Raw genomic sequence first — 56796 nt, 5'->3', positions numbered from 1 at the left:
GATAATTTCGATTGTAGTAGATACGCCCACGTCAGAAGTAATTAAAATCTCTTCCAGTTCGTCGAGCACGGCAGCATCTACCGTATCTTTACCGGCAATGGCCTTGCCGATCTTTTTCATGATGCCGGAGCGGCTTTTTTCAACGCCCTTTTCGACTTTCTCTTTCTTTTTAAGACCAATTTTTTCTAAAAAACCCATAGTAGATACTTCGTATTAAAACATTCGTGTCATCCTGAATTTATTTCAGGATCTATATTATATCCGTAAAATGGTAGTTCTCAGTTAAATTCCACTCCTTTGCGAATAAGATTGAAACGATGAAGATAATCAAAGAAGGAGTAAAACATAAGGGCTACCGAAGCACCCATCAGCATAAAATGTACTTCTACTTCCTGTGGAAAGAAGAAGGCGGCCATCCAGTATAACCCCAACACGTTAACGCTTATTTTGCCCGACATTACAGCCATAGCCACTTTGCCGCGCAGGTATTGAATATATCCTGATCCAATTACAATGACGGCATCCCGACCGATCTCAAGCAGGAAAAACCAGAGCGGTATGATATCGATGTAGGTGGCATAGAGAAACAGGAAAAAAGCACAAAATTTGTCGGCTACAGGATCGAGGATTTTACCCCATTCCGATACCTGCTTAGTCATTCGGGCTACAAATCCATCCAAATAATCAGATACAATACCGTATATTACAAGTGCGGTGATGAGCCAGGTAATTTGCTGACCATTGGTATAGTGCAGGTAAACGACGGGCACCGTAATTAATATGCGCGACAGAGAGATCAGGTTTGACCATGTAAACAGGTCCTGCTTAACGTCTATCTGTTTGTGATCTACATTAAATGTTTCTGACAATGGAAGCCTAATTCTTTGTTATAATTCACCTTTACCCAGTCTCGATGGAACAGCTAAAAGATACATAAAAAATTTTCTATGTACGATTCTGATAAACTTGTTGAACGCAAACTTACCTCTCAAAAGGTTTTTAGCGGACGCCTGCTTCATGTTTACTTTGATGAAGTGAAGCTGCCCGACGGTACGATATCAACCCGTGAATGGATTAAACATCCCGGAGCATCGGCGGTGGTCCCTATTTTTGAAAATGGGGACGTGATGATGGTAAAGCAGTTTCGATATCCGATGTCGCAGATATTTTACGAAGTGCCGGCCGGTAAAATTGATCCTGATGAAGAGGCCGGTTCCACGGCACACCGCGAACTGCAGGAAGAAGCGGGATTGTCATGTCAACAATTTCAGTATATAGGACATTATTACCCGGGGATCGGCTATTCTGATGAGATTATCCATCTTTATACGGCATGGGATATTACCTCGTTTGAGCAGCAGGTAGATGATGATGAGTTTTTGATTAAGGAGCGGGTGCCCTTTCAAACTGCTGTTGAGATGGTGCACCGGGGCGAAATATCAGATGGAAAAACAATGGTCGCTGTTCTCCGCGCCTGGCACTGGTGGCAAAACGAGGGCCCGTTTACGATTGACGGTGGTTAGTAAGTCGTTGTCACTATTTTTACTGTTGAATGTATTGCCATCGGCTAATCGCCTACTGAATAATTTCTTCTTCGACAGCTAAGTCATACAGCGATTTATGTAAGTTAGTGTCGGTAATATCGCCACGGTTGATAAGCTCCTCAACTTCGTCCCCGCGCAGCAGCAGAATGCAGCCCATTTCATTGAGTACTTCATCAAACTTTCGCGGATCGGCATTGGAAAGCTTTTCCAGATCAATCCCGTCGGGGCTTTTGGTGGTATTTACCAGGCAATAAAAAGTATCTTCGTCGCTGTCGTCGTCGCCAAAACCAAAAATTTCGAGCTTGGTATCGTCTTTTTTAAGCATAATACGAGTTAATTTTTAAAAGTCTTTTGATGTATGGTTTAAAATAAGTCTCTTTTTGATGAATACCCATTTTGAGGACCAGGTAATCAACGAGATTTATGTATGGCGGTCGAGGAAATCGCGTGCTTTAATAAGTTCAGTTACTTCATCAGTTTCGCGATCAATAATAGCCACCTGAAACAGACTTATAATAGCCTGTTCTTCAATACATTCTATGGTTTCATCAATGGTTTCACATTCTTCTTGTTCGCTAACTAAATCATTGATTCCCTTAACAACATAGCGGTAATTCTTGGGTTTCTTTTTCTGTGTCTTGGAGGCGCCGGTGGGTTCATTAAAATATTCTCGCAAAGCCTCTTCGGTTACATACCATTTAACACCCAGCTTGCGGGCTCGTATTTTCCCCTCCCTGAGGTAGGCCCGGATCGTCATTTTACTAAGTCCCAATTGTTCATGCAGATCATCGACGGAATAAAGGGTAAGGTTGCCAACTTGTTTGGGCATAAAGCACAAAAAAAGTTAATTGTTTAGTATTACATATGCTTATTTTTTCATTGTAAGCTAATAACAATTATATAATAGATAAAGTTTACTCATTGTTTATTTTATATTACTTATATATTAATTGGTGTATGTCAGAAATACTTGTTCTGTATAGGGTAATCCCATTATATTGTAAATAGTTGATTGAAAAAGAGCCCTGCAAAGACAGGGCTTTTGTTATTTTAACACCCTTCCCAGCGCGACCTTTTTTTCTATTGCCATTCTTCAATATTATATTTTCCTATTTTCGGAATGAGGACTTTTGATCTTCGGTTATTACATTAATTGCCCGAACAATTTTGATCAGAGGATAAGATTATGGGATCAGATGAAACAGTACGATCATTATTACTTGAGCAACTCGAGGGCCGAAATGCCCATGTCGATTTTAACCAAGCAGTACAGGGGCTAACCTTTAAGCAGGCGGGCATTCGTGTTGAGGGCATCCCCCACACTATTTGGGAACTTATCGAGCATATTCGGATTGGGCAGGATGATATCCTGAAGTTTTGCAATAATCCTGATTATGAAGCACTTAACTGGCCCGATGACTACTGGCCCGAAAAGTCGAAACCTGAAAGCAAGGAACAGTTTGAGAAATCTGTGCAGGCAGTACAAGAGGGGATTGAAGAGATGCGCGAATTGATTCGGGATCCCCAAAACAATTTGCAGAAGCCCTTACCCCATGGTGATGGGCAAACACTGTTTAGAGAGGCAATGCTTATTGTCGATCACAATGCGTATCACATTGGTCAAATTGTGCTCATTCGACGTTTGCTTGGCAGTTGGTAATTAATAGGTTTGATATCCATGATAAAGATTAAAATCTGTGCAGTATGAAAGAGATTATTCGATTTTTGCGTGAAGCTCGGATGGGGTATCTGTTTTTTACCTCTCTTCTTATTTTAGGGGTCTTTTTTGGGGTCTTTGAAATTATTCATCAGACGATTCTTACCGAAACCGCCCAGGAGACGATGCAGTGGCTCTACTTTAGTCGAGGAGTGGGTGTTTCACTTGTTTTGATGGTGTGGGCAGCATGGACTGTATATAACTACCGAGAGTATTACGAGGATCGGCTCGAGGCCGCTAAAATGCGTTACAGTGATATTATTGAGCATTCGGCCGATGCTATTATTTCTATAGATAACGAGAATTATATTACATCCTGGAATCGAGGAGCGGAAGATATGCTCGGTTGGCAACGAGAGGAAATTCTTGGAAAGGAAATAACAAAAATAATTCCTGATGAACTTATTCAGAAGCAGGAGCTTGAATGCATTGAGTTTGGGATGAAATATAAGGGAAGTGTTAGCAACTACGAGACTGAGCGACTAACGAAAACAGGTGAAAAGAAGCTGGTTAACTTGACGGAATCATTTATTCGTAATAAGGACGATGAGATTGTAGGGCGGTCCCAGATTTTACGTGATCTAACGGATATTAAGATGAAGGAGGAGCAGATTCAGCAGTCGGAGCGCTTGGCTACGGTAGGGCATATGGCAGCCGGGGTTGCTCACGAGGTTGGTAATCCATTGACAGCTATTTCGTCGTTAGTGCAGGTGTGCCAGCGCAAGACGGATGATGATTTCATTCAGGGTCAGCTAAAAAAAGTACGTGAGCATATACAGCGAATTAACAAGATTGTCCGTGATTTGGTGGACTTTTCACGTCCTTCGAGTATGCAGTCTGAGAATGTGCAAATTAATGAAATTATTGAATCGGCAGTGGGCTTACTGCAGCATGATGCCCGCTGTCGCGACGTGGATTTTGAGATGAATTTATCAGATAAATTGCCACTGGTTTCGTGTGTCCCCGATCAAGTTCACCAGGTATTGGTAAACTTGCTGCTTAACGCGGTAGATGCCATGGAAGAGAAAGAAAATCCTAAAGTGACGATCATGACCAAGGAGCAAGATGGTATGGCAAAACTTACGGTCTCGGATATTGGAAAGGGAATTAAAGAAGAGCATAAATCCCGTATTTTTGAACCGTTTTTTACCACCAAGGAAGTGGGAAGCGGAACCGGTTTGGGGCTTTCGGTTAGTCACGGTATTATCAACAAAATTGGCGGTTCCATCCAGGTGGAATCGGACTACGGGGAAGGAACAACATTTATTATCAAATTACCGACTAAAAATTAATTTATGAACGGATCGATTTTAATTGCAGATGATGAAGACAGCATCAGGGAATCACTAACCATTGTGCTGGAGGATGAGGGATATAACTGCACAGCAGTAAAAGATGGCAGTGAGGCTATTGATGCTATAGACAAGGCCAGCTATGATATTATTGTTACTGATCTTAAAATGCCAAATGCCAGCGGTATTGACGTGCTTGAATATGCTTTGAAGCATTCGTCGGACACCTTGACGATTATTATTACGGCCCATGGTACCATTGAGACGGCGATTCAGGCGCTTCGGAAAGGGGCAGCGGATTATATTTTAAAGCCGCTGGAATTTGATGAAGTACTCATCCGAATACAAAATTTGTTGGAGCATAAGAACTTGGCCCAGGAGAATAAATACCTGCGCGAACAGATCGACAAGGAATATAACTTCAACCATATTATTGGTGAGAGTTCGGCCATGAAGAAAGTGTACAAAATGGTGGAGCGGGTGAGCCAGGCAAAGAGCAACGTGCTGGTTACCGGACAAAGCGGTACGGGGAAGGAGCTGGTAGCACGTGCTATTCATTCCAATAGTGATCGATCAAAGAAACCTTTTTTAGCAATTAACTGTGGTGCGATTCCCGAAAATCTGGTAGAATCCGAATTATTTGGTCATAAAAAGGGCTCTTTTACCGGGGCGAATTCTGATAAGGATGGCGTATTTGTAGCGGCCCACGGCGGTACTGTCTTCCTGGATGAGGTGGCCGAGATTCCATTAAATCTACAGGTAAATTTATTGCGCGTTATCCAGGAGCGGGAAGTAAAGCCGGTAGGGTCCAATCAAATGGTATCGTTTGATACCCGGATTATTGCGGCTACAAATAAAGATATCGAAAAAGAGGTAGAAGAGGGTAATTTCAGGGATGACTTGTATTATCGGTTAAATGTAGTTGAAATTTCGCTTCCCCCATTGGAGCAGCGCAGAGAAGATATCCCACTGCTGGCCCATCACTTCTTGCAGAAATACAACAAAGAGCTTAAACGAAATTTAAAAGGCATCAATAGTGATGCCATGGGCGCTATGATGGCCTACGAATGGAAAGGCCAGGTACGCGAGCTGGAAAATGTTATTGAGCGCGCAGTACTGTTAAGTGATGGTGATTTTCTTACGATTGAAGACCTTCCGGCCTCATTTAAAAAATCATCTGATAGTGATGACTTTCAGATGGATAGCGATAAGCTGGATGAGGCCATTCAGGTTTTTGAAAAACATCACATCCAGAGTGTGTTAAAACGGACGGAAGGAAATAAGTCTGAGGCTGCGCGCCTGTTGGGCATTGATCCCTCTACCCTGTATCGTAAAATGGAGCGTCTTGGGGTCTCAGATTAATTACTTAACTGTTGTGGTATCCTCAAGTTGAACAGTTACATTAAAATGTACGCTTAGGTCTTTACTCGCTTTTATGAGACCTAACATAGCTGTTGGCCGTTCAATATTATAGGTATCCATATGTATTTGTTTGGAGCCCTTTACTTGAAATCTGTTCTCATTCAGTAACTTCCCCTGTACCATAAAAGAAGTGGTGTCCTGCACCCCTGCAATCTCCATAATACCACGGGTATGAATGTTCATCCATTCGGTGGTATCATTACCCTCCTCGGCCAGTTGAGCACTTAACAGCTTGTAACTGATATTGGGATAGTTTTCGGACTTAAGCGCCTCATACATATCCTTATCCATAGCACGCTTGCCACAACTTAGAGCCTCGACGGGTAACGAAACCGAAATCTCAATTTCACCGTCTTCTTGATTAATACTATTCAGGGAACTATTTGGATTGTTGATTTTACCGACGCCGGATAGGTTTTCAGCATTGCATTGATAATTTATCATGCCGGCTTCACCTTCGATCCAAACCTTTCCTCCTTCTTCAATGATGACGTTATCTAAGAGATAAGATTGCGCCCCGCTTGGGGATATATTGGCAAGGATTATTAAGGGTGTTAGTAGCAGTAAGAACTGCCATCTAACGTGATCCAATATAGAGGAGGACATTAGAGAGGTAGCGGGGCGCATTAATTATATTTTATTATGATTTAGCTACATACATTTCAAACACCACGGTAACCATTTCTCCAGCTTTGATAGTTCCGAGCATGGCTGAAGGCGGATCAACATTATAGTCTTTCATGTTGATTTCATATTCACCGGTAAATTTAAACGAACCGTCTTCTTGTTTTTCTCCGGTTACGGGAAGCGTAATTGTATTGCTTGTTCCTGCAATGGTTAGGTTCCCTTCTACATTGAGCTCCATAGATGTCAGAGCAGAGTCAGTAGTGGTTATTTCGGCATTATTCATTTGGAACATGATGTTGGGAAAATCATCGGACTTAAGTGCATCATACGTTCTTCGGTCCATGCCTCCTTTTCCGCTCTTGATACTTTTAACGGGAATGGTGAGTGAAAGTGATTGTACGGGGTTGCTTATTGAATCTCCTTCTAACGTTGTGGCGTCAAACTTAATGTAAGAGCTAAACTCTTCTACGTCTGATGTCCAATCGTGCAGGGTAGAAGTACCCTCAACTTGCATTGTGCTTTTTTTAAGAATTTCATAAGAATTGGACTGTGCCAGTACGTTTCCTGAAATTGTAAATAAAAAGATTAAAAAAGTAGTAAATAAAGATTTCATGGTGACCCCTTCTTAACTGTGATTATTGGGTTATTGTAAATTGTCAGTTATTAATAGTGCAACCTTCGTTCCAAACTTTTCTTATTCCTCTCTTTTATTGAAAATAAGCGATTAGAATTTGCTATCCCTCTTTTAATGATGCTATAAACATCAGAGAGATAATCAGTGTAGGTGTTTTAAATACATAAACTTGCAGCAATGCAAAGTACGTTATCAAGCTTGTTGCAGCATTGCAAGCTGGTAAAGACAAAAGCAAGAACATTGTTATATAGTACCCGTCTTAAAGTGCCTTAAAAGTTATTATTAATCATTTTGCTGTAGATAGCAAAAGTGGTCTTGTAATTGCATTACTAATAATGAACAATGTAGTAATATCAACCACTTTGCTTTTCATGGAGCCTCAGTCAATTCTTATTGTTGATCAACAAGAGGTAGTGCGCGACTCTCTGCAGCTTATATTAAGCGAAGAGGGCTTTGGGTGTTATACGGCATGTAACGCATCAAAAGCACAAAAGGTATTGACGGCTAAAGCTATTGATTTGATCATTGTTGATAGCCAGCTGCTGGATCGCAATGGGTTGTTTTCCTTTCTGCAAGCAAGATATCCAACAGTTAAAATTATTGTGATGAGCTCTTACGTTGAGATTGAGGTAACCCAAAAGGCACTTATAGACGGAGCACATGACTTTGTTATTAAGCCCCTTGATTTTAAAGAGCTGATTGATAAGATCAACTACCACCTCTCTCCCATTCGTCACTAACTTCATTACAATTTTGAGACCTGGAAGTAGTTTGGTTTAAAAACCAACTATCCCGCCTGATTGAATTTGTCTTTAAAGAGATTAAGAAGATACAAAACCTATTGCGGTAATACCCCCTTAGCTAATTGGAAGTTTAGTAGTCTTAACTATAATGATGCATTTCTAAGTAGTTATGTGACATAAGTACTTTCAATTAGAATGGGCTGTGATTTAGATGCATGCCAACATACTCTATTCGTTTTGATCGGCTCTTAGAAAGCAAATGTGGAGTAGATAAATTGAATAAATGTCGGGATTGGATGATGCAGATTCTCAACGTGAACAGTTACTGTAACAGGCGGGGCCGGTATAATAAATAGAGAGCTCGGATAGTATAACGGCAAAATGTGGGACGACCTATCTCTGTTAAGGACTATCTTGGAGGAAAAGGGGCAATTAATGAGGTATATAAGAAGGCCTTTATTTAGAATTATAAATCGCAAAGCCCCGTACTTTTAATTGCCATTTCGTAAATAGGCAGAAATAAAAAACGGTGTTGCCTTTTCACAGGCAACACCGCATCAGGGGATCGGAACTTAGACTTACTTAGAAATAAGTCATAGGCTCCTATGGTTAAAAAACTTGTTAGAAGCTAATTATGGCTTCCATCATAATTCCATTGAATTCACCACCTTCATACTTGGTGCCGACATAACCGTCGCCGCTGTATGACTGCGTTACATACTCAAGTTTGGCCATAACGTTTTTGGTTAGGAACCAGCCGCCACCAACATTGAACCGATCAATTTCGATGTCGCCACTGGTCATTTCACCATCAACTAAGTTGTAACGACCACCGATATAGAAGTCTTCATTGGCTCCAAAACGGTAGAGTGCTTCTGCACCGTACTGGTTGAATGTTCTGCTATCGTTGCCTTTAATATTTCCAGTAGTGTTTTCGTAAACACCATAGAATTCGAATCCTTGGAACTTAACAAAGGGGTTAAGCATAAAGGCAGTCATTTCTCCAGCTGCTGGTGGTTGTCCATAACCAGGTGTGAAGCTTGGAGCAAAACGTCCACTTCGGAATCCATCATCCATAACACTGTAATAACGTGATCCGGCACGGTCTCCAGAGTAAAGATATATCGAAGGAGATTGGGAAACATTAAGGACAGATGCACTTAATCGGTAACGCATGCCTTCGCTCATCTTCTTGTCATAGGCTACCTTACCGTAAACAGTGGCGTGTGTTTTAATATCGCTGGCTACAACGCTTTGGTTTAATTTGCCGTTACTTACACCAAACATGGCCATCAAGCCTTTATCTGCGTAATAAATTTCACCGGCAACCTCAGTAGTAAAGGAGTCCATAATGTAGTTGCCCACGAATGGGTTGTGGATAGCAAAAGCATTATCAGTACGGCGGAAGTGGTTGTCACCGTAGTTCAGCTCCATGTGACCGACTTTAATACGTAACTTGTCCATTAGACCTGAAAGTAGTCCTTCAGAAATAAAGTCAAGCCTGTCAACCTGCATGTATCCACTTTTTACATAAGCCTCGGTGTGGTGTTGCGAGGTTAGGTAAGTGCGCAAGTGCATGCGAAGACCTTGTCCAAGACTTGCATCAATGTCTAAGTTTGAAGTAGCTAAGTTAAAGTTACTTTCTAACTCAGGTAGTGATCCTGCATCGTTGTCTTGACTAAGCCCTTGGAATTGCAGAGCATTTGAAGCTCCAAGTCTAATATCTATGCCGTCAAATTCGACATCTGTTTCAAAGGGTGCCTCAAACTGATTCAAGCCCCGCTGGTCAGGATAAGTATAATATTGTATATCCCGATCAAATTGAGCAGAAGCAATTCCGACAGCCCCGAAGATAAAAAGTAATACCAAGCTTAAGTACTTGGATATGTGTTGTAACGTCTTCATAATAGAACCTCTGGTTAATTTATGGTTGTGAAGATTAAGTTGTTTTTGTGGTTCGTTAGATAGAGTTACAAGATCTGTTCCAAAAGAGTATTTTACCCCTAAATTATTTTTACCAATCCTTAAAACACCCGTTTAAATAGTTTGAAGGGCGAAATTTTGATATATTTTTTTGGATATATGAAAGGGGGTAAAGGAAGGATATCAATCTATTGCATTACTGCATTAGCTGTTAGCTCGTATGTTTGCAAATGTGCATAAGGTTAAGATGTATCTTTAAAAGGCATTAATACACCATTCAAAAATTAAAAACCTTAACATTAAACTATTTTTTTATAAGTTGTGTCCTTCAACCTTAATTAAAAGGAGGTTTGGTTATGTTTTCTAAAATAGGTCGTTATTTATATGCGTTACCATTTGGTGTATTTGGAATCTTACACTTCGTAAATGCAGGTCAAATGGCGGGCATGGTCCCTATTCCGGGTGGAGTATTCTGGGTTTATTTGACGGGATTGGCTATGCTGGCTGCCTGTGCAAGTATTGTGATTGAATGGAAGGCGCGGTTAGCTACTATTTTACTGGGGATAATGTTGCTTATATTTGTATTAAGTATACATCTGCCAGCTGTTGTTGGTGGTGAAATGCAATCCAGTATGCCTAACCTGCTTAAAGATTTAGCGTTGGCGGGTGGAGCATGGTTTATTGCCGGTCAAACGGACGAAGAGATAACAGACGAGATCTAATATCACGTAATAATTTCTTTATAAAAAGCCCCGCACTTAATAAGTGCGGGGCTTTTTTTTGTTAAACAAATAGTAATATTTTTATAATCGTTAACTGTCTCCGTGCTGTCTGCTTCTCCACTTTATTTTTATCCTATCCGATACTATAAATATCAAGAATCTAACCGAGATAGATATATGAAAGAATTTAATATATAGTTTAGTAATTAAGTTGAAGAAGAAAACTATTATATCAGGTAATACATTTTTTGATAGTTCATTACCCAAGCTTCTTGCTATAAAACCAATCCTTAATTTTGTAATTATCAGGTTTTAACATATTAAAAATTATTTTACACCATTTTAACGGTTACAAGAAACGAAAAGCAGGTAAAATAGTATTTTAAGGCTAACATCTCTTAAAGATAAATATTAATTGACAATCATTGTTTAAGAATCTTTTGAATCTATTTTTACTAAACCTAAATCGATCGTTTAAGTATTATTTTCTGATAAATTTAATCTTTTTATTGGGTATAAGCAGTCTTAATGCTCAGGCTCAAACTGAAGAAAGGCGAACTATATCGGCTCAAAAAATAAAGGGTAGCCAAATAAATATTGACGGGAAACTTACCGAAGATATTTGGAAAGAAGGGTCTTTTGCAACGGGCTTTGTTCAACGCGAGCCCAATGAAGGTGCCCCGGCTACAGAAAAAACAAAAGTTATTTTCGCCTACGATGATCAAGCTCTTTATGTAGGCGCCAGGATGTACAGTCCTGATCCCGAAAAAATACAGGCTCAACTTAACCGACGTGATAATACCGGAAATGCCGAGCGACTGGTAATTTCATTGGATTCCTATCTGGATCGGCGAACCGCAAGAAGTTTTGCTATTACTGCCTCAAGTGTTAGGGCTGATTATGTTCAGCCTGAAGATAATAACTGGAGTAGAGACTATTCGTTTGACCCTGTATGGTCGGCCAAAAGTCAAATTGATTCTCTCGGATGGACCGCAGAAATGCGTATTCCCTTTTCGCAGTTACGGTACAGTGAAAAGGAAGAACAAGTTTGGGGGCTCAATATCAATCGATATCTACCTCATAAAAATGAGGATGTCTACTGGGTGATGATTCCGCAGAATCAAACGGGGTGGGCCTCACGGTTTGGCTTATTAACAGGTATCAATAATATATCAAGAGTACGGCAGATAGAAATAGTTCCCTATTTTGCAGGTAATGCTTTCATGAAAGGTTCTCCGGATCCGGAAAATCCATTTACAGATGATGTTAATTTAAATGCACGAGTAGGGGGCGACGTTAAAGTTGGGATAGGGCCAAGCCTTAAATTGGATGCCACTATTAATCCGGACTTTGGTCAAGTGGAGGCTGATCCCGCGCAGGTAAATCTTTCGGCATTTGAAACGTTTTTTGAAGAGAAGCGCCCATTTTTTACAGAAAACCAGCAATTATTTCGTGTTTTAAGCGGCGGTGGACGGTCAGACAGATATTTTTATTCACGGAGAATAGGTGCATCTCCGTCACTCCGCCCGCAAGGCGAAGAGGTTGACTTCTCGGAACAGGCTGACAATACGTCAATTATTGGGGCATCCAAAATTTCAGGACGTTTTCCTTCGGGACTATCAGTAGGAGGCGTAGCTGCAGTGACAGCACGAGAAAAAGCACAGATATATGATGTTGATACCGATACATTTGATAAAATAGAAGTTGAACCTCTAACGGGATACGGCGTAGTAAGACTTCAGCAGGAATTTGGAGATAATGCATCAACAGCCGGTATAATATTGACAGGAGTTAATCGTGATCTTGAAAAAGGGACTGAATTAGCAAATAGGCTCAATCGGTCGGCCTTTACAGGGGGCAGCGATTGGAATATTCGATTTCAGGATGGAAAATACGTACTCTCTGGTGATGCAGGGTTTAGTTATATATCGGGTGAGCAGGATGCGATTTTAGATGCCCAGCTGTCGAGTGCACGCTATTATCAGCGACCTGATGCTTCCCATGTTAGTATTGATTCCACGAAGACCTCTCTGGCTGGATATCGCGGTAAACTGGAGTTTTCAAAAAATGCCGGTGACCATTGGCTATGGGAAGTAGAGGGTAACACAAAGTCTCCGGGGTTTGATTTGAATGATACCGGAATTTTATTTAGCTCCGATGAAATTAATAGCAGCGCAGAAGTCACCTACAGAGAAAATGATCCCAGCTCTTGGTATCAGTCGTATCGTTTCGAACTTAGCGGAAGTACTTCATGGAATTACGGAGGTACGCTCCGGGAAAATAGAATTGAGCTAAGCAGCCGTATTCAATGGAAGAATTTTTGGAACAACTTTTTAAATATTGAATACAGCCCCAGAACTTTAAATGATCGGCTGACAAGAGGGGGTCCATTAATGGGTTCCGGAAGAAATTATGGTATAACAACAGGACTCTTTACTAATAGAAGTGCGAATATTTTTGGGCGCATTTTTCTCGGTTATGACTGGGATGAGTTCGGGGGATGGGATTTTGGAGTCCGTCCTTCTATAGAAATTCGAACGGGTGGCAAATGGGAGCTTCAATTAAGCCCTCGGTTTTCTCGTGAGACGAATCCACGCCAGTATATTACCACTCAGTCTGGTGGTCGGCAAGAAACATTTGGCAAGCGATATATTTTTTCGAGCATTGATCGTACCACGCTCTCTCTTCAAACGAGATTGGACTATGCCTTTACTCCGGATCTAACCCTTGAAATGTATGCTGAGCCTTTTGTAGCCAGTGGGAACTATTATAATCCCGGAGAGCTGCCGGAACCCGGATCGTATGAACTGGAGTATTACAATGTGCAAGGGAGGGATTCTGGTGATTTTTTAGTAAGTGACAATGGATCCAAATTTACAGTGCCTGATCGCGATTTTCTTGTTAAATCTTTTCGAAGTAGTGTGGTATTGCGGTATCAGTGGCGGCCCGGCAGTACCTTTTTTCTGGTTTGGCAACAAAATCGTTTTTCCAGAAAAGAGCTTAATCGCTTTGTTGAGCCCGGCGATCTGGTTAATGCCTTGGGAGAAACCGGTGATAATTTATTTGCCGTAAAGTTTACCTATTGGTTCTCTGCAAACTAAGGCATGATATTATACCTGGTGCTAATTGCCCTGAAATGTTTCTGTGCATATTAGAATACTTCCGTATTTAGATATGTTTATTATTGTCTAAAAAAGAGATTAGCTCATTAAATGAAATGAGCCGGAATATTTAGCCGTCTTCTAAATTATACCAGCAGAAATTTTATGGATACTGTTACACAGATTACGCTTGGCGCTGCAGTGGGTGAAGCACTGCTGGGAAAAAAGATTGGCAATAAAGCGGCATTGTGGGGCGCAGCCTTTGGAGTACTGCCCGACCTGGATGTGCTGGCCTCTCCGTTTATATCAGAAGTGCAGTCATTGGCCATTCATCGTGGCATTACGCATTCGCTGTTTTTCTGTGTGGTAGCCGCTCCTTTATTTGGATGGCTTTTGCAGCGATATCAAAAAAATGATACCACATGGAAAGACTGGTCGTGGCTCGTATTCTGGGTGTTTCTCACGCATATTTTTATTGACGTATGTACGAGCTACGGAACCCAGGTTCTTCAGCCGTTTAGTAACTACTCCCTCAGCTTTAATTCCATTTTTATTATTGATCCATTTTATTCCCTGCCATTGTTATTGGGATTGATAACGGCCCTTTTTCTGAACAGGCAATCACAAAATCGCAGGTGGGCAAACTGGTTGGGTATAGGATTGAGTTCCCTGTATCTGCTGCTGGGTTTTGGGGTTAAATATCACATTAATAACGTGTTTGAGTATAACTTTAATCGGCAGCAGATTAACGTTGAGCAATATATGACCACCCCTTCTCCCCTAAATATTTTTCTGTGGACGGGCTATGCTGAGGCCAATGACACGCTCTATGCCGGGTTGTATTCTGTTTTTGATGATGACCAGGAAATCGATTTCAAATCGGTCCCCCAAAACAAGAAGCTATTACAGCCATATCGAGATCAACTGCCCGTTGAGCGGCTCATTTGGTTTTCGCGCGGATACTATGTCGCCGAGAAGAAGTCTGAAGGACTCATCGTTCATGACCTTCGATTTGGGCGGTCAGATTTATGGCTTACTGATGAATCGGCACCCTATGTTTGGAATTACAAACTGCAGTTTAATGATGACTCAACCGAAGTAACGGGCTTCAAGCAGTTTGAACCCAGCTTTGATATGCGGGCTAATATGTGGGATCATTTAATGGATAGAATTGTGGGAAATAAATAGCGGTCAGTTTGTTTCAGTACTGTCGTTCGGTACAAAATCGAGCACAAGAGAGTTCATGCAGTAGCGCTTTCCGGTGGGGGGTGGTCCGTCGTTAAAAATATGACCGAGATGTGAGTTGCAGCGTCCACAAAGTACTTCAGTTCGCTCCATGCCAAGGGAGTTATCCGGCTTAAACTTAACGCTGTTTAATCCTACCGGTTCAAAGAAGCTGGGCCAGCCACAATGGCTCATATATTTTGCTTCTGATTCGAATAGCTTATTACCACATACCGCGCAATAATAAGTGCCTTTGCGTTCATAATCCCAGTACTTGCCGGAATATTCTCGTTCGGTTCCTTTTTCGCGGGCAATGTGATAGACTTTAGGTTTGAGAACCTTTTTCCAAACCGAATCAGGGAGGTTTAGTTTTGCTGTATCAGTACGTGAATAATAGGGATTGTGGGGTTTAATCTCCGAAGTGCTTTTAGTTACCTCGGGATTAGTGGTGCTATTATTTTCTTGCTGCGCCTGACAGCTTGTGATGGGAAATAGTATAATGATTAACAGAACAGAGAGAATACGCATGGGTCAATGGGCTTGTTTATTGTTACACGGAAAGAACATCAGGAGCAGATAGATCATTCGAAATAAAAAACTGGCGCAAACTTGAGAGCCTGCGCCAGTTATAGTATTAAATTGGTTTTCAACAGATTGGTTTATGATTCATCACTTGAATCATTTGAATCATCACTAATTTGCGGAGGCACATCCACGCCCGACATATTTTTGAACACCTCGAGCATTTCCATGGGCAGCGGCATGAAGGCAAAGGTAGCATTTTCTTCGCTGATGTCGCTCATCGTTTGCAGGAACCGAAGCTGTAGCGCCATTGGTGCTTCTCTCATCATGGTTGCAGCTTCCACAAGTCGTTCCGCAGCCTGGAATTCACCCTCGGCGTTAATTACCTTAGCTCGACGATCGCGCTCGGTTTCAGCCTGACGGGCCATTGCTCGCTTCATGTTTTCGGGTAATACTACGTCCCGAACTTCTACAGAGACGACCTTAATGCCCCATGGGTCAGTTTGCCGGTCAATAATTTCTTGGATGTTTTTATTTACTTTGTCCCGCTCGGCCAGCAGTTCATCGAGCTCTACCTGTCCTACAATACTGCGTAACGTTGTTTGTGCCAGCATCGATGTGGCATGGATATATTTCTCTACCTGGATGGTTGCGGCTTCGGCGTCGATAACACGAAAAAAAGTAATCGCATCAACGTGTACGGTAACGTTGTCTTTGGTGATAACTTCCTGCCGATCCACATTGATTGTCAATACCCGGAGGTCAACACGCTCAATTTTATCGATAAAGGGAATCAGCATGATAAGACCGGGGCCCTTGGTCTTATGAAATTTCCCGAGCCGAAAGACAACGGCACGTTCATACTCTCGAAGAATTTTAAAAATCTGGGGTAGCAGTATTGCTGCTAAAACAGCAATAGTAATGACCCACGTAATTATATCAAAAAATTGGTTCGAACTTTCCATAAGCTTCTATTTAAGGGTTAGTAATGGCGGTTAAAATTTGTTATCCATTATTTTTATTTGGTGACTTTGACAGTGGCTTTACTTTCATTTTAAGTCCTTGGATCTCGGTGATTTCGCATAATTTTCCTTCTTCAATAGTACTCCCTTCGCTAACCGCATCCCAATATTCACCGTTTACAAAAACTTTTCCGTGACTGTTGTTAATCTTGTCAACGACCTCGGCCTGCTTGCCAATCATGGAATTTTTCCCCGTTTTGTCATCCGTGAATTGGGCTCGAATTCCCTCTGTCACAATCCAGACAAAAAAGAGCGCCGTTAATATGGTGGCGGGGACAAGCCAAGCCCATGAAAGCTCCATCGATTCGGGTAGGTCCTGGAAAAGCATGAGAGCGCCCAGAAAGAAAGATACAGATCCTCCGGCAATGAGTAGCCCGAAGGCGGGTGTAAAAGCTTCTGCGACGAATAATATGATGGCCAGTCCAATAAGGGCAAAGCCGGCAATATTAATGGGCATTGCTGCCGAGGCATAGAGCACCAGTACCAGCGCGATAACACCGGCTACACCGGGCACAATGGCACCGGGATTCGTTACCTCACCTATAATGCCGTAGATGGCAATCATCGTAAGAATAAGCATCACTTCGGGGCGCATGATAAAGCTGAGGAATTGTTCAGCAAAATTCGTTGGTACTTCTCTAATGGTAGCGTTATTGGTAGCCAGCGTATCACCGTTGAACGTACGGCCATCAATATTTTGCAGGAGTTCGTCGGTATTGGAGGCGATTAGATCAATCACATTTAACTCGAGCGCTTTTTCAGCTGTAATGGATTCTCCATCCCGAACTGCTGACCTGGCCCATTCCGCATTGCGGTCGCGCCGGTTGGCAATGCTCTCAATAAAGCTCTCGGAATAATTAAAAATCTTTTTTTGCATGACTGTATCAGACTGTCCTCCCCCCATCTGAACCGGTGATGCGGCTCCTATGGTAGTCGTGGGAGCCATTGCTGCAATATGGGCGGCCATCGTGATAAACGTTCCGGCACTGGCAGCGCGCGCACCTTCGGGAGCTACATAAACGATGATGGGTAGGTCATCGGATTCCAGAAAAGACTGAACAATATTTTTTGTGGATTCCAACAGCCCGCCGGGGGTATCCAGCTTTATAATAAGAGCTTCAGCACCCTGTTCGTTGGCTGTTTTTATTCCCCGGTTGATGTAATTCGTAGTGGTAGGAGAAATTGATCCCTCGACAGAAATCATGGTTACTATCGGTTGGGAGGCCGACTGTTGAACAGAGTCAGTTACAGTACTGTCAGGCTGGGCTGAAGCACCACTCGCGAAGAAAGCAAGAAATGTGATAATGATTAGCTGTTTCATACCGTAAAGTTATTAAAAAGGATATTGGAAACAACATCTGTAAATAATTTATAACCATGTTGAAAAATAAGTAACCAATATTCAAATAAATTCGTGCCCATATTTTGAGTTTATTGATGAAATGAGTGGATTGATACTCGCTTTGAAAGTAGCTGGTCTAACTATTTGATTAAGACACTTGCTGTTCCCTTTAGTAACAGTTAGATTTACAGAAAGCATCCTAACTAACTATTTAGTTCTATGAGCGAAGAGACTAAAGATACCCGTCAGGAAATTATTGAGGCGGCTCGGAATGAGTTTTTAACACATGGGTTTGAAGGTACAAAACTCCATAATATTGCGAATCATATTGGAGTAACTAAGGCAATGATACATTATTATTTCAATACTAAAAAAGAACTTTTCGAGCATGTTTATAAACAATCGGTGCAGGTAATCTTCGAAGATTTGAATGATGTTATTTCGAAGGATGTACCCCTGTTTAAAAAAATAGAGTTGCTGATCGAAAACAGTTTGGAGAAAGCAGATCAGAGTCCTCGGGTTTTGGCGTTTGTAGTTACAGAAATAAGCAGAAAACCGGACTGGCTGCAGCCTATTTTTGAGGATCAGGTAGTATTACAAGTCACAGCTTTTGAGGAGGAGCTAACTGATGCTGCGGAAAATTATGAAATAGCTTCTGTAAGTGCCCGGGATTTGCTCATGAATATTTTTTCACTCTGTTATTATCCTGTGGTTGCGGGTCCGATACACCAGTCATTGTTTGGTACCGATGGTGCCGTATCAGAGAAAGGATTTTCACAAAAAAGGAAGGGAATAATTTTGGATACGATCTTAAATTGGTTGACGGCATAAATCTATTCTATTTAATAAAAATTAATGCCGTCTAACCAATATTTAAATAGCGTGTTATGTATTGCTAATTCTTAAGAGATCCTGTTGTTAAAATCACTATATGTAGAACCTATTTCCGACTGCGATTATATCAGTAATTAACTGTAGGGAATATAGTAGTATTTGGGAGCAGGAAAATTATATCACTTCCAGTTTTCTAATCTTCTCTCGGAGTACCGATAAAATGAGATCAATATCTTCTAAATGTGTACGAAAATTTAGAACTGCCAGTCGTAGATATACGGTTCCGTTGAGATGAGTTGAGGATAAGAAGACGCGTCCGTCGTTGTGAATTTCATTGACCAGCTTCTTATTAAATGCGTTGGCATCGCCGTTCTCGGGAACGTACCGGAAAAAGGCGACCGAAAGCTCGGGCTCCGGGCCAACTTCGATGCTATCGATTTGCTGAATCTTATCATAGAAATACCGCGTTAGCAAAAGCTTTTCATCCAGGGCGGCGCGAAATGGTTGTACGCCAAAAAGCTGGAGCGGAAGCCACATTCGCAGACCGCGAAAATGTTTGGAAAGTTCGGGGGATAGATCCGCGGGCGATGCTTCTTCGGTGGCTTTGTAAGTATCTTGCAAGTAGTTGGCCGACATGTGCTGGGATTCATATAACCTTTCCCCGTCTTTAACCAAGAGTGCTCCCGATCCATAGGGTAAAAATAACCCCTTGTGGGGATCAATAGTAGCCGAGTCAGACTTTTCAATGCCTTTCATCATCTCTTTACCATGTTCTGTAAGCAGGAAAAACCCGCCGTAAGCTGCATCCACGTGGAACCAGAGATCGTGTTGCTCGGCAATGTCACCAATTTCGTCGAGTGGATCGACGGCACCGAGATCGGTAGTTCCTGCTGAAGCAAAGATTGTCAGAGGGATCCGCCCGTCTTTTTTATCTGATTTTATTTGTTCTTCCAAAGCATCTGCCTTCATGCGGTAGTGGTCATCCATAGGGATAGTACGAAGAGTAGCTTCGCCCAGTCCGGCAAATTTGATGGCTTTGATTACGCAATGGTGAACTTGCTGTGTGGTGTAAATTACAGCACGGCTAAAATCCTCAGCTTTGATACCGGAATCGTCACGGGTCACAACCAATCCGATTAGATTCGCAATTGAGCCGCCGGAGGTTAGGTTACCGGATGCTCCATCGGGATAGCCGATGAGATCATTCATCCAGCGGATGCACATATTTTCGATGCGTACGGCACCGGGAGACGAAAAGAAGACGCCGGTGTAGCGATTAGTGACGGCCGCCAGGTAATCGGCGATGGCCGAGGGATAGAGTCCACCGCCGGGAATGTAGCCGGCATGCTTGCCCGAAGCGGGATTGAGTCCGGGCAAATCTACTTCGGATTTTAAAGCCTGTAAGAGTTGATCAAAGTCTTTGGGTTTTTCATCAAAGGGTAACTCGTACACGCCCTTGCCCATGGTTTCCGAATTTACATAAGCGGGCTTTTCAGAGAGCGAGTTTAAGAACTCTTCGCCGTACCCCGTAGCTTTGTTGATTAATGATTTTCGATCTTGAACAGTAGTTTCGAGCTGGCGGGCCTGTCGTTCGAGTTCTTTGATTTGTTGTTCCATGTATGGGGTAGCCGTTCACAAATTTCAATTAGTAATTGGAGTCACAAAATAATAAAAGCAGTAGCCAACTGAAGGAAAAGCCTCCTACATTGTAAAGGGTTGGGGTATTGTTGGAGGCAGAATTATTTGTATGTGGATCGGGATGATATTTTGACTATCAAGTGAATAGTTTTTGCTGGTAATATTGTTAGATGAAACTAAAACAAAACGGTAATTTTTACGTTTAACAGATAGAAAAAATAACTCCAAATTTTTAACGATTGCTATGAACAGAAATAGTTTACGAACGGTTTTTCTGATGACCTTGGCCGCGGTACTGTTTATGCTGGTGGGACAAGTTCTTGGCGGGTCTACCGGATTAATTATTGCCTTTGTATTTGCCATGGGGATGAACTTTTTCAGCTATTGGAAATCCGATAAGATGGTGCTTCGGATGTACGATGCTCAACCGGTGGATCGAAAATCACATCCTGCATTGTATAACATGATTGAAGAGCTTGCTCGTAAGGCTGATCTCCCGATGCCGGCGGTATATATTATTCCACAAAATCAGCCCAATGCGTTTGCAACGGGACGTAACCCCGAAAACGCAGCGGTGGCGGTAACTGAAGGTATCATGCAGACACTTAATGATGATGAGCTTCGCGCGGTGATAGCCCATGAGTTGGCCCATATTCAAAACCGGGATATTCTTACGCAAACCATTGTTACCACCGTAGTGAGTGCCCTAACGATGCTTGCACAGTTTGCCTATTTTATTCCCATGGGCGGTGGTGACCGTGATTCTAATCCCATAGTGATGCTTATCGTTTTAATTACAGCTCCCATTGCTGCAACGATGCTACAGGCTGCCATTAGCAGAACGCGAGAATATGAGGCCGACCGTGTGGGTGCAGAAATCTGTGGTCAGCCGAATCAGCTTGCCTCCGCATTGCAGCGTATCGAAAAAGCGGCCCAGCAAATACCGATGAATGTGTCAGATACAGCCATGCGATCAACATCGCACATGTTTCCGGTGAATCCATTTAGCGGAGGGAGTTTTATGAGCCTGTTTTCAACGCATCCCGAAACAGAAGATCGCATTGAGCGACTGATGCACATGCAGCGCACCGGTAAATATTTGTTTGATTGATTGTCTTGCGTTACGAAAAGTGAGAGTTAAAAATGGCCGACACTTTAGAAGTGCCGGCCATTTTTACGTAGCTAACTATATTACTACCTATTCCTCTTCGTTGTATTGTTCATCATAAGCGTTTTTGATGCGCTGATTCATGTGGCGCTTATAGTTTTCGTATTCGTATTTGCGGACCGTAAAGGCGGAGTGATAGTTACCGTCATTACAATCCACTTTTAATTTTTTGGGATGATCCGTTTCGCTTATTTCAACAGCGATATTCCCAAGTTTATAAGATTCAATAATTGAGCTCATGAGTTCTTTTTGTCTTGTTTATGCAAAGATAATTACTACGGAGCTCAATTTGAATCTTTATTCATTATTGGAATTACATATCTCCCATTCCTCCTTCAGGGCCATCGCCGGGACCTTGACCTCTTCGTTGTTGTCTGTCACGTTCTCCGAAGAAATACTGGAAACTAATGGTAGCTGAACGCGAGGACCAGCTGAATTCACGCTGAGTGTAAAAGTCAGTGACATCCCTACCGTCATCGGTTGCGGTATAGTTGAAGTTCTGGGAATCCAGCAAGTCACGAATATTGAGTGTAACTTTAGCTTTCCCATCCATAATATCTTTTGAAAGCCCCGTATCCATCATGGTCATACCTTCTCGTCGCCCTTGTGTAGTTTCATTGGGTCCGCGATAGCGCATTGAGGCTTGATAGTTCAAGCCATCGACAATTTCCCAGCGAAGACGCATGCGCGCCCGGAAGTTTTCGGATTCACTACTGAAAACCTGACCTTGATAGGTGCCTTCTGAGTTAGACCGAAATAGATTAGCATTAGCCGTAAGATTTAACCGATCGGCTATTTCCTGGTCTGCAGAAAACTCAACGCCCCAGGCCTTTTCGGTAGCAAGGTTGATGGGGAATATTCGTGTAACGCCTTGCTGAGCTTCGGTTATTCGTTCAATAACATCAGTGCGATAACGGTGGTAGAAACTTGTGAGCAAAGATCCGGATTTCCAGTAGTGCAGGTATCCGAGTTCATATGAGTTGCTGAATTCCGGGGTCAGGTTAGGGTTACCTGTAAACTGGCTGCGCTGATCATCAAAATCATCAAATGGGATAAGCATACGTGACCAGGGTCGGCTTAGACGTCGGCTGTAACTTGCTTGCACTGATTGTTGCTCGTTGAAAGAGTAGCTTAAAAATACGCTGGGAAATAGGTTAACGTAATTTTGGTCGGCCTCTGTCCCTGTACTTTTGACTTCGGTACTAATTCGGGTGTTTTCAAGTCGTAATCCTACCTGTCCGGAGAGTGAATTCCATTCATAGCCCAGGATGGCAAAAGCAGCGTTTACATTTTCTTGGTATTTGAAATTGTCAGTATAGTTTGATTCTTCTACCCAGTTGCCGTTAACTAGTGTTTCGGCGCGGTAGCTATTATCCATCCATTCAAAATCGCTGCGAATTCCAGTTTCAAATGTGCCACTTCCCCATATTGGGCGTTCATATTCGGCATTAAAGCGGAAGTCCATTTCTTCTTCCTCGTCTATAGCACGCTGAAAAAGTGGATCGACATTCCCTTGGCGTACTGTTTCCTCAATCTCATTTGTAGATTCTTCCTGGCTGATATCAAAGCTGGCATCAGCCACCAGTTTATGGTCGTCACCATCTATCTTGTTTTCGTAATCTAAATTTACATCAAGATTTTGTTCATCGCCTTCTTGCCTGTTTTGACGAAAGGTCTCCTCTAATACATCACCGGTAAAAGCTCCCGGACTGTATTCCAGATCAGTATAAGTGATGTCTTCATTATTCTCCTCGCGTTCTGCGCTAATATAGGCACTGGCAGTTAACACTTGTGTTTCTGTGAGATAAAAGTCAGCCCCAAATTGCAGATCACCGTCAAGTTCTGATTCCTGGGAATCGGTTTGTTCTCGATACATATAGGTAGTATCCGGGCCAGAAAAACGCTGGAAAGAACTCCCTCCTTCGGGTTCGCTGCTATAATCCAGTCCGCCGTTGAAAAAGAGATTTATATCTCCAACGCGATAATTGATGTTGGCTGATCCTTCATACTCTTCCGGTAGGCCCGTCCCCACCTGAAAGTTTCCGTTTAGTCCACGACGTTGATCTTTTTTTAGGATGATGTTAATAATTCCGCCCGAACCTTCTGCTGCGTATCGAGATGAGGGATTTGTAATAATTTCAACCTCTTTAATCATGGTTGCGGGAATACTGTTGAGGGCATCTACGTCGCCGCTGACCATACTTGATGGTTTGCCGTTGATGAGTACGCGTACTGATTGGTTTCCCCGCAGACTGATATTACCATCAATATCGGTAGAAACCGAAGGCACATTATTCAATACATCAACTGCTGAGCCGCCGAGGCTGGTAATATCCTGTCCAACCTGGAAGGTTCGTTTATCAAAGTTCATCTGCATTTCTGATCGTTCGGCGCGCACAAAAAGCTCTCCAAGGTCTTCAGAGGTTGGCGTCATGGCAATGGTACCGAGATCATTCGTTTCGCCTTCCGAAATTTGAACCTCTTGAGTATAGGATCGAAAAGAAAGAAAGGTGATTTTCAACATGTATTGGCCGGGCGAAATATTGATGGCAAAGGTCCCATCGCCGTCAGTAGAGGCGCCGGTTATGATATTGGATTGAGTTGAATCGTACATGGCCACAGAAGCACTGGACAATGGCTCGTCTTCTTGGTCTACAACAGTGCCCGTTACAGTACCATTAGTTTGAGCTAATGAGGTGCTTGAAAAGAGTAATAGCAGGGACAGTGATGAGATTAGTTTTTTAATCATTGCTTTGAGGTAAAAAATTTTGTGTTGATAAATTGTCTTAGTTGAAAAGGTAACAGGTGATACTGTTCAAACACTGAATAAATTCTGAATCAAATTTGAAGATTCCCCAGTGTTAGAAATCAATTTGAATGGTATGCCAGCCTTCCTCGTAGGTGTACGAAATGGTATAATCGTACTGGTCGACAATTCGTTTGATAATAGCTAAACCAAGTCCAATAGAAGTTGCCTCGACATTGTCTTTTTTAAAACGTCGGAACAATTCTTCGGGTGTAGATGAAAGCGGATCGCCTGTATTGGAGATGAGAAGGCGTTGGTGGTTTAGCGAAATATTAATGTTTCCCTCTTCTACATTGTGTTTTATAGCGTTCTGAAAAAGATTCGTCCACAATATATCTGCAAGCACGGGATGCATCTGTACAGAAACATCATCTTTGATGTCGGTTTTAACAGTAAGGCCATTGAGCGTAATAAATTCATCAAAAGCCTGGGTGCTTTCATTAATTAGCGCTGAGAGGTTGACCTCTTCGGTTTCAGTAAATTCGTGGTTTTCAATTTTAGTAAGCAAGGCCAGGGATTCGCTGAGTCGCGATAATTTTTTTACCGATCGCTGACTGTCTTCGACAAATTGATACTGTTCGGGCGAAAGGTCGGTTTCGGTAAGCAGTTCTAATTTTCCCTTGATGATGGAAAGGGGCGTTTGAAGTTCATGCGAAGCATTCTCGGCAAACTCTTTGAGATTCTTATAGTCAGATACTGCCTTGCTGGTCATTTCTTCGACAAACTTATTTAAATCGTCAAATTCAGCTACGGATGTCTCTTCAGCGGTTATGGGCTCTTTATCCTGGAGGGTAAAGTCTTTGATACGCTTCAAAGTTTTACGGAATGGTTTGAAAAGACGATTTGAAACGATGAATCCGACGCCTACGGCACCAACGACTTGCAGCCCTAAAATCCAGAGCAGTATTTGTATTACCGCCTCGGTAATATCATCAGATTCAACAAGAGCGCCGTGGGTTGCAATACGATAGCTGGTTCCATCAACATTGCGGTGGGCAACCATTTTTAGATTAGTTTCGCGCTGCTGCAGACGATGATGCCAGACCAAGGTGTCACGAACTTCAACGCTTGGTTCTACTCTGTTGGGCAGCGCCGTAATTTCTAAATTAGTATGATTACTGCCTCGGACTTTGCCCTCGAATCTTTTACCTTTTTCCAGCAGATGCGTTACTCTATTTACGCGATCCAAAAATCGCCACTTAAGTTCCTTGTCGAGTTCGCCCTTAATAACATGATAAGACACAACACCACCTATCCCCAGCACGAAAACAGTTACAATAATATAAATGAGAACAAATTTAGTTATTAGCTTCATGGTAATCAGTGGACTTTAAATTTATACCCTATACCGTAGACACTTTCGATATAGTCATTAGCCCCGGCGGTTTCTAACTTCTTGCGCAGATTTTTGATATGTTGATAAACAAAATCAAGGTTTTCGAGATGGTCGACGTAATCGCCCCACAGATGTTCGGCAATGGTCTGCTTTGAGAGCACATGATTTTTATTGGATGAAAAATAGAGCAGCAGTTCATATTCTTTAGGCGTAAGGTTTACGGGGTTTCCATCCACCGTTACCTCCATAGTTTTGGTATCGATAGCAATTTCGTTCACATTGATAATTTCCTTTCCATCACGGTGTTGCCTGCGATTTACAGCTTTAATGCGGGCGTGTAGCTCGGGTAATTGAAAAGGCTTGGTGATATAATCATCAGCGCCCAGTTCCAGCCCTTCTACTTTGTCGTCCAAGGCATTTTTAGCCGATATGATGATGGTCCCGGTTTCCGGATTTAGGGATTTTAATTCCTGCAAAACCTGCAGGCCCGATCCGCCGGGTATCATAATATCGATGAGTACCACATCGTAGGTATATGACATTACCTTGTCGAAAGCGGCAGAATACGATTTTGCAGATTCACAGATATATCCTTCACGCTTTAGATACGTTTGGATATTCTGCAGCAAATCTTCGTTATCTTCGATAATAAGTAGTTTCATATCAGTTTAAACATAACAAATGAATTTGAAGCAAAACTGAAGGTTGGAATCGTATTACTTTAATATAGTTCAGATTAGTACTTTGAAATGCAATAGTTATATTATGATTATAACAAAAGCTGATTTCTATATTACTTATTTATGCAGCGTATTATTGTAATTTTTGTTTTGGGAATTGTTTTGGGAGCATGTGCTTCGGAGCAGGAATCCCCTTCTACTAAAGAACAATCATCAGGTTCAGTAATAGAACAAAAAAGTTCGAGTGATGTTGTATTACAGCAAGAACCCACTGATTTCAAACGAAAAAAAAGCAGTGTGGGCCAGCTGGTTTATGTACCTGTTTACTCACATATCTACCAACAGAACCGGCAGAAAACCTTTAACTTGACAACGACCTTAAGTATCCGAAATGCAGATCCTTATCGTCCCTTTACCATTACTGAAGTTGCGTATTATGATTCAAAAGGGAATTTAGTTCAACAGTACGTGGATTCAACGGAGAAAATTCGACCTTTGGCCTCAACCTCGTATGTGATTGAGGAAACTGATTTGCGGGGCGGTGTCGGAGCTAACTTTCTTGTACGATGGTCTTCGCAAAGTCCTATCTATCCGCCTGCTGTTGAAGCGGTCAATATTAGCACATCACAGCAACAAGGGATATCATTTTTAAGTGTTGGGCGGGTACTTCAGGAGCGCTCCGTAGGTACATCCAACAATTGAATTCATAATAGATTCTTTTTCTAAAGTTATTCCCTCCTTTATTTTCAGATCCTAAAATTAGACCATAAGTATGTTGACTCAGGAATTTTTATTTCCTGAATACTTGGACTCAATTTTAATGACCCCATACTGCCCTTGCATGCCGTATTGTGCAGAAGCACCGGGTGGAAGTACTTTGACCGAGTTTATCTCACCTCGAGCGAACATGCTCGAAACACGAGAATAGTTTCGACCTGCCTTTTGACCGTCTACAACAAATAACGGCTGTGAAAATGAATTACTAATTGATTTATGTCCTCGTATTATGACTTGTATATCGTCACCAGTGCCATTGAGCTGTACCCCGTTGGCTCGGCGCAAAAAATCTTCGAGGGTCCAATAGCTGGTATAATCTTGGGATTGTATTTGTTGGGATTGTTGACTGGTGGTAGCACATCCTAAGGAGCCAAGCAAGAGCATACAAAGGGCTATCGATATACCTAAGTTTAATCGTTTCATAACGGTGGGATTTGATTAACAGTATTAGGTACTTAGCAGTATAGTTATTTGCCGTTAATTAAGTAAATGAAAAATAATTACTTATCGATATTTACTGGTTCTTGGTATAGATGCGGATAACGCCAAAATGTCCCTCCATGCCATATCGCACTGCTCGGCCGGGAGGAAGCACTTCGATATAATTTATTTCTCCGGGATATAGCATCTCGTTAACACGTGTAAAGCTTCGCCCGGCTTTTTGTCCATCTATGATAAACAATGGCTGGCTTCCGGGATCATTCGTACTACTTTCGCCACGAATAATAACGCGTTCGCTTCCTTTGCTGCCGGTAATAGTTGCTTTGGAAGTTCTGCGAAGATGATCTTTGAGGGTCCAGTTATTTTCCGGAGTGGTTTTTTGGGTGTTTTCCTTATTTGCAGTGCTGGAGGTGGAACAACCCAGAACTGTAGCAAGTAACCCCGCAGCAAGCAGTACGAGAAGCAGTTTTGAAGATTTCATAGTCTTTATGGTCTTTTGGGATTATATAAATCAACCTATAAAACTACCGTATTGATTAAAAAAATATGTGACAGAACGATAATGGCCGGTGACAAGACGCATTAATTCTTTAAGATCGTCTCATCCAGCATATCGGTATCTTTAAAAACAAATTTATTGGTGAAAAGAATTCCTAAATAGACCGAAAGGATGGTGCCCGAAAAGATGGCAACCATAATCATAATTTGATATTTGATGGCAATAAGTGGTGAGCTGCCGCTCAAAATTTGTCCGGTCATCATACCCGGCAGAGAAACGAGCCCGATAGTAGCCATGGAAGCCAATGTAGGATTAGCTGATTTTTGCAGGGCTTTGCTAAAAAATGAATGTACCGCCTCGGAACGTCTTGCTCCACATGAAAGGTAAAACTGGTAGCGTTCCTGATGTTCATTTAAGCTGTAGTAAAAGGCATTAATCCCGATAACATTACTCCTCAGGCAGTTACCTAAAACCATTCCGGTTATGGGAATAGTATATTGTGCAGCCAGAAGCTTAGGTAGCTGTATTACAACTTCCAGAAAAAAGAGATCGATAACGATGATGCCAAAAAAGGTAGCCCCGAAGACGGGTATAATCACCGACCATTTTCGCTTTAGATCACTTCGATCAATAGTGGCAAAATCGGCAACGGCCACCATTACAAAAATCCACGCGGCATTAATCCAGGGATTGTCATATTCAAACAGATACTGAAGGTAGTAGCCTACAAAGAGCAATTGTAGCACCATCCGCACCGAGGCTGTCAACAGCTTTTTGTTGAGCCCGGTTCGGTACTTCCATAAAATATAGGCCGGTACCAGCATAATGATAAAGCCAATACCAAGCTGCACCCATGTGATGTCAATAATTTCCATTACGTGAGTTCTATTATGTTATCAGCCTTGGTAACCCAGAACGGATCATGTGAAGTGGAAATAACAGTACTACTGTCGTTAAGAAGCAGCTCTGCTGCTTTTTGTTTGGAGGCCTCATCAAGTGCCGAGGTTGGTTCATCTAATAAAAGCAGTGGTTTATCAAGAAGATGGCAGAGGGCTAACCCCACGCGTTGGCGCTGACCCGTAGAAAGGTCCCGAAACTGTTTATCGAGAATATCGGGGGTGAGTCCTAAAGCTTTCAAGGTTTTTATCTGATTTTGTTGAGTATTTCTTGTTTGTGTGGATTGGTTAGCCGCAAATTCAAATGGTTTTGCCATGACTTCAGCAACAGTCCCGGAACCCAAATTTAAATCCTGAGGCAGCCAAGCTGTTTGTTTCCGAATTTTTCGGGCATCGTAGTTTTTCCGATTAACTGAAATGGTCCCATCTTGTGGTCTATGAAATCCCAAAAGAAGTTTAAGGAGTGTGCTCTTACCCGATCCGGACTCTCCTTTAAGCAGGGTATGCTGACCGGGCTTTGCCTCAAATGAGAAGTCCGTTACAATCTGCTCATTTTCGAAGCTAAAAGTGACGTTATCAAATGATATCTTGGGAGAGGGTGCCAATATTAAGTAGATTTTCTGTTAAAAAGGTAACGGTTCTCCGGTTGTTTGGGCTCGCTGGTGATGTAGCTTTTGCAGCCGACCGGTAACAGGTCCTTTGGTACCATCACCGATTATGCGCTGATCTATTTCTACTGCGGGAACCAATTCGCCCATGGTGCCCGTCGTGAAGCACTCGTCGGCAGAATACATCTCGGCCATGCTAATCCGTTTTTCTGCTACCGGAATATCATTTTCTTTACAAAGATCAATAACGATACTCCGTGTAATCCCCGGCAGGCAGCTATCTGCAAAGGGCGTAAGTACCTTCCCGTTGTTGACAAAAAAGATGTTTGTCGCATTTACTTCGGATACGTAGCCTTCGATATCCATCATTACAGCCCCATCGGCATTAGCGACATTCGCTTCAATTTTAGCCAGAATATTGTTGATTAGGTTGTTGTGATGAATTTTGGAGTCGATGCACTGTGGTGAGTTGCGTCGTATTGAGGAGGTAACCAGTTGTAGTCCTTCTTTATCCTCATGGATAGGCGGTTTCCATTCGGCCAGCACAATGAGCGTGGGCCCGTATTGGTTGACTTGCGGATCCATATAGGAAGTGACTTTCTTGCCGCGCGATAGTGTGAGCCGAACATGTGTTTCATCGCGCATGCCATTGGTTTCGAGGGTAGCAAAAAGAGCTTTTTTTATTTTCTTGTTTGAAGGAATATTATCGAATGCCATAGCGTGGGCGGAGTTTTGTAATCGTTCGAGGTGTTCGTCAAGCGCAAATATTTTTCCATCGTAGACGCGCAGCCCTTCCCATACGCCGTCGCCGCCTTGTACCAGGCTGTCGAATACTGAAATGTTGGCTTCCTCGCGATGATAGAGTTCACCGTCAATCCAAACTTTAATATCTTTATTTCGGGGATCGGGAATGGTTGGATGTGTAGCCATATCTTAATACTGAGTTATTTATAATTTGATTTTACTTTTTAATTGCATGTGCAAACAACCTATCGTAAATCGACTTACAGTGCTCGTAAAGGGGGTCCAGATGATTGGGTAGATTCTCAGTTTTGGGAGTGTAGGGTTTAAATCTTGTAGACTGGTGGACATTATCATACCAGTATTCAGCCCATATACCGTCCTCGGGGATGGGGCCCGGTTGCCATGAGAGCATGGACTCCTCAAACGGAATACCCAGTCGTTCACAGAGTGCTGATAAAACAAATTCAGGATCTTCTAATAGTTCTTTTGAATCGAGAACAGTAAGGGGGAGATCATTGTTTTCGGCAGTTTCGAATAGACCCAGCAGATGTTGGTATCCGGTATCACGCAGTGAGGGATCAGGTAGTGATTTATCAAGGGAAAGCAGCATGTCTGCGGGATCGCGAATCAAAAAAACAGGAGTAAATTCTTCGAAGAGTTGCTCCAGGATTTCGTCCATTTCAATCATATGATGAGCCATATTTTTGACAAACAAGACATCAGAGTTTGTGCCGGTTGCCGTCAGATTTTGCATCACAATGGAGGGATCTTTAGGCTGACTTTCGAGCACTTTAGCACGTCCGGGATGTTCGGCACCGCTTTGCAGCAGGTAATGGGCATAGAAGGGCTCATCCACTACTTGGGTATCGCTGCGTTGTGCAAAAGAGTACATGATGGCCGTGGAAATATTACGAGGGCCGGACCACATATTTATCTTGATATTTTCCATATCAAATGAATTTGGAGCATGTCGTTTAGGTGGTATATGGTATTGATATTTTAAGGATCATCAAAAGCAATAAATGAATAGTTTAAAGAACTTAATCGTCCCCCGCTTTTCTACAATAGTTTTCATATTTTTAACATTATTGGCTAATGAATGTGAATAGACCTCCGGGCTTAATGGGATACAGAGAGAATGACAGTGGTGAGGTCAACTATCGACTTGAAAAACTACTGGGAAAAAGTTCAATCGTATATTATCATCGAGGGAGCGGTGATAAGTATTCCTATGTGGATATAAGTTGCAATGTTAGCCGTCTTTTGGAATATACTCCTTCAGAAATAATAGGTGGGGGTTTTAACTGGATAGGGCGAATACATCCGGAGGACCGCCAATCAGTAAAATCATTTTTTGAAAATCTTGATCCGGGTAATTCCCAGGCAATTGAATACCGCTTTAAGCATAAATCCGGACATTATATCTGGTTACGTGATGAGGTGGAATTGGTTGCTGATGAGGAAAAAGAGAAATTCGTTGGTGTGCTTGTTAAGGTAGATAGAGAGAAAGAAATACAGCACCTAAACCTGGAAAAGCGGGAAAAGTTACAGCAGCTGGCACTGGATAATTTAAATGACATGGTGATTATCACCAAGGCGCCAAAAGACAATCCGCTAAATTCACGTGTCGTGTTTGTTAATAAATCGTTTGAACAGTTTACCGGTTATCAGTCCGAGGAGATTATTAATAAAACGCCCACCTTTCTGCACGGACCCGAAACTTCTGAAGAAGCATTAGCCCGGATCAATCAAAAGATTAGAAAGGGAGAATCGTTACGGGAGGAGTTTATTAATTACAAGAAGGATGGCACTCCTTATTGGGTAGAGCTGGATATGGCGCCCTTTCCTACCGATGACGGGAGATATGAGTATTGGGTGGGAATAAATCGTGATATTACTCAGCGTAAAAGAGCTGAGAAGAAGCTTGCGGAAAGCGAAAAACGACATCGCACTTTTACCGAACTGGCTTTTGATGCTATCTTCGAAATTCATGTTGATGGTACTATTCTGAGATGTAACAAACGAGCATGTGAACTGTTTGGGTACTCCCGGGAAGAGCTGATTGGAATGCATGTGCTGGATCTGACGCCCGAGAAATTTCACAGTAAGCATCCCGAAACATTTGCCGAAATAGCAACGACAGGTGATGACGCCTGGAAGCGAATATATCAAAAGAAAGACGGCACAAAGATTCCCACAGAAATTCATACGGCTTTTTATGAAATGGGGGGCCAAAAACGTCTGATCGCCTATGTGCGTGACAATACTGATCATGAAATACATGAGAAAACTATACGAAAATCTCTGAAAGAAAAAGAAACGCTGCTGGCGGAAATTCACCACCGAGTGAAAAATAATTTGGCAATTATTTCCGGTTTGCTGCAGATGCAGGTATTTAACACCGAGGATGAAAAACTGTTGGCAAAACTAAAGGAAAGCCAGTCGCGCATACAGTCGATTGCAATGGTGCATGAAAAGCTGTACAGCTCTGAAACATTTTCGGAAATTGCCATTGACAAATACATAAACGATTTGCTCAATATGATTGAAGAATCGATGATCGATTTTGAAAAAGAAATTCATGTAAATACAGAAATGGAATCGATTCTGTTAACGGTAGGTCAGGCAATTCCCTGTGGCTTGTTGCTGAACGAAATGATCACAAATTGTTACAAGCATGCGTTCGAAAATAGGGATAAAGGAAAAATTGATATATCAATTAGAGAAAATAAGGGACAAATAACATTGAGCGTGACGGACAACGGTATTGGATTACCGGAAGATTTTAATATAGAGGAGCAACCTTCGCTGGGAATGACAATTATTAATACATTGACCACTCAGTTAAATGGGCGAATGGAAGTAGACTCTGGTGATTATGGTACTTCTTTTTCGTTATCTTTTGATATCGAAGGTGATACTGAAGAATAAAATATCACAAAACTATATGTTGAAGAAACAATGAGTTACAGTTTCTATGTTGTAAGAAAGTGCGTCAACGGATTTATGATATCCTCAAAATAAACAATTAAATCGGAGAATAAGTATGATACTATCATCACTACAAAAACCTATGTTATTTGTATTAATGATCTGCTTTATAGCTGTGCAGCCATTGGCAGCACAATCAGATCAGGGATTAACTCCAAAAGATGTTGCCAATATGCAGCAGGTTAATGAGATTGCAATTGCTCCATCAGGAGAAAAAGCAATTTATACTTTGCAGAAGCAAGCCAATCCTGAAAAGGAAAATAAGCCTGCAAGCTATCATCTATATCTTGCAGACTTGGCCAGCGGCAATTCTATTCCTTATGTGACGACAATGAGCGTTAGTGATATCGCATTTCGTCCAAACCATAATTCCATTACGTTTTTGGGAAAACGTTCATCAGATGAAACGACAGGCGTGTATGAAATTTCGATGAATGGCGGAGAAGCCCAGAAAATTTATTCCTTTAAGACTGCTATTGGAGAATATGAATGGGCTTCTGATGGTGATCACATCGCTTTTATGGCCCAGGACACGATCACTTTTGAACGATCGTCGCTACCCTATCATCCCGAAGTATATGAGGAAAATCTTAAGCAGCGTCGAGGTTATGTGGCAAATGTAAATATGCCCGGTCACGGTCCTCATCAGGTTCAGGTAGAAGGATCTGTTTATCAAATGCGATGGAGCCCCAATGGAAAAAAGCTGGCTATAGCAGTGTCTCCTACTCCCCTGGTTGATGATTACTACATGAAGCAGCAAGTAAAGGTTGTTGACCACGAGGGAAAAAAGGTACTTGCTGAAGTTGATCACGAAGGAAAGCTCGGTCAAATTGGCTGGAGTCCCAGTGGAAATAAACTGGCAATGCTTGCCGGTGCCGATATCCATGATACGATAGCTGGACGATTATTTATTGTCTCGGCCGATGGTGGTGAGCCTACGCAGTTGAAGCCGCAGTACAAGGGAATGTTTGAACAGTTTAAATGGACCGGTAATAATAAGCTGCACTATCTGAGCAGTGAGGGCGTATGGTCAACATACGGCAGTATAAATGCTGACGGATCAAATATGAATACGATTGTAGGTAAAGGTGATACAAATCTTTCCTCTTTTGACCGTGCTTCGAATGGGGGTACCATTTTTGCCGCCAGCTCAGCATCTCATCCCCAAGAGTTGTATCAATTATCTGGTAATAGTGTCAAACGCGTAACGAATACGAATTCTTGGCTAAAAAATAAAACGCTCGGTAAGCAAGAAGTGGTCTCATGGACGGCCGATGATGGTACCGAACTACAGGGCATCTTGGTGTATCCTGTTGATTATGAAAAGGGTAAGCAGTACCCCATGATTACAACGGTACATGGTGGACCCGAGGCCCATTATAATCATGGCTGGGTAACAAACTATTCTGATGCCGGTCAAGTTGGTGCTGCGCAGGGTTATTTTGTTTTTTATCCCAATTATCGGGGAAGTACCGGCCGTGGAGAAACATTTGCTAAGAGCAGTCAGGGCGATTTAGCCGGAGCGGAGTTTGATGATATTGTTGCCGGTGTTGATGAGTTAGTAGAAGAAGGATTGGTAGATGACAACAAAGTAGGCGTTACCGGCGGTTCTTATGGTGGGTATGCTACCGGATGGATGGCCACGAAATATACCGATCGCTTTGCGGCAGGAGTCATGTTTGTGGGTATCAGTGATAATATTTCAAAATGGGGAACCAGTGACATTCCCGAAGAGCTCTATTTGGTACATACCCGTCAGCGTATTTGGGATGATTACCAGAAATATCTGGAGCGGAGTCCCATTTATTACGCCGGGCAGGCAGATACGCCCTTGCTGATTATGGCAGGAAAAGAAGATACGCGTGTTGATCCGGGTCAGTCGTATGAGCTGTATCGTCATATTAAAACACGTACTGACACTCCGGTTCGCCTGGTACTGTATCCCGGAGAAGGACATGGAAACCGCAATGCAACGGCACGCTATGACTATAACTTGCGCATGATGCGTTGGTTTAATCAATACCTTAAAGGACAGCAGCAAGAGCGCCCTGACGTGGAAATTGAAGTCGAAAAAACGGCCGTTGAAAACTAATTCAACGTTAGTAATTAGCCAATATCCCCTTCTGTTTATTCAGGAGGGGATTTTTATTTGCGCTTTATTCTCCTTGTGCTATTGGAGAGGTGTATTTCTGAATGTTTTCAGCATCTCCGAGAAATTTTACCTTATCAATATCTTTGACTCGATTAACATGCGCTACGATATTGTTGAGAAGTTTTTCATGGTCGTCAAAATCTTTACCGAAATGGATTTTTTTATCATCCGATTCCACATAAAAGTTAGACAAAGTAGATCCGAAGTGAATAGATTTTATATCCGCAAAATCAATAATGCTTGGGGAAATTAAGCCCTGTCGATGAATAGAAGTATCTGTTAATTTAATTTTAAAACCCACCGCAATTATAATAACACCAGCCCAAAGCAAAAATAAAATTACCATCAGAACAGCAAAAAGCGTTTCTCCTACATTATAATTGAGGTATGCGGCATATAGCATGGGACCGCCGACCAGAGAAAACAAAAAGAACATACCCCATTTTGATTTTGTCCGAAGTGAAAACTCCTTTACCTCTTGCTCCATAACGATCCTTATATTTTGTATTAGTTCTTGCGAAGAGAAATGTTATATATCTATTAATACTTTAAAATGAAAGGATGACCCTGGATTGGTCAAATTATTTATACAGATTAGCAGATGGATTTAACAGCACAAAGTAAATTTTTGAGCCATGTATTACGTCATCATCCCGAGTCCATTGGTCTTGAAGTGGATAATAACGGCTGGGCAAAAATATCTGAATTGGTTGAAAAGGCTCAACATAACGGAAAAAATATAGACCGTGATATTATTCGGGAGATTATGCAAAATAGTTCTAAGCAACGGTTCATTCTTAGCAGTGACCGAAAATATATCCGGGCTGGCTATGGCCACTCTATTGATGTGGATTTGCAGCTAAAACCGAAAGACCCTCCCGAGAACCTTTATCATGGTACGGCTCGTAATAATGTATCGTCTATTTTTGCAGATGGTATTCAAGCTCAAAGTCGAAATTTTGTGCACTTATCCACTACCATTGATGAAGCGCGCAACGTAGGTGGACGGCATGGCAAGCCTCAAATATTGCTCGTATTTTCAAAACGGATGAGTCGCGAAGGTTATGACTTTTATCAGTCCGAAAGTGAGGAGAGTATCTGGCTGACGAACTTTGTGCCACCCGAATTTTTGGAAACGCAATCATAGAGTGTAGCGTGCATAGTTTTAAGTCTGTCCACGCAGGTAATGCATATCGGTCTTGAATTTTGTACGTTACAACATGAGAAAACTGCTTTCCATACTGTTTGTGGGATTGGTTATTGTGCTATCCGGGGATATGTGGGTACATGCCGAATCTGCGGCAGAGAGCAGTCTTTCGATTGTTCAGGCAGATACAAAAAACAAATCTCAGTCCACCCATCCTTTTGATCAACCCAATCTGTTTAATGCCTTTCATCAGGCAGAAAGCGGAATAAATATAAGCAATGTTCCTGCCCCATTATTGACGGGTGAAGATCGAGAGCAGTCGGCCGTTCATAAATTTATTGTATCAGCTGCAGAAAATAGGTCAGCAGTATATCTGCAGATTTATCAATTATCAGATCGTGTTACAGCAGTTCTAAAGTACCTTTTTCCATACCACGCATTTCTATAAGCTGTTTTATGTGTAGTGGGCTATCAGTCTCAAGATGTTATGATAGCTCTTCCAATCTTAAATTGATATAACTGATATTTGTATAAGCAGCGAAATCGGTATATCAGAACGATATATTTAAAACAGTTTTAAAAATGAATATAGACTTAACAACAATTATTATCAGTGTTATTGCATCGCTGTTCTTTATTATTCCGATCGTCCTTGATCAGTTGAAGAAGAGAAAGGAGAACAAAAAAAGTTAGAAATATTCTATCCATCCGACCGCTGGAGTTGCGATCGGATGGGTAAATTGAGCTACTAAAATTCATCGGGTGGCAATTTCAGCCATCTGATAAAACAAATAAAAAGGCCGCGGGAAACCGCGGCTTTTTGAGTCAATAAATGTGCCGGTCACTGTTAATCTACTTCGATCTTTTTACCGGCTTTCTCTTTTAGTTTAGGTACCGTAATTGTCAATACGCCATTATCGTATGTGGCGCTGATGTTATCTTCGTCAATAACATTGGGTAGGGGCAGTGAGCGTTCAAACTTGCCAAAACGGCTCTCAATGCGATGATACTTTGTACCATCTTCTTCTGTCAGCTTACGCTCACCGCTTATAGTAATAGTGTTGTTTTCAAATCCGATATTAATATCGTCTTTGCTCATTCCCGGTAGAGCAACGGTTATTTCGAACTCTTTGTCTGTTTCGTAGACGTTGAGTTCGGGTACAAATGTACCTTTGCTCCTTGAGAATACATCTTCCATCATCTCGTCAAGCATATCAGAAAATCGAAGTGTATTTGTGTTTCGACTTCGATCATGGAACAATGTGGGGAATTTGTTTTGTCTCATCAGCATAGCAAATACCTCCTAATGTATTTCATTTAGCAGTTCTAATTACTCATGAGTGTAATGGACGCCCATCACATTAACATTTTTTTCCTACAAACGCTGTGCCAGTGCAAATTAATTTGAAATTTTGACAAATATGCCCAATGTAAAAAGTAATTTTTGACAAGCCTGAACTGTAAAAACGTCATTTTAAAACTATTTCGAATACTGTCTGATAATTACTCAATTTTTGGTGTTCATCATCTATGTCAAAGGAAATAAAATCGACCGTTTAACCCTGCCTGAGGGAGGCCAAACGTGATTTAAGTTCTTTGGCAGCCGAAACATATCCACCGCCGCTACCATCAACAAAATGGATATGATCGCGATGATATTGAAATACCATGCAGGTGATCATGGCAGCATCGGTGAGATGCATGCCGTAAGCCAGTTTCCCATCTTCAAACTGCTTATCCAAAAAAGATTGGAACTCTTTGCGCTGGGATTTACTTCCGCTGATTACTACGCGCAGCATATCGTCAAACTTACGGTGATCGGAATTCATAGCAAGATCCGACTTATAAAGTCCATAGTGGGTGGCCGAGGTTTCGTAGTTTAGGGCCATTAAAATCTTACCGATGATGGTTTGCAGCTGCACTTTTAGGATGTAGCCAATACGTTTAAGCCAGCCCTGTCCGTGAGTTCGAATTCGAGCTTCCCCCATAAGTTTAGAGAAAGATAACGTCATGGAAAGTCCCGGAACGTTAATGGGATTGGTTTTATGATCAAAACCGAAGGTGTCGCGCATTTTTTGCAATACTTGTTCATATATCTGTTGAGGATCATCAATAGCCGGATTACTTTTTACCATCATAGTAATGACCTCATTTTTCGGCTGGCGTACTTTCTGCCAGCGGCATTCGAGCCCGCTAAAATCAACAGATTCTGCGTTTTTAAAGGCTGGGACTTGGTATTTTTTTCCATCCGGATTTTTTAATACTTCTTCGGCGAAGTTTAAACCACCGCCCGAAAATATAGCTTGAATATAGAACTCGGATACTTGGTATCGGGCAACCAGTGTTTTATAGCCTTGGTCACGAATGTATGATATCGGGATGATAGCAGCACGTAAATCGAGATCATATTCCGATTTGCCAATAGTTTTACTTCCTCCTAATACGCGTCGGGTATCATCCATCAGGTTGGGTGGAAAACAAAACGAAGCGCCGTCTCCGCCAAATATAAATGGGATCGTATCGCGTTCGGCCATATTAAATATTCCCACAATAGGTGATGCGCCCAATATATTTACTGACTTATAACGATCCTTATTAATAGCATCGGTGGAATTTACAATGTCGGTTACAGCCACATACCAATCATCGGGAAGGCTATGAAAATTTTCCCGGTTTGAGGCATCGAAAAAATTCTCGATAACAGGAAGATTTGCATAGAAGTCAGCGGTGTCTGCCACAGTAATTATATTGATTTACTTCTTTGGTAAGCGTATATCAAACATACAAAAAGTATTTGATTGGGAATGGCTTATTGTATTAGCGGTTGTTGGGCTTTAGTGATCGCGGATCGATTTCTACTTTTCTGTGATTTCCTTCTGCGGCAATTTGAGTGAAGATAGCCATGTGCTTCAGGTAGTTTTTTAAAGGACGTTGTTCATCCCGGCATTTCCGGTAAATAGTTCGGAATTCATAGCGCAGTTTATGCCAGTTGACGGAGTTTTCCGGGGCTCGCCGCTGGATATATGTTGCCAATTTTCGCTCAAATACGGGACGGAAGCACATCTCCTTTTTGGCAGCTCTGTATATGCGTTTAATATCTTTGACGGTTCGTTGATCCATGATAGTGCAATCTAAAAAACATGGATGCAACCGTACTGTCACCGGAATTGGAAATTGTTGAGCTATATATCAGGTTCCTATAGATGTTTCCAGTTGTTATTCTCAGTAAAAAGCTGGGAATGAAACTGATCCATAATCTGGCAAGAATTTACAATACCCCCGCAATAGCCCGGCTCCAGGGCAATGGTAACGCCATCTATATTCGGAAGTATATGTTGAAAAACCGGTTTTGATATGTGAACGACTTCCTTTATTTCCTCATCGGAATAGCGGTTAAAGTCTTCAGAGTATTGCTGCTTTCCTTTACCGTGGACAAAGTAGTCGAGGTCGATGTCGAAGAAAATATTTTGATTGTTGCGGTCGAGCATAAATTCCTGGAATTGATCGAAATCACGGAATTCAAAAATGGCGTGATCATTTCCATTCATATCTTTAACGGTGCTTTGCTGGTAGTCAGTTGTATTTTGGAGCAACACAATATCTCCAATAAGATTAAGCCAGGCAGCGCATAAAATATGACCATCATTGGTTTGCTCGAACTGTGCCCAAACATAGTTGGCCACATCTGAAAGATTGGTTTGATCTAACTGTTCTAACGCAGATTTCTGTTCGTCAGGAACTGGAGCAAGATCGCGATGCCAGTCGATGGTAACGAGCGTTGGTGCGGGCTGTTTTAGAAGGTTTTTATCTCTGAGGAGGTTTCGCCATTTCATCCAAAAAAAGAACGCAAAGCGATGCTCCATGATGATCGCTTTTTCGATGGATCGGTGGGGGTTGTCGGCATGTGAAATTTCTTCCAAATGGGTGCCGGGCGGGTTGCAACTGTTTGGTTCAATATTCTCGTACATAATACTCCGTTAATCAGCTGTTGTAATGAATACGAGCCCTTAAGTTAGCAGACTTCGTGCTAACTTCAAGGTATTAATTGTTGATAATTGCAGACGAAACTCTATACTGCAAAGTTCGTAGTAGGGATGTTATTTATGAAATTAATATGAGATTATTATGAGAGTACTGCGATTTAAAAATGTGTTTTTGGGAGTGCTGATTGTTGTTTTAATGCAGTCGTTGGCATTGGGACAGGCTTCGGCAACATTTGATAAGCAGAAGCTGGATACCTATCTGGAGAAATTAGCCGAAAAAAATAAGATGATGGGATCGCTGACTATCGATTCGGCCGGAAGTACAGCGTATCATAAAGCGGTGGGATTTAGAGACGTGGAGAACAATCTTCGGGCCGATGCTGATACCAAATATCGCATTGGTTCAATCACCAAAACCTATACGGCGACGATGATTATGCAGCTGGTTGATAAGGATAAGCTTTCACTCTCAACGCCGCTGGCCGACTTTTATCCTCAAATACCACAGTCGGAAAGTATCACCATAGAACATCTGCTTCGTCACCAGTCGGGATTGTATAACTTTACGAATGCCCCGAATTATCTTGATTGGATGACTGAGGCGCGATCAAAAGAGGAGCTGCTGCAGATATTCTATGAGGATGAGCCACAATTTGATCCGGGCGCTCAAATAAGCTACAGTAATACCAACTACGTATTGCTGCAATTTATTTTGGAGGATATCACCGGGGAAAGTTACGCCGAGCAGCTTAAGAAACGAATTGTAGAACCGTTAAACCTACAGCATACGCATTATGGTGATAACATCGAACCGGCTAAAAATGAAGCGCTATCGTATCAGTTTTTGGATGAACAATGGAACCTGGCTTCCGAAACGCATCTCAGTATTCCGGGCGGGGCCGGCGCGATCGTATCAACCAACGCCGAGATGATTACCTTTATCCGGGCACTTTTTGAGGGAAAGCTTGTCTCCCAGAATTCGCTGGACAAAATGACTTCAACCGAGCAGGGGTTTGGGATAGGACTCATAAAGGTGCCTTTTCACGATAAATATGCTTTTGGTCATAATGGAGGTATCGACGGATTTCAGTCGCATCTCTCCTATTTCCCACAGGAGGATGTTTCCATTGCTCTTACAACCAATGGGTTGCAATATAGCTTAAATGATATCCTGATTGGAGCGCTGAGTATTTACTTCGGGCTTGATTTTGAAATTCCTTCATTAGATGAGAAGACTATTACGCTTAATACTGATCAGATGAAAAAATATGTTGGTACTTATACCACCGAACAGCTACCGATGGAAATCGAAGTGTTTATTGATGGCAAAACGTTGAAGGCCCAAGCGACGGGGCAGCAATCTTTTCCATTGACCGCCAATAGTAAAACTAAATTTCGATTCGATCCGGCCGGAGTAGTCATGGAGTTTGACTCGTTGCAAAACGGGGAGTATCAGCACTTTACGTTGAACCAAGGCGGAGGGTCATTTCCTTTTACGCGAAAAGCCCCGAAAGAGCAATAAAAAATTATTTTTAAATGTTATTCTGAATTTTTCAGCCGAATTAAACGCCCGGCACTTTCAAAGTGCCGGGCATTTGTATTCACATAAATTAGAGAGTCTGAAAGGTTTTAAAGGATTTTTCGTTATCCAATGCTACTTTTGGGAGTCTTTACTCGGTAGCTACGCTCGTAAGTGCCGGGTTGTTACCTTATCTGGGAAAGTGGATAGACGACTTACCCCTTCGGATGTACAGTCAGATGGTGGCTGCCGGACTTTTAGTAGCAAGTATAACCGTTGCCCTGTCGTGGCATGTGGCGTTATTGTTTGTGGGATTGGTACTACTTAGGTTATCGGGGCAGGTCATACGGCACAGACCGCCATGGCGCGCTATTTTGTGCATCAGCGGGGCAAGGCGCTCAGTATATCCAGCTTGGGATACCCTATTGGAGAAGGAATATTACCATTAGCTATTGCGGGACTACTGGGTATTTTTAGCTGGCGCCTAACCTGGGGTATTATTGTATTGGTGATTGCCCTGTTTTTTATACCGCTTGTTCGTTTTGTATTAAGTAGGAACGAACACAAAGAGGTTGAACATACAGAGAAAGACTCCCAAGCGACTGACAGCAGCTGGGAAGTGTACAGAATGCTGGCACAAGATTATTGCATTTGGCTGGTTAAGCCGGTGGTTCTGCTGCCACCCTTTTGGGCAACAGGTTTGTTTTTATATCAGGTTTCCATTGCCGAGCAGCTTGGATGGACGGCCACATTAATCGCTTCGGCCTTTGTAGCCTTTGCAGCCAGCAGAATTGTAAGTTCTATCTCTATAGGTCCGTTGATAGATTACTTTAGTGCAAAAACGCTTATTCCCTACTATGTGCTACCTTTTGGGTTCGGATTGGTGTTTGCTTATTACCATCCCGGGAGCTGGTCTGCCTTTGCCTATATGTTGCTTATTGGTGTTACCATGGGAATGGGAAGTAATATAAAATCGGCGCTGTGGGCTGAGTTGTATGGCACGGATATTATTGGGACAGTGCGGTCGGCTATTTTCTTCGTTGATGGTACTCAGTACGGCATTGTGTCCATTTTTAATGGGTTGGGCCATTGATAAAAGAATGGCCATGGAATCTATAATATTTATAGCTATTGTTACAATCGGTATAGCCACCTTGATGGCTTATACAGCATTTAATTTTACGATGAAGGAGGAAACAGTATGACAGAGCAAGAGCAGCAGGAGATGGAAAAGATCTTGGACGAAAAAAATTGAAGAGACTAAAGAGGAGATCGAACAGCTTGAAGAACTTACAAAGCCTGTGAAACCTGATAACGCCTACGGCCGATTATCGCGAATGGATGAGATAAACAATAAGACTATTAATGATAAAGCACTGCTTGAACAAAAAAGAAGGCTTCAAAAATTAGAGCGTGCCCAGAAAAAACATGACGAGGGGAAGTATGGCACCTGTATTAAGTGTGGTGATGATATTCCGCTGGGACGCTTAAAATTTATGCCCTGGACGGCACGATGTGTTAAGTGCGCTCAGAAATCGCAGCATATTATATCCCCCCCCCTAAATAAATATCACAGGGAACGCTATTTTGGTATAAGTAATTTAATATGCAAAAGGGATTCAATTTATTAGCATAATTCAATATTAAATCGTTTAATAAGAAAGAACACTAAATAATAAAAAAGGGGTATTATGTTAGATCGATTACGTTCTTCTAAGTTAGGTGAATTTGTGGATGCCGGAACATCGGCAGCAATTTTTCGAATTTTTGTTGCCTTCTTTATGCTATACGGCCACGGCTGGGGGAAGTTGATGAGTGCTTTCGGCGGCGAATTTCAATTTTTAGATCCCATAGGTATTGGGCCAACAGCATCATTAATCTTAGCCGCTTTTGCCGAGGGTATCTGTTCACTGTTAATTATTGCTGGTTTTTGGACTCGCTTGGCTTCACTAATATTAACTATTAATATGGCAGTGGCCGTATTCTTTGTACATCTCCCCGGTGGCGACTGGTTTGGTGATATGGAACTGCCAGTATTATATTTAGTAGCTTTTATTGTTATTTTCTTACTTGGTCCCGGTAAATATTCTGTTGACAAAAGCTAATGATAAATTAGAAGTATTATTTATTTACAGAGGGGGAGTATTTTGTAATGCTCTCCCTTTTATATTTATGCGTTTAAAATGAATTTTTTTTGTCAATACCATCATATCTATCTGACATTGCTTGTAAGCCTGACTCTCGTAGTGTTGGGTTGTGAGCAGAAAGCTCAGCAGGAAAGACATGAACAAAGTAGTACCGCGGAACACTATGAATTGCCTGATTTTGAATCCGTAGATACTGATCAGGTTTTTGTGTATAACTGTAGTGATACCCTTCAATTTACAGCTCACGTTACTAAAGACAGTACTTGGCTTTTTTTGTCTGATACAACGCTGAAAGTAATGCCCGTAAAGGCAGGGTCAGGTGCTCGGTATGAAGGCAATTCATATTTGTATTGGAGCAAGGATAACGAAGCCATTCTTCAGAAGCCGCAAGGCTCATTTACGACCTGTCAGTTTGTGCCAGAAGAGCGTTCGTGGGCAGCAGCAAAACTCCGGGGTGTCGACTTTAGAGCATTGGGACAAGAGCCCGGCTGGTTTTTGGAGATTCAAAAAGAAGACCAGCTTAAATACGTGGGAAACTATGGGGCAGATACTTTAATAGTTGAGCCGCCTGTGCCAGAGACCGATCATCAGGGCAGACGAACAGTCTATCGTGCAAAAAGCGCGCAGCAAACGCTTGAGCTGGTAATTGCAGAAACGCCCTGCACGGATAACATGAGCGGCTTCGACTTTCCACAAACCGTAACGATAACTGTAGATGGCGAAACCTATAGAGGGTGCGGCCGATACCTGCAATAGGTTATTTTCGCCAAGCGTTATTGTAGGTGGTCAACAAGCTCCCAGAGTTCAACTTTTATGAGGTCTCGGGTCTCGTAGATCGTTTGAAAAAGTTCTGGCACATTGCTGTTTTCGCCCATTGTTTGCCTGATTATTTCTTCGTTAAAGCCAAACTCAATATGTTCAAGCTTATTAAAATGATTTCCCGTGGCAAAGTTATAGCCATAATTAACACCACCTGGTAAAACAAGCGCATAAACTTTCCAGCCAACCATTCGGTTGCGATTCATGCGTTCCAAATGGATCGGTTTTGCAACTTCATCCTCCAACATCAGATAATCAGGACTTTTGCCGGAAGCAACGTTCATGTAATCCATCGTCATATATCGACTTGGCATTGACCCTGTATCGGAATAAGCGCTATTTTCAACCCGCCAAATTTCAGACTTAACAAGGGTAGTAACTTTAGAAAGTTGTTGCGTGCTTCCTTTGTCTATCGAAGAAGGCACAAAGCCGGGTGCATCACTGTCGGAAAAATGATCTCCTAAATCATTTATTGATGAAGTAGTAGTGATACTTACAAAATTATAATTACTTTTCTCGCCACCGGGATATTGTACCTTGTACAGGTACCAGCCCTGTATCTCATCATTCTCAAGAAGAGATTTAAATCCCGAAGCAAGATCTCTATCAGCCACCTTCAAGAACCGATCGAGTTGTGATTGGTTAACTTGGAGATAGTCAATCTTTTTATAAAGATCATCCTGTGTTTGTCCAAATGAGGATGCAAAAAAGACCAAACATAATGCAAAAGATAAGAGTAGTTTCTTCATGACAGCCCCCTTCTTTTTATGAAGTTGTACTACTAATTAAAACAATTTGTAATACAAATGCACTATTCAACTATTTTAAATAAAATACAGACCTAATCCCACGATAGAAAACAGGGTAAAGAACGTTGATTTACGCCGGCAGTGAAGGTATAGAATCAATAAGTCCAAAATTTTCAAGTCCCATCCAAAGTAGGAATAACAGATAACAGAAAATAAGCCCGGCTGCTTCCCATCGTCCCAAAATCATATCGGTACGTAAAAAGCTAAATAAAAGGAGTGTTGCTAATGTAAGGGCGCCCATCAGAGGAGCTGCAACAGAAAAGTTGATTACAGCAGTACCCGCTATCAGTACGCCAAGAGGAATACAGACAAGCAGATCAAAAATGTTGCTGCCCAGCACATTTGCCATTGAGGTAATGGGATCTCCTTTTTGTGCCTTTTTTATACTCACAAAGGCATCAGGGATACTGGTACCGGCTGCAACTACGGATATTCCCCAGAGAAATGAGGGCGTGTCCAGTATATTTCCAAACTCGATGGCCGAACGTACCAACAATTCGACCCCGATTAAAATTACTGCCAAACTAACGATAAGCATCCCCCACTCTTTTAGTGGATTTATGTTGCTTGAATCGCGCTCGGATTCATAATCCATTGTATCTTGGTACTGTATAAAGATGTAGAAGCCATAGAGCAACAGGGGCAGTAGAGCTAACAGCCTATCCATTTCTCCCAAAATAACTCCTTCTTTTGCACTAATGGGATTAAAAATAGCAGCAAAGGAGAAGGTGATGATCAATACTGCAACTGATATGATGTAAAACTGAGCTTCTTTATATACCAAGTCCCGATTTGATTCCAGCGGATCTTTAGAAACTAATCCGGCAGCAGCAGGAATAACGAGAATATTAAAAATGGCTGATCCTACAATGGCTGCTACGCCCAGATCAAATTCTCCATGCAGGATAGAAGATAGCACAACGGTAGCCAGTTCTGGAAAGCTGGAACCAATGGCTACGACCAATGCTCCCTGTACAATATCGGGCAGTTCGTAGTAGGTAGAAAGTCCTTCACTGGAGTGCTCCAGCCAGTCGCTTCCTTTCCATAAAATGCCCGTGGCGATAACTGCTACAGCTGACCATAATAGTAATGGCAATATCATGTTCAAATCCCTGATATATTAATCTTCTAAAGCGCAATAAATGAAGATTAATATTATCAAAAAAGTAAAAGTAATTATTTTTATATCAGGGAACTTCTGCAGGAGGTATCACTACTAAAAGGTTATAACCTGATACCCCTTGCTAATAAAGTTTCTCAGACTTGGATGCTGGTCATATTCATCCAACAGATCGATCTCGGATTCCTTAATCTCTTTAAACACTCCGAACGCTTTGGCGCAGAACCTGCACGCACCGTGTATATTTTCTTTTAGGGCATTATAAAGCGCATGAACATCATGCCCCTCATTTTCCAGCTCGGGAATCCATTCGGTGCCAGCACCGTCAAAGACGATCTTCACCTCATCGTCGTGTTCTTGGAGTTCTTTGGCCAGTTCGAGAGCATTGACCACCCGTCCCAGTGATTCGTGAGATTCTGTACCGGCTAAAACAACGATAGCTACTTTATTCATAAATGAGAGTTTTTTTGAGATTCGTGGTATTTAAAGATGGTTATAAGAGATAAAATCTTACGTAATTAAAATAGAAATACAGTATTGAGAGAACGTGAATTTGCCCGACTAAATAATTTGACTCATTTAGTAAGAATCTTGATGTACAGTTGCTCTGAAGGGTAAACACATGAATAAAATGAAAGTGCCTATCCTATGAATAAACTGATAACCGGTTCAGTTACGATTGTCATAGTTTTTTAATTGCTGTAGGTTGTTCTTCCGAACAAGCGGAATCGTCGAGCGAGGGAAGTAGTAAAGAGTTAAGAAGAGCTCCCAATTTTGAAGTAACTACTATTGAAGGTGATACCGTTAGCCTGCAGAAATCTATGGACGAGAATAAACTACTGGTAGTATATTTTACGGCCTCGTGGTGTCGTATTTGTGCAAAAAAACTGGCCCGCACTTTCCAAGTTATATCCTGAGTACAAAGACCGACTTAACCTGATGGCCATTGGCATTGATCCAACGGATGATGAAGAAGTAATGCGAAAATTATCCAAAAGAAAGGCTTTACTTTTCCTGTTACGAGAGGAGAACCTGATATTATGAGAGCATTTGGCGTTCAATCTCAAGCTACAACGGTGGATGAGGGATGGAATTCCAGGTATTAATTATAGCCGTATCTCTGTTATATGCCTTTAAAGGTAATGCATGAAACAAGAAGGTTCGAACGTTGGAAACAGCGTAATCATATATTATCGATTCTCCTTATCGAGCGGATGGCTGAAATGCCATCCGCTTTCTTTTTTGTTTTGATAATATAAAATAAGAATAGAAAAGAGCTGGGTTGAACTTATCTATGTTCTGGATTGGGATGATCAAACCGGCAGCCCGCCTCCCATTCAGAGCGTTGATTGCCGTGAGCCGGAATACCGCCTGCTTGATCAAGAAGATGGGCCATGTGCATTAGGTTCCATGTCATAAAGGTGGTGTTGCGCTGTGTAAATTCATTGTCAAAGCCAACCGGTCCATCTTCGCTCTCATCACCATAGCTTGGTCCCGGACCGGCTTCGCCAATCCATCCGGCATCAGCTTGTGGCGGAATCACATATCCCAAGTGTTGTAACCCATAGAGAATGCTCATCGAGCAGTGCTTGATGCCGTCTTCGTTACCGGTAATTAGGCAACCGCCCACGCGTCCATAGTACGCATACTGACCTTTGTCATTAAGATCTCCGGAATAGCCATACAGTCGCTCAATCACTTTTGTAGCAACAGACGATTTTTCGCCCAGCCAAATGGGAGAACCGATAATCAAGATATTGGCATCCATTACTTTCTGTTGAATTTCTGGCCAGTCGTCTTCTTCGAAACTGTGCTCAGTCATATCCGGATACACACCCGGTGCAATGTTGTAATCCACAGGACGGATGATTTCGGTAGATACATCATTCTTTTCAAAAATGGACTGTGATACTTGAATAAGCGTCTCGGTATGAGACTCTTTAGGATTTGGTTTAAGCGTGCAGTTCAAAAACAGGGCGCTTAAACTTGAGAAATCCGTCTCGTTATCTTTGCAAAGTTCGTTTTGTTTGTCCGAAAGAGCCATGATAGTTTAATATTTGGTTATAGAGTAATTAGAGGGTGTTAGTTAATTCCTGCTGCGGTTTGCGCAAACTTCTGAAGGGCACCACTAATTTTTTGGAGCTCTTGATCACAGCCTTTAATGCTATGTCGCTTCTTTAAATAGTCCGGGGAATTATATCCCACATTGACCTGTCCATTCTGATCATTCCAGATTAGTACTTTTTGCGGCAGATCGATAGCTACCGTCGGTGCGCATTGCATGAGCGGAGTGCCAAGCTTGGGATTGCCAAATATGAGAACGGTGGTTGGCGGCATTTCCATACTTACCGATGAAGCCCCTTCCTGATGATTTACTTTCTCAAAAATTGTAAGGCCATTATCTTTCAAAACCTTTTGAAGTCGATCCGTGGTTTCTTCTACTGAGTACTTGCTTTGTACAATCTCCATGCCCTCTTGAGCAACAGCGGGGGTTGTAATTATTCCCAAAATAAATACGACCGTTGTTATAATTGCTTTTTGCATATCAGGTATTGACCTAAATTAGCATTGTTTTAAAAGTTACGTCTTGGTGTCAATCCTCCTGAGCTCTTTTCTAGGGAGGAATTTTAAATTCAACAAACAAGATAAGATGTTCAAGCCCCCTCTTACCTGTCCCGAGAATTCGGCGGGAGAAGAAGGATTTAGGGAGATTGAATCTCTTATATACGGAATTGATATTTATATCCCTGCACTTCCTGTTCATCAGCTTCAACACCTAATCCCTGAACCAACCGATTCACAAAGTTAAAATAGCTGATTACCAGTACTGCATCTAAAATAGCTCGATCAGACAATCCCGTATTTTTAAGCGGGATAATATATTTGTCTTCATCTATACTATTGGGATTCAATGTTAGTTCCCGAGCCAGCTGACAAAGTCGTTTATCTACATTATTAAGATCAAGCTTGTTGTAGTTTGATCGCAGTTGCTCAATGCGTTTGCGATCTTTCCAATAGCGGTTAAGGGCTTCACCGTGATGCAGCTGACAGTATTCACAATCACTGGCAGCAGAAGCGACTACCGCCATCATCTCGCGCTGTGCTCTGCTTAATGGCGACTTGCTAAACATAATAGACATGTAAAAGGTCCATATGCGTGGTTATCGTCTCTGGATTCAGACTCTGAATTTTATGGATCTGCGCCAGCTTTCCCCGTTTTTGTTCTAACTCTTTATAAATTTCTTTGAGTTTCCCATCGGCCTCTTCCGGTTCAATGATATCAATAAATGCCATAGTATAAATTTTGTGATATGATAAATTGTATTATCTAAAAACAGCCCGAATTTCTAAAGAAATAAAACTACGCGAAAGCTTAGCTATAATTGACAACGGCAGGGATAAGTCGTTCTCTCGGTGAGCCGATAGGCCCTTCGACTGCGTTCCGATGATACTCAATCGGTTACTATCCTGATCTTCCATAATCAAATGAAATATAGATTAAAACGAATATTCAATATTGCTTTAACTGGTTTTTTGCCAGTTTGGTGATGTTTCTGTTTATCTATTTGGGAATAAATATCACAGGAATGGCTCCAATTGATGTGCTCCCGTCATATGTGGGAGTTGAACAGTCGAGATATGCTATTCTTTTGCATTTTTGTTACGGTATTTTTTGGCTTATGTCTGGTTTATACGTTCGAGGATGATTTTTCTATTGCAAAGGCGCTCATCCTCTCTGTTGTATTATGGTTGTCTATAGTCCGCTTATTGGGGGATTTTGGTTTTGGCTATGCTCAAAATTTGGCTGTCGATCTCCCACTTTATTTGGATAGTAGTATATTATATATCCTGTTAACGTTACTTTTGCACCTTATATATGGATGGGTGTTGGGCTATTTGGGTAGTCGATGGTTGACCAAGAATTATGAAAGTCTAAGCTGATTGTTAAAAGGGTTTGTTAGATATTGGATAGATTATTGTTGTCCATTCTCAATACTTCGTAAACCTTCAAGCAAAGCCTGGTATTCTTCACGACAGCTTCTGCATTTATCAAGATGATCTTTGACCAGTGGTTTAGCATCTTCGGGTGATTTCCCAGCCAGTTTCATCTCGGCAAACTCATGAAGCTCTTCAAAGCACTCATTGCAGCCGATTTCATCCTCGGTAGCCATCTGGGCTGATTTAATCAAACTTTTTAATATGTCGGGCGTTAGTTCCATGTTAAAATTATTGATGTCTTTTGTTACTTACCATCACTGATGTTTTTAGGCGAATAGATCTTACAGTTTATCAAGTATTTTATCGGGATCAATACCCTCAAGTTCTAATTTGGTTTTGATTTTTAGTCGTGCATCATGAACAAGTTTATACAACGCATTGCGGTTGGTATCCATAAGTTTAACAACTGCAGACATGGGCAATCCCTGAATCATCAGTGTATTTATGGCCTTTTTTTGCTTATCGGTAAGCTCTTCATTAATGATTTGCATTACTTTATCAACCAGCTGTGATTCGTGCAGTGATCGATCGGGACTGGTTTCGTCACTGGCAACGGTTAGAGAAAATACTTCGCGGCTATTATCATTGGGTTTCAGATCTTCGATAGAAATATTGTCGTAGCGTTTCAGTCGAAGTTCGGTTAGTCCTTCGCGTACAGCAATTTTCATAGCCCAAGTAAGCAGCTTACTTTCCCCGCGAAAGGAATCGATATTATCCAATACTTTTAGAAGGGCATCTTGGGCTACATCCTTAACAAACTGGTCTAATTCGCGATCAACGTATTTATGCAATGCCGGTTTAAGTCCGTCGATCAATTTTTCCCGCAGTAATTCCACGGCCTGTTCGTCTACGGGAGGTTTCAGGGCTTTAACCCACTCTTCATTTGTGTCATAAGACTTGTTACTCTTACGACGTCTCTTAAACCAATTGAGCATGGTGCATACGTATAGTTTTTTTGAGCATTTAGATAAGGATAGTTGTGATTGTATTCAACACGAAAAAAATTCGAAAGTATATAGGTTATGAAAAGTAGAAATATTGAATTAATAGCGTTTTCGTTCAGTTATATATAGTTGTATGTGCAAGCATATTAATAAAATTACGATCTCCTATCTTGTAATAGGTGAATTATAGTTAATTGCATTCTTCCCTCATTTGATAGGTGAAATTGGTGGGAATTGTTATTTTTTAGCGTTTTTTGTAATGGTATATTAAGGCATATCTAACAAATAGGGACTAAGAAGGTTGTTATTTTACCTGCAATTTTGTCTTGGTTTTGAACATGGATTAGACCATTAATATTTTGTCATAATTTTGCTTTATGGTTTTAGCTGTTGAACTTCCGTTTCTAAACGAGCTTGTTGCACTCTTCTTGGTAAGTGTCGGGATTGCCTATTTATGCTATCGGCTTAACCTGGTACCTATTGTAGGATTTCTAATTGCCGGTGTGATTATTGGTCCCAATGCCTTAGCGTTGGTTCCGGATCAAGAACTTGTAGATATCCTTGCTGAGATAGGGGTGATCCTATTGCTGTTTACGATTGGTATAGAATTTAGTCTTGAAAAATTAAATCGCATACGAAAAGCCATCGTAATAGGCGGTGGTTTCCAGGTGATCGTCACCACGCTGGTAGTGGTGGGTTTGTCAATGGCATTTGGAGTATCATTGAATACCGCAATATATACGGGATTTTTGGTGGCATTGAGCAGTACGGCGATTGTGCTGGGATTGTTTGCCCAGCGCAAAGAAACTGATACGCCCACCGGTCAGCTTTCACTGGCAGTATTAATTTTTCAGGATCTGTCTATTGTTCTAATGGTTTTGCTTGTGCCGCTCCTGGCCGGGCAGTCAGAGTCTGTATTTGATGTATTCTGGATACTTGGGAAGGCTGTACTCCTGATTCTTGCTGTGCTTGTTTTGGCGCGACGTATCGTTCCATGGATCTTGGAAAAAGTGGCAAAAACTAAGAATCCAGAGCTTTTTTTATTGACGGTGGTAGCAGTCTGTTTTGGGACGGTTGCGCTTAGCAGTATGGCAAATGTGAGCCTGGCACTTGGGGCATTTTTGGCGGGATTGGTAGTGAGTGAAAGCGAATTTAGTGAGCAGGCATTAAGTGAAATTCTGCCCCTTCGAACTATCTTCAATGCGGTCTTTTTTGTATCTGTAGGCATGTTGCTGGATCTTAGTTATGTGATAGAATATCCGCTCTTACTGCTCGGAATCGCCGTTCTTGTGATCTTATTAAAGCTGATTATTACCTCAGCCGGATTGCTTACACTTGGTTATCCCGTACGAATTGCAGCTGCTTCGGGGTTGGCACTGGCACAAATCGGGGAATTTTCTTTTGTGCTTGAGCGTGCCGGACGCGCAGCGGGAATAACACCTGCCGGAATGGGGGAGCTGGGATCACAAATATTTATTGCTGTCTCGGTCTTGCTGATGATTGGTACCCCCTTCCTGCTAAATGCAGGTCCTCGATTAGGAGAATTGCTTAGCCGCACACCACTAAGCAAGTTGGGAGAAGACTCAAATGGAGAACAAACGGACTACAAGCAGAGCTTGGAAGATCACGTGATAATTGTTGGGTACGGACCGGCTGGCCGTCATTTGGAGCAGGTACTGCATGAAACAGGCATTCCTTATGTAGTTATCGAAATGAATCCTGATTCTGTTGAAGAGATGAGGGCAAATGATATTCCTGCTATCTATGGAGATGCGGGTCGTTTTCATATCCTCGAAAAGGCAGGTATCGACAAGTCAAAAATGGTGGTTATTGCTACCAACGATCCTTCTGCAAGTCCGCGAATTATACGAATAGCCCGGCATCATAATCCAACGCTACAGATTGTCGTGCGGACCCGGTATCTGTCAGATGTTGATCAGCTTGAAAGGTTAGGTGCCGACAATGTTATTCCCGAGGAGATGGAGACAACGGTACGTATCTTCTCAAAGGTACTTGGGGCTTATATGGTACCACAGGATGAGATCGAAGATCACATCCAAACGCTACGGGCGCACGATTATGAAATTATGAGGGGTAGCCTTCAGGAGGCCCATTTGATGGTGCTCCAGGGACTTGATGATGAGGGGTTGCATACTCGGGCTGTTGTTGTCCGCGAGGGAGCACCGGTAGCTGATAAAACCCTTCAGGAATTGCAACTGCGTAATAAGTATAACTTAACAGTGCTGGCTGTTAAAAGAGAGGATCAGACGATCGGGAGTCCTGCCGGTGATTTTGAATTGCAACCGGGCGATCGGCTGGTGATGGTAGGTTTGGCAGATCGTTTTGCGGAGTGTGCAGAGTTGTTCCGGACGCCGTTGGGACAGTAATAAAGCAATTTACCTCCCTATGTGACTATATCATGAAAGGCAGATAACTACTGGGTCTATACTGATATTGATGATCAGAAAAGAGAAATAGAAAAAGTCGAGGATTCGTAATACCTATTATTCCTCGAAAGTGGTGGATAATTCTCCGGTTTAAGAATTACATATTTTTAAAATATCCGCAGCTGTTACTTGTAAATGCTAAGCTCTAATCCCCCCCCCCCCTTAAATGAATTATAATATACCAGCTTATTCGTGATTCTTTCACTTTTCAATATTGAGCTATTAACAAGTAAGCGAAATTTGTAGACCTGTAATTTATGTAAGATTTTTCCTCTAAATATGTAACGCACCTTCTCAAAAATTTCATAAGCTTTGTTACGTAATATTGATCGAAAAGAGAAGTGTATCAAGATTGGCAATCAATGATCCGAACTTTTCAACAATGTGGCAATCATTAAAAATGATCGTAATCAAATGGAAGAAGAACAATTAGAACTTGAAAAATCAAAGGCAATGATCGTTGTCGAAATCATCGAATACGTCCCTGATTCGGTGGTGATCAAAACGATTATAAATAAGGCGACTGGGGATATTAATGCTGTCTCTTTTGACGCCGGTGAGAAACTGGAGGAGAAAACATCCCCTTTTGACAAGTTCATCCAGATCATTGACGGGAAGGCAGAGGTTATAATCGATGGAAAATCAAAACTCCTGGAAACCGGACAGTCTATTATTATCCCGGCCCACGCCTCCAATTCATTTAAAGCGAACGATCGGTTTAAAATGATATCGACGATAATTAAAAGCGGATATGAGGAGGTAAGCTGATGGATTTGAAGTACAGACTGGAAAATGTGGAACAAACACTTGCAGCCATCAAGCAAATTGATCCTGCAAAAGGTCGGAACATCATGATGAATTACGACGAATTAATTAATGATTTCCACCAACTGGTGGTCAAGGACAAATCGATTAGTTTGCTTTTGGAAAAAGGCAAGAAACATTATCTGAATGAGAAAGAGATCCTTGAAATGAATGTACTTTTTAGTGCTTATTGCAAAATAAAAGCGCGCAATTTAAGTAATGAAGATTTGAAGGCTACAACCCTGGTCGATTACACAACCGGCAATCCCCTGACGTTAGAAGGAATAGAACAGCGTCTTACGACACTCGGATGGGAAGGATAGCACGATTTTAATTCCATAAGCAAGATATAAATGTACATAGAGGTAGGCGAAGGCAGAGATGGAGAGCACTTTGCCTTGTCAGTACACCACATGGGAAGACAGGTTACGAGTGGTAGCGTGCCTGTCTTCCTATTTTATTTTTTTTATATTGTAATGGCAAAAGAATTTTAAAAAGTCACCATCAATCGTTGTTTATGGCATTTACAAAAAGATATGTAAAATACATGGTGAGTTTGAGGTGTAAAATGATACTAAAAGATGAGCTTGAAAAAGCAAATCTCACATACTCGATTTCTCCCCATGGTGCCATAGAGTTTCGTGAAGAAATTACAGAGACACAACTTGAGGAGCTAAATAAGAACTTGCTAAACTCAGGCTTGGAACTGCTTGACGAAAATGAAAGTATGCTTATTGATCGCATTATAAACACCGTCACCGAAGTAGTTCATTATTCCGATAAATTGCCAAACCTGAGTTTTGACGATATTATAGGTAAAAAACTGGGATCGAAAAGTGAATCGATATTAAAAGTATTTTCGGATGTAAAGGGAGTGTCGATCATGCAATTTATCGTACTTCAAAAAGTTGAGCGGGTTAAAGAGCTTCTACTGTATGAGGACCTGTCCCTGGAAGAAATAGCCGAAAGACTTCGATACAAAAACAAACAGTACTTAATTGCCCAGTTCAAAAAGAATACCGGGTTATCTCCCACCTATTTTAAGAAAATAAAGAACGAACGCATGAGTATTTTACAAAATGCGTAAGGTATAAGCATCAGAAAGTCAGTTAATATTGGATTAAAAATAAAAAGCTGGCTTTCCTTATCACCCACATTCCCACAGTTTACAAGCATAGATTATATAGCTTAGAAAGCCAACCGCACTTCCTATAAAATATACTTCCTTAACAAACTTTTTTAGATCGGTATTTACTGATACTGCTGATAAAATAAAGGGTCTTAAAAACCGGGAATAAGCAGAAATACTCGATGTTCACTACGCAATCTGCTTATTTATATATGTATCGAAATCTGGGAATTATGTAAGGTATTTCTGGTTATAATGTAACGCAAACCGTCTGAAAGTAGTGTATTTTATGCATGTATCAAGTTTCAATTCTGATTTACAGGGTTAAAATTATGCGAGTAACATCTATCTTAGCTTTGTTAAAAGGAATTGGGATAACAAGCAGATAATGTAATATAAACAATACACTCTACAATGAAACTTCGGGCAGGAGTATGATGATCAAACTAAAGTTAGGAATCGTCTTGTTTTCTTTTCTTCTCATCACCGGATGCAGTGGCCCGGAACAACAATCAAGTGATCAG

General features: G+C 41.7%; 62 protein-coding genes (1 of these 62 only partly in view). 26 read left to right on the top strand and 36 right to left on the bottom strand.

The features are described 5' to 3' along the window. Positions 1-198, bottom strand: partial view of a signal recognition particle-docking protein FtsY gene (gene ftsY, locus ACQ4LT_RS00310; RefSeq protein WP_445664000.1) — the 5' portion only. Its footprint begins 756 nt before the window's first position; 198 of the gene's 954 nt are visible here — the first part of the coding sequence; the start codon lies at positions 196-198; its stop codon lies beyond the left edge, outside the window. A gap of 80 nt (positions 199-278) precedes the next feature. Then, positions 279-869: a CDP-alcohol phosphatidyltransferase family protein gene (locus tag ACQ4LT_RS00305; protein ID WP_445663999.1), complete on the bottom strand. Its 591-nt coding sequence runs from the start codon at positions 867-869 to the stop codon at positions 279-281. Positions 870-947: 78 nt separating this feature from the next. Between ACQ4LT_RS00305 and ACQ4LT_RS00300 the strand changes: the two genes are divergently transcribed. Continuing rightward, positions 948-1523, top strand: a complete 576-nt coding sequence (locus ACQ4LT_RS00300; RefSeq protein WP_445663998.1) for an NUDIX domain-containing protein — start codon at positions 948-950, stop codon at positions 1521-1523. Positions 1524-1575: 52 nt separating this feature from the next. On the opposite strand, the gene ACQ4LT_RS00295 is transcribed toward ACQ4LT_RS00300, so the two are convergent. Beyond that, positions 1576-1869, bottom strand: coding sequence for a hypothetical protein (locus ACQ4LT_RS00295; protein ID WP_445663997.1), 294 nt, complete (start codon positions 1867-1869; stop codon positions 1576-1578). 96 nt (positions 1870-1965) lie between these two features. Next, positions 1966-2373 carry a helix-turn-helix domain-containing protein gene (locus ACQ4LT_RS00290; RefSeq protein ID WP_445663996.1) on the bottom strand — a complete coding sequence of 136 codons (408 nt, stop codon included), beginning with the start codon at positions 2371-2373 and terminating at the stop codon, positions 1966-1968. Positions 2374-2730: 357 nt separating this feature from the next. Between ACQ4LT_RS00290 and ACQ4LT_RS00285 the strand changes: the two genes are divergently transcribed. From ACQ4LT_RS00285 to ACQ4LT_RS00275, 3 genes are read left to right on the top strand one after another with little or no spacing between them, the layout of a single operon-like run. Beyond that, on the top strand, positions 2731-3204 hold the full coding sequence (locus tag ACQ4LT_RS00285; protein ID WP_445663995.1) for a DinB family protein: 474 nt from the start codon (positions 2731-2733) through the stop codon (positions 3202-3204). A gap of 44 nt (positions 3205-3248) precedes the next feature. Continuing rightward, the gene (locus tag ACQ4LT_RS00280) at positions 3249-4553 is read left to right on the top strand and encodes a two-component system sensor histidine kinase NtrB (RefSeq protein WP_445663994.1); all 1305 of its coding nucleotides are present in this window, start codon (positions 3249-3251) and stop codon (positions 4551-4553) included. A 3-nt stretch (positions 4554-4556) separates the two neighbouring features. Further along, positions 4557-5915: a sigma-54-dependent transcriptional regulator gene (locus tag ACQ4LT_RS00275; protein WP_445663993.1), complete on the top strand. Its 1359-nt coding sequence runs from the start codon at positions 4557-4559 to the stop codon at positions 5913-5915. Here the strand turns inward: ACQ4LT_RS00275 and ACQ4LT_RS00270 are convergent, their stop codons facing one another. Both ACQ4LT_RS00270 and ACQ4LT_RS00265 read right to left on the bottom strand, forming a co-directional pair. Continuing rightward, entirely contained in the window at positions 5916-6566 is a 651-nt protein-coding gene (locus ACQ4LT_RS00270; RefSeq protein ID WP_445663992.1) for a YceI family protein, read from the bottom strand. It lies immediately after the preceding gene. Between the two features lie 49 nt (positions 6567-6615). Continuing rightward, positions 6616-7215 (bottom strand): YceI family protein, encoded by a 600-nt coding sequence (locus tag ACQ4LT_RS00265; protein WP_445663991.1) that lies wholly within the window; start codon positions 7213-7215, stop codon positions 6616-6618. A 392-nt stretch (positions 7216-7607) separates the two neighbouring features. On the opposite strand from ACQ4LT_RS00265, the gene ACQ4LT_RS00260 reads away from it, so the two are divergent. Beyond that, positions 7608-7976: a response regulator gene (locus tag ACQ4LT_RS00260; RefSeq protein ID WP_445663990.1), complete on the top strand. Its 369-nt coding sequence runs from the start codon at positions 7608-7610 to the stop codon at positions 7974-7976. Positions 7977-8600: 624 nt separating this feature from the next. On the opposite strand, the gene ACQ4LT_RS00255 is transcribed toward ACQ4LT_RS00260, so the two are convergent. After that, on the bottom strand, positions 8601-9884 hold the full coding sequence (locus tag ACQ4LT_RS00255) for a hypothetical protein (RefSeq protein ID WP_445663989.1): 1284 nt from the start codon (positions 9882-9884) through the stop codon (positions 8601-8603). A gap of 374 nt (positions 9885-10258) precedes the next feature. Here ACQ4LT_RS00255 and ACQ4LT_RS00250 point away from each other — a divergent pair, with 374 nt between their 5' ends. The 3 genes from ACQ4LT_RS00250 to ACQ4LT_RS00240 all read left to right on the top strand — a co-directional run bounded on the left by ACQ4LT_RS00250 (position 10259) and on the right by ACQ4LT_RS00240 (position 14913). After that, positions 10259-10624, top strand: coding sequence for a DoxX family protein (locus ACQ4LT_RS00250; protein WP_445663988.1), 366 nt, complete (start codon positions 10259-10261; stop codon positions 10622-10624). A 509-nt stretch (positions 10625-11133) separates the two neighbouring features. Continuing rightward, positions 11134-13725, top strand: coding sequence for a DUF5916 domain-containing protein (locus ACQ4LT_RS00245; protein ID WP_445663987.1), 2592 nt, complete (start codon positions 11134-11136; stop codon positions 13723-13725). A gap of 165 nt (positions 13726-13890) precedes the next feature. Beyond that, positions 13891-14913, top strand: a complete 1023-nt coding sequence (locus ACQ4LT_RS00240) for a metal-dependent hydrolase (protein WP_445663986.1) — start codon at positions 13891-13893, stop codon at positions 14911-14913. A 3-nt stretch (positions 14914-14916) separates the two neighbouring features. Here the strand turns inward: ACQ4LT_RS00240 and msrB are convergent, their stop codons facing one another. From msrB to ACQ4LT_RS00225, 3 genes are all read right to left on the bottom strand, one after another. Further along, positions 14917-15477 carry a peptide-methionine (R)-S-oxide reductase MsrB gene (gene msrB, locus ACQ4LT_RS00235; RefSeq protein WP_445663985.1) on the bottom strand — a complete coding sequence of 187 codons (561 nt, stop codon included), beginning with the start codon at positions 15475-15477 and terminating at the stop codon, positions 14917-14919. A 131-nt stretch (positions 15478-15608) separates the two neighbouring features. Further along, positions 15609-16436, bottom strand: coding sequence for an SPFH domain-containing protein (locus ACQ4LT_RS00230; RefSeq protein ID WP_445663984.1), 828 nt, complete (start codon positions 16434-16436; stop codon positions 15609-15611). Between the two features lie 40 nt (positions 16437-16476). Beyond that, positions 16477-17814: an NfeD family protein gene (locus tag ACQ4LT_RS00225; protein WP_445663983.1), complete on the bottom strand. Its 1338-nt coding sequence runs from the start codon at positions 17812-17814 to the stop codon at positions 16477-16479. Between the two features lie 240 nt (positions 17815-18054). On the opposite strand from ACQ4LT_RS00225, the gene ACQ4LT_RS00220 reads away from it, so the two are divergent. After that, complete coding sequence (locus ACQ4LT_RS00220) at positions 18055-18666, top strand: TetR family transcriptional regulator (RefSeq protein WP_445663982.1); 612 nt, start codon at positions 18055-18057, stop codon at positions 18664-18666. A 177-nt stretch (positions 18667-18843) separates the two neighbouring features. Here the strand turns inward: ACQ4LT_RS00220 and ACQ4LT_RS00215 are convergent, their stop codons facing one another. Then, positions 18844-20286, bottom strand: a complete 1443-nt coding sequence (locus ACQ4LT_RS00215; protein ID WP_445663981.1) for a pyridoxal phosphate-dependent decarboxylase family protein — start codon at positions 20284-20286, stop codon at positions 18844-18846. A 265-nt stretch (positions 20287-20551) separates the two neighbouring features. On the opposite strand from ACQ4LT_RS00215, the gene htpX reads away from it, so the two are divergent. Beyond that, positions 20552-21418, top strand: a complete 867-nt coding sequence (gene htpX / locus ACQ4LT_RS00210; protein ID WP_445663980.1) for a zinc metalloprotease HtpX — start codon at positions 20552-20554, stop codon at positions 21416-21418. Between the two features lie 87 nt (positions 21419-21505). Here the strand turns inward: htpX and ACQ4LT_RS00205 are convergent, their stop codons facing one another. From ACQ4LT_RS00205 to ACQ4LT_RS00190, 4 genes are all read right to left on the bottom strand, one after another. After that, positions 21506-21715, bottom strand: coding sequence for a hypothetical protein (locus ACQ4LT_RS00205; protein ID WP_445663979.1), 210 nt, complete (start codon positions 21713-21715; stop codon positions 21506-21508). Between the two features lie 73 nt (positions 21716-21788). Then, complete coding sequence (locus ACQ4LT_RS00200; RefSeq protein WP_445663978.1) at positions 21789-24224, bottom strand: TonB-dependent receptor domain-containing protein; 2436 nt, start codon at positions 24222-24224, stop codon at positions 21789-21791. Between the two features lie 112 nt (positions 24225-24336). Then, positions 24337-25596, bottom strand: a complete 1260-nt coding sequence (locus tag ACQ4LT_RS00195) for a sensor histidine kinase (RefSeq protein WP_445663977.1) — start codon at positions 25594-25596, stop codon at positions 24337-24339. A gap of 5 nt (positions 25597-25601) precedes the next feature. Beyond that, a complete protein-coding gene (locus ACQ4LT_RS00190) occupies positions 25602-26279 on the bottom strand; it encodes a response regulator transcription factor (RefSeq protein ID WP_445663976.1) in 678 nt (225 codons plus the stop codon). 141 nt (positions 26280-26420) lie between these two features. On the opposite strand from ACQ4LT_RS00190, the gene ACQ4LT_RS00185 reads away from it, so the two are divergent. Next, positions 26421-26999, top strand: a complete 579-nt coding sequence (locus ACQ4LT_RS00185) for a DUF3124 domain-containing protein (RefSeq protein ID WP_445663975.1) — start codon at positions 26421-26423, stop codon at positions 26997-26999. A gap of 78 nt (positions 27000-27077) precedes the next feature. Here the strand turns inward: ACQ4LT_RS00185 and ACQ4LT_RS00180 are convergent, their stop codons facing one another. The 6 genes from ACQ4LT_RS00180 to ACQ4LT_RS00155 all read right to left on the bottom strand — a co-directional run bounded on the left by ACQ4LT_RS00180 (position 27078) and on the right by ACQ4LT_RS00155 (position 31211). Beyond that, complete coding sequence (locus ACQ4LT_RS00180) at positions 27078-27497, bottom strand: TonB-dependent receptor plug domain-containing protein (RefSeq protein ID WP_445663974.1); 420 nt, start codon at positions 27495-27497, stop codon at positions 27078-27080. A gap of 91 nt (positions 27498-27588) precedes the next feature. Then, a complete protein-coding gene (locus ACQ4LT_RS00175; RefSeq protein WP_445663973.1) occupies positions 27589-27996 on the bottom strand; it encodes a TonB-dependent receptor plug domain-containing protein in 408 nt (135 codons plus the stop codon). Between the two features lie 101 nt (positions 27997-28097). Then, complete coding sequence (locus ACQ4LT_RS00170; protein ID WP_445663972.1) at positions 28098-28889, bottom strand: ABC transporter permease; 792 nt, start codon at positions 28887-28889, stop codon at positions 28098-28100. Further along, complete coding sequence (locus ACQ4LT_RS00165) at positions 28889-29515, bottom strand: ABC transporter ATP-binding protein (RefSeq protein ID WP_445663971.1); 627 nt, start codon at positions 29513-29515, stop codon at positions 28889-28891. Before ACQ4LT_RS00165 ends, ACQ4LT_RS00170 begins: the two co-directional genes overlap by 1 nt. Positions 29516-29533: 18 nt before the next feature. Further along, on the bottom strand, positions 29534-30448 hold the full coding sequence (locus ACQ4LT_RS00160; RefSeq protein WP_445663970.1) for an aminotransferase class IV: 915 nt from the start codon (positions 30446-30448) through the stop codon (positions 29534-29536). A gap of 31 nt (positions 30449-30479) precedes the next feature. Next, positions 30480-31211, bottom strand: a complete 732-nt coding sequence (locus ACQ4LT_RS00155; protein WP_445663969.1) for a sulfotransferase-like domain-containing protein — start codon at positions 31209-31211, stop codon at positions 30480-30482. Positions 31212-31357: 146 nt separating this feature from the next. Between ACQ4LT_RS00155 and ACQ4LT_RS00150 the strand changes: the two genes are divergently transcribed. Both ACQ4LT_RS00150 and ACQ4LT_RS00145 read left to right on the top strand, forming a co-directional pair. After that, complete coding sequence (locus tag ACQ4LT_RS00150; RefSeq protein WP_445663968.1) at positions 31358-33193, top strand: PAS domain S-box protein; 1836 nt, start codon at positions 31358-31360, stop codon at positions 33191-33193. A 142-nt stretch (positions 33194-33335) separates the two neighbouring features. Next, positions 33336-35345 (top strand): prolyl oligopeptidase family serine peptidase, encoded by a 2010-nt coding sequence (locus ACQ4LT_RS00145; RefSeq protein WP_445663967.1) that lies wholly within the window; start codon positions 33336-33338, stop codon positions 35343-35345. A 64-nt stretch (positions 35346-35409) separates the two neighbouring features. On the opposite strand, the gene ACQ4LT_RS00140 is transcribed toward ACQ4LT_RS00145, so the two are convergent. After that, entirely contained in the window at positions 35410-35892 is a 483-nt protein-coding gene (locus tag ACQ4LT_RS00140) for a hypothetical protein (RefSeq protein ID WP_445663966.1), read from the bottom strand. A 114-nt stretch (positions 35893-36006) separates the two neighbouring features. On the opposite strand from ACQ4LT_RS00140, the gene ACQ4LT_RS00135 reads away from it, so the two are divergent. Then, positions 36007-36552, top strand: a complete 546-nt coding sequence (locus ACQ4LT_RS00135; protein ID WP_445663965.1) for an RNA 2'-phosphotransferase — start codon at positions 36007-36009, stop codon at positions 36550-36552. A gap of 73 nt (positions 36553-36625) precedes the next feature. Then, the gene (locus ACQ4LT_RS00130; protein WP_445663964.1) at positions 36626-37000 is read left to right on the top strand and encodes a hypothetical protein; all 375 of its coding nucleotides are present in this window, start codon (positions 36626-36628) and stop codon (positions 36998-37000) included. A gap of 399 nt (positions 37001-37399) precedes the next feature. Here ACQ4LT_RS00130 and ACQ4LT_RS00125 read toward each other — a convergent pair whose 3' ends face one another. From ACQ4LT_RS00125 to ACQ4LT_RS00110, 4 genes are all read right to left on the bottom strand, one after another. Further along, positions 37400-37843, bottom strand: a complete 444-nt coding sequence (locus ACQ4LT_RS00125; protein ID WP_445663963.1) for an Hsp20/alpha crystallin family protein — start codon at positions 37841-37843, stop codon at positions 37400-37402. A 265-nt stretch (positions 37844-38108) separates the two neighbouring features. Continuing rightward, entirely contained in the window at positions 38109-39290 is a 1182-nt protein-coding gene (locus ACQ4LT_RS00120) for a DUF3095 domain-containing protein (protein ID WP_445663962.1), read from the bottom strand. Between the two features lie 79 nt (positions 39291-39369). Next, positions 39370-39672 (bottom strand): hypothetical protein, encoded by a 303-nt coding sequence (locus ACQ4LT_RS00115; protein ID WP_445663961.1) that lies wholly within the window; start codon positions 39670-39672, stop codon positions 39370-39372. 77 nt (positions 39673-39749) lie between these two features. Continuing rightward, a complete protein-coding gene (locus tag ACQ4LT_RS00110) occupies positions 39750-40520 on the bottom strand; it encodes a hypothetical protein (protein ID WP_445663960.1) in 771 nt (256 codons plus the stop codon). A gap of 157 nt (positions 40521-40677) precedes the next feature. Here ACQ4LT_RS00110 and ACQ4LT_RS00105 point away from each other — a divergent pair, with 157 nt between their 5' ends. The 5 genes from ACQ4LT_RS00105 (at position 40678) to ACQ4LT_RS00085 (ending at position 44957) form a co-directional block, all read left to right on the top strand. After that, complete coding sequence (locus ACQ4LT_RS00105) at positions 40678-42057, top strand: serine hydrolase domain-containing protein (RefSeq protein WP_445663959.1); 1380 nt, start codon at positions 40678-40680, stop codon at positions 42055-42057. Between the two features lie 328 nt (positions 42058-42385). Continuing rightward, positions 42386-43147: an MFS transporter gene (locus ACQ4LT_RS00100; protein WP_445664541.1), complete on the top strand. Its 762-nt coding sequence runs from the start codon at positions 42386-42388 to the stop codon at positions 43145-43147. A gap of 244 nt (positions 43148-43391) precedes the next feature. Then, positions 43392-43685 (top strand): TraR/DksA family transcriptional regulator, encoded by a 294-nt coding sequence (locus ACQ4LT_RS00095; protein WP_445664540.1) that lies wholly within the window; start codon positions 43392-43394, stop codon positions 43683-43685. 60 nt (positions 43686-43745) lie between these two features. Further along, complete coding sequence (locus ACQ4LT_RS00090; RefSeq protein WP_445663958.1) at positions 43746-44159, top strand: DoxX family protein; 414 nt, start codon at positions 43746-43748, stop codon at positions 44157-44159. Between the two features lie 78 nt (positions 44160-44237). After that, the gene (locus ACQ4LT_RS00085) at positions 44238-44957 is read left to right on the top strand and encodes an MliC family protein (protein WP_445663957.1); all 720 of its coding nucleotides are present in this window, start codon (positions 44238-44240) and stop codon (positions 44955-44957) included. Positions 44958-44974: 17 nt separating this feature from the next. Here ACQ4LT_RS00085 and ACQ4LT_RS00080 read toward each other — a convergent pair whose 3' ends face one another. The 3 genes from ACQ4LT_RS00080 to ACQ4LT_RS00070 all read right to left on the bottom strand — a co-directional run bounded on the left by ACQ4LT_RS00080 (position 44975) and on the right by ACQ4LT_RS00070 (position 47402). After that, positions 44975-45769: a hypothetical protein gene (locus ACQ4LT_RS00080; protein ID WP_445663956.1), complete on the bottom strand. Its 795-nt coding sequence runs from the start codon at positions 45767-45769 to the stop codon at positions 44975-44977. A 130-nt stretch (positions 45770-45899) separates the two neighbouring features. Next, complete coding sequence (locus ACQ4LT_RS00075) at positions 45900-46931, bottom strand: sodium:calcium antiporter (protein WP_445663955.1); 1032 nt, start codon at positions 46929-46931, stop codon at positions 45900-45902. A gap of 114 nt (positions 46932-47045) precedes the next feature. After that, positions 47046-47402, bottom strand: a complete 357-nt coding sequence (locus ACQ4LT_RS00070) for a DsrE family protein (RefSeq protein ID WP_445663954.1) — start codon at positions 47400-47402, stop codon at positions 47046-47048. A gap of 368 nt (positions 47403-47770) precedes the next feature. On the opposite strand from ACQ4LT_RS00070, the gene ACQ4LT_RS00065 reads away from it, so the two are divergent. Continuing rightward, positions 47771-47866: a hypothetical protein gene (locus ACQ4LT_RS00065; protein ID WP_445663953.1), complete on the top strand. Its 96-nt coding sequence runs from the start codon at positions 47771-47773 to the stop codon at positions 47864-47866. Continuing rightward, a complete protein-coding gene (locus ACQ4LT_RS00060) occupies positions 47826-47993 on the top strand; it encodes a hypothetical protein (RefSeq protein ID WP_445664552.1) in 168 nt (55 codons plus the stop codon). The genes ACQ4LT_RS00065 and ACQ4LT_RS00060 overlap by 41 nt, the downstream gene beginning before the upstream one ends. 244 nt (positions 47994-48237) lie before the next feature. On the opposite strand, the gene ACQ4LT_RS00055 is transcribed toward ACQ4LT_RS00060, so the two are convergent. The 7 genes from ACQ4LT_RS00055 to ACQ4LT_RS00025 form a co-directional block, all read right to left on the bottom strand. Continuing rightward, entirely contained in the window at positions 48238-48993 is a 756-nt protein-coding gene (locus ACQ4LT_RS00055; RefSeq protein ID WP_445663952.1) for a flavodoxin family protein, read from the bottom strand. 38 nt (positions 48994-49031) lie between these two features. Next, entirely contained in the window at positions 49032-49493 is a 462-nt protein-coding gene (locus tag ACQ4LT_RS00050) for a DUF302 domain-containing protein (RefSeq protein ID WP_445663951.1), read from the bottom strand. Between the two features lie 176 nt (positions 49494-49669). Further along, a complete protein-coding gene (locus ACQ4LT_RS00045) occupies positions 49670-50080 on the bottom strand; it encodes a peroxidase-related enzyme (protein ID WP_445663950.1) in 411 nt (136 codons plus the stop codon). After that, positions 50073-50243 carry a hypothetical protein gene (locus tag ACQ4LT_RS00040; protein ID WP_445663949.1) on the bottom strand — a complete coding sequence of 57 codons (171 nt, stop codon included), beginning with the start codon at positions 50241-50243 and terminating at the stop codon, positions 50073-50075. The genes ACQ4LT_RS00045 and ACQ4LT_RS00040 overlap by 8 nt, the downstream gene beginning before the upstream one ends. Before the next feature lie 30 nt (positions 50244-50273). Further along, on the bottom strand, positions 50274-50429 hold the full coding sequence (locus ACQ4LT_RS00035) for a hypothetical protein (protein WP_445663948.1): 156 nt from the start codon (positions 50427-50429) through the stop codon (positions 50274-50276). Positions 50430-50923: 494 nt separating this feature from the next. Beyond that, positions 50924-51169, bottom strand: coding sequence for a hypothetical protein (locus tag ACQ4LT_RS00030; RefSeq protein WP_445663947.1), 246 nt, complete (start codon positions 51167-51169; stop codon positions 50924-50926). 60 nt (positions 51170-51229) lie between these two features. Further along, positions 51230-51883 (bottom strand): RNA polymerase sigma factor, encoded by a 654-nt coding sequence (locus tag ACQ4LT_RS00025; RefSeq protein WP_445663946.1) that lies wholly within the window; start codon positions 51881-51883, stop codon positions 51230-51232. Positions 51884-52269: 386 nt separating this feature from the next. Here ACQ4LT_RS00025 and ACQ4LT_RS00020 point away from each other — a divergent pair, with 386 nt between their 5' ends. The 4 genes from ACQ4LT_RS00020 (at position 52270) to ACQ4LT_RS00005 (ending at position 56230) form a co-directional block, all read left to right on the top strand. Beyond that, positions 52270-54279, top strand: coding sequence for a cation:proton antiporter domain-containing protein (locus ACQ4LT_RS00020; protein WP_445663945.1), 2010 nt, complete (start codon positions 52270-52272; stop codon positions 54277-54279). A 474-nt stretch (positions 54280-54753) separates the two neighbouring features. Next, positions 54754-55107 carry a cupin domain-containing protein gene (locus tag ACQ4LT_RS00015; RefSeq protein ID WP_445663944.1) on the top strand — a complete coding sequence of 118 codons (354 nt, stop codon included), beginning with the start codon at positions 54754-54756 and terminating at the stop codon, positions 55105-55107. Then, entirely contained in the window at positions 55107-55466 is a 360-nt protein-coding gene (locus ACQ4LT_RS00010) for a hypothetical protein (protein ID WP_445663943.1), read from the top strand. The genes ACQ4LT_RS00015 and ACQ4LT_RS00010 overlap by 1 nt, the downstream gene beginning before the upstream one ends. A 194-nt stretch (positions 55467-55660) precedes the next feature. After that, positions 55661-56230, top strand: coding sequence for a helix-turn-helix domain-containing protein (locus ACQ4LT_RS00005; protein ID WP_445663942.1), 570 nt, complete (start codon positions 55661-55663; stop codon positions 56228-56230). Positions 56231-56796 lie beyond the last annotated feature (566 nt).

The organism is Fodinibius sp. AD559 (assembly GCF_052712805.1).
The sequence above is the reverse complement of the archived record's forward strand: the minus strand, read 5'-3'. Positions and strand labels throughout refer to the sequence as shown.

Coding starts and splice junctions, on each gene's coding strand:
- ACQ4LT_RS00195 (WP_445663977.1), bottom strand. CDS start 25,596: ATGAAGCTAATAACTAAATTTGTTCTCATTTATATTATTGTAACTGTT.
- ACQ4LT_RS00130 (WP_445663964.1), top strand. CDS start 36,626: ATGAGAAAACTGCTTTCCATACTGTTTGTGGGATTGGTTATTGTGCTA.
- ACQ4LT_RS00230 (WP_445663984.1), bottom strand. CDS start 16,436: ATGGAAAGTTCGAACCAATTTTTTGATATAATTACGTGGGTCATTACT.
- ACQ4LT_RS00220 (WP_445663982.1), top strand. CDS start 18,055: ATGAGCGAAGAGACTAAAGATACCCGTCAGGAAATTATTGAGGCGGCT.
- ACQ4LT_RS00215 (WP_445663981.1), bottom strand. CDS start 20,286: ATGGAACAACAAATCAAAGAACTCGAACGACAGGCCCGCCAGCTCGAA.
- ACQ4LT_RS00135 (WP_445663965.1), top strand. CDS start 36,007: ATGGATTTAACAGCACAAAGTAAATTTTTGAGCCATGTATTACGTCAT.
- ACQ4LT_RS00115 (WP_445663961.1), bottom strand. CDS start 39,672: ATGGATCAACGAACCGTCAAAGATATTAAACGCATATACAGAGCTGCC.
- htpX (WP_445663980.1), top strand. CDS start 20,552: ATGAACAGAAATAGTTTACGAACGGTTTTTCTGATGACCTTGGCCGCG.
- ACQ4LT_RS00255 (WP_445663989.1), bottom strand. CDS start 9,884: ATGAAGACGTTACAACACATATCCAAGTACTTAAGCTTGGTATTACTT.
- ACQ4LT_RS00015 (WP_445663944.1), top strand. CDS start 54,754: ATGGAAGAAGAACAATTAGAACTTGAAAAATCAAAGGCAATGATCGTT.
- ACQ4LT_RS00275 (WP_445663993.1), top strand. CDS start 4,557: ATGAACGGATCGATTTTAATTGCAGATGATGAAGACAGCATCAGGGAA.
- ACQ4LT_RS00175 (WP_445663973.1), bottom strand. CDS start 27,996: ATGAAATCTTCAAAACTGCTTCTCGTACTGCTTGCTGCGGGGTTACTT.
- ACQ4LT_RS00285 (WP_445663995.1), top strand. CDS start 2,731: ATGGGATCAGATGAAACAGTACGATCATTATTACTTGAGCAACTCGAG.
- ACQ4LT_RS00225 (WP_445663983.1), bottom strand. CDS start 17,814: ATGAAACAGCTAATCATTATCACATTTCTTGCTTTCTTCGCGAGTGGT.
- ACQ4LT_RS00065 (WP_445663953.1), top strand. CDS start 47,771: ATGGACGAGAATAAACTACTGGTAGTATATTTTACGGCCTCGTGGTGT.
- ACQ4LT_RS00150 (WP_445663968.1), top strand. CDS start 31,358: ATGAATGTGAATAGACCTCCGGGCTTAATGGGATACAGAGAGAATGAC.
- ACQ4LT_RS00125 (WP_445663963.1), bottom strand. CDS start 37,843: ATGCTGATGAGACAAAACAAATTCCCCACATTGTTCCATGATCGAAGT.
- ACQ4LT_RS00110 (WP_445663960.1), bottom strand. CDS start 40,520: ATGTACGAGAATATTGAACCAAACAGTTGCAACCCGCCCGGCACCCAT.
- ACQ4LT_RS00085 (WP_445663957.1), top strand. CDS start 44,238: ATGAATTTTTTTTGTCAATACCATCATATCTATCTGACATTGCTTGTA.
- ACQ4LT_RS00010 (WP_445663943.1), top strand. CDS start 55,107: ATGGATTTGAAGTACAGACTGGAAAATGTGGAACAAACACTTGCAGCC.
- ACQ4LT_RS00075 (WP_445663955.1), bottom strand. CDS start 46,931: ATGATATTGCCATTACTATTATGGTCAGCTGTAGCAGTTATCGCCACG.
- ACQ4LT_RS00025 (WP_445663946.1), bottom strand. CDS start 51,883: ATGCTCAATTGGTTTAAGAGACGTCGTAAGAGTAACAAGTCTTATGAC.
- msrB (WP_445663985.1), bottom strand. CDS start 15,477: ATGCGTATTCTCTCTGTTCTGTTAATCATTATACTATTTCCCATCACA.
- ACQ4LT_RS00205 (WP_445663979.1), bottom strand. CDS start 21,715: ATGAGCTCAATTATTGAATCTTATAAACTTGGGAATATCGCTGTTGAA.
- ACQ4LT_RS00300 (WP_445663998.1), top strand. CDS start 948: ATGTACGATTCTGATAAACTTGTTGAACGCAAACTTACCTCTCAAAAG.
- ACQ4LT_RS00155 (WP_445663969.1), bottom strand. CDS start 31,211: ATGGAAAATATCAAGATAAATATGTGGTCCGGCCCTCGTAATATTTCC.
- ACQ4LT_RS00145 (WP_445663967.1), top strand. CDS start 33,336: ATGTTATTTGTATTAATGATCTGCTTTATAGCTGTGCAGCCATTGGCA.
- ACQ4LT_RS00055 (WP_445663952.1), bottom strand. CDS start 48,993: ATGGCTCTTTCGGACAAACAAAACGAACTTTGCAAAGATAACGAGACG.
- ACQ4LT_RS00030 (WP_445663947.1), bottom strand. CDS start 51,169: ATGGAACTAACGCCCGACATATTAAAAAGTTTGATTAAATCAGCCCAG.
- ACQ4LT_RS00280 (WP_445663994.1), top strand. CDS start 3,249: ATGAAAGAGATTATTCGATTTTTGCGTGAAGCTCGGATGGGGTATCTG.
- ACQ4LT_RS00295 (WP_445663997.1), bottom strand. CDS start 1,869: ATGCTTAAAAAAGACGATACCAAGCTCGAAATTTTTGGTTTTGGCGAC.
- ACQ4LT_RS00080 (WP_445663956.1), bottom strand. CDS start 45,769: ATGAAGAAACTACTCTTATCTTTTGCATTATGTTTGGTCTTTTTTGCA.
- ACQ4LT_RS00045 (WP_445663950.1), bottom strand. CDS start 50,080: ATGTTTAGCAAGTCGCCATTAAGCAGAGCACAGCGCGAGATGATGGCG.
- ACQ4LT_RS00095 (WP_445664540.1), top strand. CDS start 43,392: ATGGATGAGATAAACAATAAGACTATTAATGATAAAGCACTGCTTGAA.
- ACQ4LT_RS00035 (WP_445663948.1), bottom strand. CDS start 50,429: ATGGAAGATCAGGATAGTAACCGATTGAGTATCATCGGAACGCAGTCG.
- ACQ4LT_RS00240 (WP_445663986.1), top strand. CDS start 13,891: ATGGATACTGTTACACAGATTACGCTTGGCGCTGCAGTGGGTGAAGCA.
- ACQ4LT_RS00190 (WP_445663976.1), bottom strand. CDS start 26,279: ATGAAACTACTTATTATCGAAGATAACGAAGATTTGCTGCAGAATATC.
- ACQ4LT_RS00170 (WP_445663972.1), bottom strand. CDS start 28,889: ATGGAAATTATTGACATCACATGGGTGCAGCTTGGTATTGGCTTTATC.
- ACQ4LT_RS00040 (WP_445663949.1), bottom strand. CDS start 50,243: ATGGCATTTATTGATATCATTGAACCGGAAGAGGCCGATGGGAAACTC.
- ACQ4LT_RS00090 (WP_445663958.1), top strand. CDS start 43,746: ATGTTAGATCGATTACGTTCTTCTAAGTTAGGTGAATTTGTGGATGCC.
- ACQ4LT_RS00050 (WP_445663951.1), bottom strand. CDS start 49,493: ATGCAAAAAGCAATTATAACAACGGTCGTATTTATTTTGGGAATAATT.
- ACQ4LT_RS00180 (WP_445663974.1), bottom strand. CDS start 27,497: ATGAAACGATTAAACTTAGGTATATCGATAGCCCTTTGTATGCTCTTG.
- ACQ4LT_RS00260 (WP_445663990.1), top strand. CDS start 7,608: ATGGAGCCTCAGTCAATTCTTATTGTTGATCAACAAGAGGTAGTGCGC.
- ACQ4LT_RS00020 (WP_445663945.1), top strand. CDS start 52,270: ATGGTTTTAGCTGTTGAACTTCCGTTTCTAAACGAGCTTGTTGCACTC.
- ACQ4LT_RS00185 (WP_445663975.1), top strand. CDS start 26,421: ATGCAGCGTATTATTGTAATTTTTGTTTTGGGAATTGTTTTGGGAGCA.
- ACQ4LT_RS00140 (WP_445663966.1), bottom strand. CDS start 35,892: ATGGAGCAAGAGGTAAAGGAGTTTTCACTTCGGACAAAATCAAAATGG.
- ACQ4LT_RS00250 (WP_445663988.1), top strand. CDS start 10,259: ATGTTTTCTAAAATAGGTCGTTATTTATATGCGTTACCATTTGGTGTA.
- ACQ4LT_RS00070 (WP_445663954.1), bottom strand. CDS start 47,402: ATGAATAAAGTAGCTATCGTTGTTTTAGCCGGTACAGAATCTCACGAA.
- ACQ4LT_RS00105 (WP_445663959.1), top strand. CDS start 40,678: ATGAGAGTACTGCGATTTAAAAATGTGTTTTTGGGAGTGCTGATTGTT.
- ACQ4LT_RS00290 (WP_445663996.1), bottom strand. CDS start 2,373: ATGCCCAAACAAGTTGGCAACCTTACCCTTTATTCCGTCGATGATCTG.
- ACQ4LT_RS00005 (WP_445663942.1), top strand. CDS start 55,661: ATGGCATTTACAAAAAGATATGTAAAATACATGGTGAGTTTGAGGTGT.
- ACQ4LT_RS00200 (WP_445663978.1), bottom strand. CDS start 24,224: ATGATTAAAAAACTAATCTCATCACTGTCCCTGCTATTACTCTTTTCA.
- ACQ4LT_RS00265 (WP_445663991.1), bottom strand. CDS start 7,215: ATGAAATCTTTATTTACTACTTTTTTAATCTTTTTATTTACAATTTCA.
- ACQ4LT_RS00160 (WP_445663970.1), bottom strand. CDS start 30,448: ATGGCTACACATCCAACCATTCCCGATCCCCGAAATAAAGATATTAAA.